65 protein-coding genes and 1 pseudogene are annotated in these 55,762 nt (G+C 72.2%); 49 read left to right on the top strand and 17 right to left on the bottom strand.

Going from position 1 to position 55,762, the window contains the following annotated elements; genetic code table 11:
- Nucleotides 1-105: 105 nt before the first annotated feature.
- The 29 genes and pseudogenes from ACIBM5_RS41125 to ACIBM5_RS40985 all read left to right on the top strand — a co-directional run bounded on the left by ACIBM5_RS41125 (nt 106) and on the right by ACIBM5_RS40985 (nt 21,244).
- Nucleotides 106-411: a hypothetical protein gene (locus ACIBM5_RS41125; protein ID WP_396011812.1), complete on the top strand. Its 306-nt coding sequence runs from the start codon at nt 106-108 to the stop codon at nt 409-411.
- Between the two features lie 302 nt (nt 412-713).
- Complete coding sequence (locus ACIBM5_RS41120) at nt 714-1,160, top strand: NUDIX domain-containing protein (protein WP_396011811.1); 447 nt, start codon at nt 714-716, stop codon at nt 1,158-1,160.
- 95 nt (nt 1,161-1,255) lie between these two features.
- On the top strand, nt 1,256-1,441 hold the full coding sequence (locus ACIBM5_RS41115; protein ID WP_396011810.1) for a hypothetical protein: 186 nt from the start codon (nt 1,256-1,258) through the stop codon (nt 1,439-1,441).
- A 234-nt stretch (nt 1,442-1,675) separates the two neighbouring features.
- Nucleotides 1,676-3,880, top strand: a complete 2,205-nt coding sequence (locus ACIBM5_RS41110) for a DUF2637 domain-containing protein (RefSeq protein ID WP_396011809.1) — start codon at nt 1,676-1,678, stop codon at nt 3,878-3,880.
- Nucleotides 3,880-4,284, top strand: coding sequence for an RRQRL motif-containing zinc-binding protein (locus ACIBM5_RS41105; protein WP_396011827.1), 405 nt, complete (start codon nt 3,880-3,882; stop codon nt 4,282-4,284). Before ACIBM5_RS41110 ends, ACIBM5_RS41105 begins: the two co-directional genes overlap by 1 nt.
- A gap of 459 nt (nt 4,285-4,743) precedes the next feature.
- On the top strand, nt 4,744-6,480 hold the full coding sequence (locus ACIBM5_RS41100) for a hypothetical protein (RefSeq protein WP_396011808.1): 1,737 nt from the start codon (nt 4,744-4,746) through the stop codon (nt 6,478-6,480).
- Nucleotides 6,481-6,571: 91 nt separating this feature from the next.
- Nucleotides 6,572-9,055, top strand: coding sequence for a DNA translocase FtsK (locus ACIBM5_RS41095; protein WP_396011807.1), 2,484 nt, complete (start codon nt 6,572-6,574; stop codon nt 9,053-9,055).
- 119 nt (nt 9,056-9,174) lie between these two features.
- On the top strand, nt 9,175-9,519 hold the full coding sequence (locus ACIBM5_RS41090) for a hypothetical protein (RefSeq protein ID WP_396011806.1): 345 nt from the start codon (nt 9,175-9,177) through the stop codon (nt 9,517-9,519).
- Nucleotides 9,520-9,614: 95 nt separating this feature from the next.
- Nucleotides 9,615-9,815: a hypothetical protein gene (locus ACIBM5_RS41085; RefSeq protein WP_396011805.1), complete on the top strand. Its 201-nt coding sequence runs from the start codon at nt 9,615-9,617 to the stop codon at nt 9,813-9,815.
- 187 nt (nt 9,816-10,002) lie between these two features.
- Complete coding sequence (locus ACIBM5_RS41080; RefSeq protein ID WP_396011804.1) at nt 10,003-10,692, top strand: GGDEF domain-containing protein; 690 nt, start codon at nt 10,003-10,005, stop codon at nt 10,690-10,692.
- 29 nt (nt 10,693-10,721) lie between these two features.
- Complete coding sequence (locus tag ACIBM5_RS41075; RefSeq protein WP_396011803.1) at nt 10,722-10,973, top strand: hypothetical protein; 252 nt, start codon at nt 10,722-10,724, stop codon at nt 10,971-10,973.
- Between the two features lie 147 nt (nt 10,974-11,120).
- On the top strand, nt 11,121-12,017 hold the full coding sequence (locus ACIBM5_RS41070) for a hypothetical protein (RefSeq protein WP_396011802.1): 897 nt from the start codon (nt 11,121-11,123) through the stop codon (nt 12,015-12,017).
- Nucleotides 12,018-12,108: 91 nt separating this feature from the next.
- A complete protein-coding gene (locus ACIBM5_RS41065; RefSeq protein WP_396011801.1) occupies nt 12,109-12,366 on the top strand; it encodes a hypothetical protein in 258 nt (85 codons plus the stop codon).
- Between the two features lie 73 nt (nt 12,367-12,439).
- Nucleotides 12,440-12,616, top strand: a complete 177-nt coding sequence (locus ACIBM5_RS41060; RefSeq protein ID WP_396011800.1) for a hypothetical protein — start codon at nt 12,440-12,442, stop codon at nt 12,614-12,616.
- Between the two features lie 192 nt (nt 12,617-12,808).
- A complete protein-coding gene (locus tag ACIBM5_RS41055) occupies nt 12,809-13,111 on the top strand; it encodes a hypothetical protein (RefSeq protein WP_396011799.1) in 303 nt (100 codons plus the stop codon).
- Nucleotides 13,112-13,329: 218 nt separating this feature from the next.
- The gene (locus tag ACIBM5_RS41050) at nt 13,330-13,533 is read left to right on the top strand and encodes a hypothetical protein (RefSeq protein WP_396011798.1); all 204 of its coding nucleotides are present in this window, start codon (nt 13,330-13,332) and stop codon (nt 13,531-13,533) included.
- Nucleotides 13,530-14,030: a hypothetical protein gene (locus ACIBM5_RS41045; protein ID WP_396011797.1), complete on the top strand. Its 501-nt coding sequence runs from the start codon at nt 13,530-13,532 to the stop codon at nt 14,028-14,030. The genes ACIBM5_RS41050 and ACIBM5_RS41045 overlap by 4 nt, the downstream gene beginning before the upstream one ends.
- Before the next feature lie 64 nt (nt 14,031-14,094).
- Entirely contained in the window at nt 14,095-14,247 is a 153-nt protein-coding gene (locus ACIBM5_RS41040; RefSeq protein ID WP_396011796.1) for a hypothetical protein, read from the top strand.
- Nucleotides 14,248-14,387: 140 nt separating this feature from the next.
- Nucleotides 14,388-14,591: a hypothetical protein gene (locus tag ACIBM5_RS41035; RefSeq protein WP_396011795.1), complete on the top strand. Its 204-nt coding sequence runs from the start codon at nt 14,388-14,390 to the stop codon at nt 14,589-14,591.
- Nucleotides 14,592-14,751: 160 nt separating this feature from the next.
- On the top strand, nt 14,752-15,240 hold the full coding sequence (locus tag ACIBM5_RS41030) for a hypothetical protein (RefSeq protein WP_396011794.1): 489 nt from the start codon (nt 14,752-14,754) through the stop codon (nt 15,238-15,240).
- Nucleotides 15,241-15,341: 101 nt separating this feature from the next.
- Nucleotides 15,342-15,569: a hypothetical protein gene (locus ACIBM5_RS41025; protein WP_396011793.1), complete on the top strand. Its 228-nt coding sequence runs from the start codon at nt 15,342-15,344 to the stop codon at nt 15,567-15,569.
- Between the two features lie 152 nt (nt 15,570-15,721).
- Nucleotides 15,722-16,081, top strand: coding sequence for a hypothetical protein (locus ACIBM5_RS41020; RefSeq protein WP_396011792.1), 360 nt, complete (start codon nt 15,722-15,724; stop codon nt 16,079-16,081).
- 35 nt (nt 16,082-16,116) lie between these two features.
- Nucleotides 16,117-17,205 carry a hypothetical protein gene (locus ACIBM5_RS41015; protein ID WP_396011791.1) on the top strand — a complete coding sequence of 363 codons (1,089 nt, stop codon included), beginning with the start codon at nt 16,117-16,119 and terminating at the stop codon, nt 17,203-17,205.
- A 96-nt stretch (nt 17,206-17,301) separates the two neighbouring features.
- Complete coding sequence (locus ACIBM5_RS41010; RefSeq protein ID WP_396011790.1) at nt 17,302-18,339, top strand: hypothetical protein; 1,038 nt, start codon at nt 17,302-17,304, stop codon at nt 18,337-18,339.
- Nucleotides 18,336-18,617: a hypothetical protein gene (locus ACIBM5_RS41005; RefSeq protein ID WP_396011789.1), complete on the top strand. Its 282-nt coding sequence runs from the start codon at nt 18,336-18,338 to the stop codon at nt 18,615-18,617. The genes ACIBM5_RS41010 and ACIBM5_RS41005 overlap by 4 nt, the downstream gene beginning before the upstream one ends.
- Before the next feature lie 108 nt (nt 18,618-18,725).
- Entirely contained in the window at nt 18,726-19,256 is a 531-nt protein-coding gene (locus ACIBM5_RS41000) for a hypothetical protein (RefSeq protein ID WP_396011788.1), read from the top strand.
- Nucleotides 19,253-20,098: a hypothetical protein gene (locus ACIBM5_RS40995; protein WP_396011787.1), complete on the top strand. Its 846-nt coding sequence runs from the start codon at nt 19,253-19,255 to the stop codon at nt 20,096-20,098. The genes ACIBM5_RS41000 and ACIBM5_RS40995 overlap by 4 nt, the downstream gene beginning before the upstream one ends.
- A pseudogene (locus ACIBM5_RS40990) lies at nt 20,095-20,837 on the top strand (DUF5131 family protein). The gene ACIBM5_RS40995 and the pseudogene ACIBM5_RS40990 overlap by 4 nt, the downstream one beginning before the upstream one ends.
- Nucleotides 20,838-20,842: 5 nt before the next feature.
- Nucleotides 20,843-21,244, top strand: coding sequence for an RRQRL motif-containing zinc-binding protein (locus tag ACIBM5_RS40985; RefSeq protein WP_396011786.1), 402 nt, complete (start codon nt 20,843-20,845; stop codon nt 21,242-21,244).
- 1,114 nt (nt 21,245-22,358) lie between these two features.
- On the opposite strand, the gene ACIBM5_RS40980 is transcribed toward ACIBM5_RS40985, so the two are convergent.
- From ACIBM5_RS40980 to ACIBM5_RS40960, 5 genes are all read right to left on the bottom strand, one after another.
- On the bottom strand, nt 22,359-23,111 hold the full coding sequence (locus tag ACIBM5_RS40980; protein WP_396011785.1) for a hypothetical protein: 753 nt from the start codon (nt 23,109-23,111) through the stop codon (nt 22,359-22,361).
- Nucleotides 23,112-23,291: 180 nt separating this feature from the next.
- Entirely contained in the window at nt 23,292-24,368 is a 1,077-nt protein-coding gene (locus ACIBM5_RS40975; RefSeq protein ID WP_396011784.1) for a ParB/RepB/Spo0J family partition protein, read from the bottom strand.
- Entirely contained in the window at nt 24,368-25,087 is a 720-nt protein-coding gene (locus ACIBM5_RS40970) for a ParA family protein (RefSeq protein WP_396011783.1), read from the bottom strand. Before ACIBM5_RS40970 ends, ACIBM5_RS40975 begins: the two co-directional genes overlap by 1 nt.
- A gap of 286 nt (nt 25,088-25,373) precedes the next feature.
- A complete protein-coding gene (locus tag ACIBM5_RS40965) occupies nt 25,374-26,075 on the bottom strand; it encodes a hypothetical protein (protein WP_396011782.1) in 702 nt (233 codons plus the stop codon).
- 438 nt (nt 26,076-26,513) lie between these two features.
- Nucleotides 26,514-27,065, bottom strand: coding sequence for a DUF1772 domain-containing protein (locus ACIBM5_RS40960; protein WP_396011781.1), 552 nt, complete (start codon nt 27,063-27,065; stop codon nt 26,514-26,516).
- Nucleotides 27,066-27,312: 247 nt separating this feature from the next.
- Here ACIBM5_RS40960 and ACIBM5_RS40955 point away from each other — a divergent pair, with 247 nt between their 5' ends.
- Nucleotides 27,313-27,549, top strand: coding sequence for a hypothetical protein (locus ACIBM5_RS40955; protein ID WP_396011780.1), 237 nt, complete (start codon nt 27,313-27,315; stop codon nt 27,547-27,549).
- A gap of 843 nt (nt 27,550-28,392) precedes the next feature.
- Entirely contained in the window at nt 28,393-29,358 is a 966-nt protein-coding gene (gene ligD / locus ACIBM5_RS40950; protein ID WP_396011826.1) for a non-homologous end-joining DNA ligase, read from the top strand.
- Nucleotides 29,359-29,380: 22 nt separating this feature from the next.
- Here the strand turns inward: ligD and ACIBM5_RS40945 are convergent, their stop codons facing one another.
- Nucleotides 29,381-29,656 (bottom strand): DUF4873 domain-containing protein, encoded by a 276-nt coding sequence (locus ACIBM5_RS40945; RefSeq protein WP_396011779.1) that lies wholly within the window; start codon nt 29,654-29,656, stop codon nt 29,381-29,383.
- Nucleotides 29,653-29,916 carry a hypothetical protein gene (locus ACIBM5_RS40940; protein ID WP_396011778.1) on the bottom strand — a complete coding sequence of 88 codons (264 nt, stop codon included), beginning with the start codon at nt 29,914-29,916 and terminating at the stop codon, nt 29,653-29,655. Before ACIBM5_RS40940 ends, ACIBM5_RS40945 begins: the two co-directional genes overlap by 4 nt.
- Between ACIBM5_RS40940 and ACIBM5_RS40935 the strand changes: the two genes are divergently transcribed.
- From ACIBM5_RS40935 to ACIBM5_RS40915, 5 genes are all read left to right on the top strand, one after another.
- On the top strand, nt 29,915-30,271 hold the full coding sequence (locus ACIBM5_RS40935) for a hypothetical protein (protein WP_396011777.1): 357 nt from the start codon (nt 29,915-29,917) through the stop codon (nt 30,269-30,271). The two genes, ACIBM5_RS40940 and ACIBM5_RS40935, sit on opposite strands and share 2 nt — an antisense overlap.
- Before the next feature lie 339 nt (nt 30,272-30,610).
- Nucleotides 30,611-30,814: a hypothetical protein gene (locus tag ACIBM5_RS40930; protein WP_396011776.1), complete on the top strand. Its 204-nt coding sequence runs from the start codon at nt 30,611-30,613 to the stop codon at nt 30,812-30,814.
- The gene (locus ACIBM5_RS40925; RefSeq protein ID WP_396011775.1) at nt 30,811-31,377 is read left to right on the top strand and encodes an RNA polymerase sigma factor; all 567 of its coding nucleotides are present in this window, start codon (nt 30,811-30,813) and stop codon (nt 31,375-31,377) included. Before ACIBM5_RS40930 ends, ACIBM5_RS40925 begins: the two co-directional genes overlap by 4 nt.
- A complete protein-coding gene (locus ACIBM5_RS40920; RefSeq protein WP_396011774.1) occupies nt 31,374-32,096 on the top strand; it encodes a hypothetical protein in 723 nt (240 codons plus the stop codon). The genes ACIBM5_RS40925 and ACIBM5_RS40920 overlap by 4 nt, the downstream gene beginning before the upstream one ends.
- Nucleotides 32,097-32,565: 469 nt before the next feature.
- On the top strand, nt 32,566-32,925 hold the full coding sequence (locus ACIBM5_RS40915) for a DUF4145 domain-containing protein (RefSeq protein WP_396011773.1): 360 nt from the start codon (nt 32,566-32,568) through the stop codon (nt 32,923-32,925).
- Nucleotides 32,926-33,139: 214 nt separating this feature from the next.
- Here the strand turns inward: ACIBM5_RS40915 and ACIBM5_RS40910 are convergent, their stop codons facing one another.
- Nucleotides 33,140-33,538 (bottom strand): hypothetical protein, encoded by a 399-nt coding sequence (locus tag ACIBM5_RS40910; protein ID WP_396011772.1) that lies wholly within the window; start codon nt 33,536-33,538, stop codon nt 33,140-33,142.
- 545 nt (nt 33,539-34,083) lie between these two features.
- On the opposite strand from ACIBM5_RS40910, the gene ACIBM5_RS40905 reads away from it, so the two are divergent.
- From ACIBM5_RS40905 to ACIBM5_RS40885, 5 genes are all read left to right on the top strand, one after another.
- Nucleotides 34,084-34,293, top strand: a complete 210-nt coding sequence (locus ACIBM5_RS40905; protein ID WP_396011771.1) for a hypothetical protein — start codon at nt 34,084-34,086, stop codon at nt 34,291-34,293.
- Entirely contained in the window at nt 34,290-34,541 is a 252-nt protein-coding gene (locus ACIBM5_RS40900) for a hypothetical protein (RefSeq protein ID WP_396011770.1), read from the top strand. The genes ACIBM5_RS40905 and ACIBM5_RS40900 overlap by 4 nt, the downstream gene beginning before the upstream one ends.
- 78 nt (nt 34,542-34,619) lie before the next feature.
- Nucleotides 34,620-35,513: a hypothetical protein gene (locus ACIBM5_RS40895; protein ID WP_396011769.1), complete on the top strand. Its 894-nt coding sequence runs from the start codon at nt 34,620-34,622 to the stop codon at nt 35,511-35,513.
- On the top strand, nt 35,510-36,472 hold the full coding sequence (locus tag ACIBM5_RS40890) for a hypothetical protein (RefSeq protein WP_396011768.1): 963 nt from the start codon (nt 35,510-35,512) through the stop codon (nt 36,470-36,472). The genes ACIBM5_RS40895 and ACIBM5_RS40890 overlap by 4 nt, the downstream gene beginning before the upstream one ends.
- A 40-nt stretch (nt 36,473-36,512) precedes the next feature.
- On the top strand, nt 36,513-36,806 hold the full coding sequence (locus tag ACIBM5_RS40885; protein WP_396011767.1) for a hypothetical protein: 294 nt from the start codon (nt 36,513-36,515) through the stop codon (nt 36,804-36,806).
- A 928-nt stretch (nt 36,807-37,734) separates the two neighbouring features.
- Here the strand turns inward: ACIBM5_RS40885 and ACIBM5_RS40880 are convergent.
- The 5 genes from ACIBM5_RS40880 to ACIBM5_RS40860 form a co-directional block, all read right to left on the bottom strand.
- Nucleotides 37,735-39,609, bottom strand: coding sequence for an ABC transporter ATP-binding protein (locus tag ACIBM5_RS40880; protein ID WP_396011766.1), 1,875 nt, complete (start codon nt 39,607-39,609; stop codon nt 37,735-37,737).
- Nucleotides 39,610-39,677: 68 nt separating this feature from the next.
- Nucleotides 39,678-40,115 (bottom strand): lasso peptide biosynthesis B2 protein, encoded by a 438-nt coding sequence (locus ACIBM5_RS40875; RefSeq protein ID WP_396011765.1) that lies wholly within the window; start codon nt 40,113-40,115, stop codon nt 39,678-39,680.
- Nucleotides 40,112-40,402: a PqqD family protein gene (locus ACIBM5_RS40870; RefSeq protein ID WP_396011764.1), complete on the bottom strand. Its 291-nt coding sequence runs from the start codon at nt 40,400-40,402 to the stop codon at nt 40,112-40,114. The genes ACIBM5_RS40875 and ACIBM5_RS40870 overlap by 4 nt, the downstream gene beginning before the upstream one ends.
- Nucleotides 40,399-42,189 (bottom strand): asparagine synthase-related protein, encoded by a 1,791-nt coding sequence (locus ACIBM5_RS40865; RefSeq protein ID WP_396011763.1) that lies wholly within the window; start codon nt 42,187-42,189, stop codon nt 40,399-40,401. The genes ACIBM5_RS40870 and ACIBM5_RS40865 overlap by 4 nt, the downstream gene beginning before the upstream one ends.
- 99 nt (nt 42,190-42,288) lie before the next feature.
- Nucleotides 42,289-42,414 carry a hypothetical protein gene (locus ACIBM5_RS40860; RefSeq protein ID WP_396011762.1) on the bottom strand — a complete coding sequence of 42 codons (126 nt, stop codon included), beginning with the start codon at nt 42,412-42,414 and terminating at the stop codon, nt 42,289-42,291.
- A gap of 230 nt (nt 42,415-42,644) precedes the next feature.
- On the opposite strand from ACIBM5_RS40860, the gene ACIBM5_RS40855 reads away from it, so the two are divergent.
- Nucleotides 42,645-44,048 (top strand): tetratricopeptide repeat protein, encoded by a 1,404-nt coding sequence (locus tag ACIBM5_RS40855; RefSeq protein WP_396011761.1) that lies wholly within the window; start codon nt 42,645-42,647, stop codon nt 44,046-44,048.
- 161 nt (nt 44,049-44,209) lie between these two features.
- On the opposite strand, the gene ACIBM5_RS40850 is transcribed toward ACIBM5_RS40855, so the two are convergent.
- Complete coding sequence (locus tag ACIBM5_RS40850) at nt 44,210-44,470, bottom strand: hypothetical protein (protein WP_396011760.1); 261 nt, start codon at nt 44,468-44,470, stop codon at nt 44,210-44,212.
- A gap of 1,052 nt (nt 44,471-45,522) precedes the next feature.
- Entirely contained in the window at nt 45,523-46,884 is a 1,362-nt protein-coding gene (locus ACIBM5_RS40845; RefSeq protein WP_396011759.1) for a hypothetical protein, read from the bottom strand.
- Nucleotides 46,885-47,081: 197 nt separating this feature from the next.
- Between ACIBM5_RS40845 and ACIBM5_RS40840 the strand changes: the two genes are divergently transcribed.
- Nucleotides 47,082-47,654, top strand: a complete 573-nt coding sequence (locus tag ACIBM5_RS40840; RefSeq protein ID WP_396011758.1) for a hypothetical protein — start codon at nt 47,082-47,084, stop codon at nt 47,652-47,654.
- An 85-nt stretch (nt 47,655-47,739) separates the two neighbouring features.
- Nucleotides 47,740-49,605 carry a zeta toxin family protein gene (locus tag ACIBM5_RS40835; protein ID WP_396011757.1) on the top strand — a complete coding sequence of 622 codons (1,866 nt, stop codon included), beginning with the start codon at nt 47,740-47,742 and terminating at the stop codon, nt 49,603-49,605.
- On the opposite strand, the gene ACIBM5_RS40830 is transcribed toward ACIBM5_RS40835, so the two are convergent.
- The gene (locus ACIBM5_RS40830; RefSeq protein ID WP_396011756.1) at nt 49,563-49,853 is read right to left on the bottom strand and encodes a hypothetical protein; all 291 of its coding nucleotides are present in this window, start codon (nt 49,851-49,853) and stop codon (nt 49,563-49,565) included. The genes ACIBM5_RS40835 and ACIBM5_RS40830 overlap by 43 nt on opposite strands.
- A gap of 222 nt (nt 49,854-50,075) precedes the next feature.
- Here ACIBM5_RS40830 and ACIBM5_RS40825 point away from each other — a divergent pair, with 222 nt between their 5' ends.
- The 5 genes from ACIBM5_RS40825 (at nt 50,076) to ACIBM5_RS40805 (ending at nt 55,145) form a co-directional block, all read left to right on the top strand.
- Nucleotides 50,076-52,730 (top strand): ATP/GTP-binding protein, encoded by a 2,655-nt coding sequence (locus ACIBM5_RS40825; RefSeq protein WP_396011755.1) that lies wholly within the window; start codon nt 50,076-50,078, stop codon nt 52,728-52,730.
- A 68-nt stretch (nt 52,731-52,798) separates the two neighbouring features.
- The gene (locus ACIBM5_RS40820; RefSeq protein ID WP_396011754.1) at nt 52,799-53,164 is read left to right on the top strand and encodes a type II toxin-antitoxin system RelE/ParE family toxin; all 366 of its coding nucleotides are present in this window, start codon (nt 52,799-52,801) and stop codon (nt 53,162-53,164) included.
- Entirely contained in the window at nt 53,164-53,676 is a 513-nt protein-coding gene (locus ACIBM5_RS40815) for a helix-turn-helix domain-containing protein (RefSeq protein WP_396011753.1), read from the top strand. Before ACIBM5_RS40820 ends, ACIBM5_RS40815 begins: the two co-directional genes overlap by 1 nt.
- Before the next feature lie 146 nt (nt 53,677-53,822).
- The gene (locus tag ACIBM5_RS40810) at nt 53,823-54,818 is read left to right on the top strand and encodes an ATP-dependent DNA ligase (RefSeq protein WP_396011752.1); all 996 of its coding nucleotides are present in this window, start codon (nt 53,823-53,825) and stop codon (nt 54,816-54,818) included.
- 57 nt (nt 54,819-54,875) lie between these two features.
- Nucleotides 54,876-55,145 (top strand): hypothetical protein, encoded by a 270-nt coding sequence (locus ACIBM5_RS40805; RefSeq protein WP_396011751.1) that lies wholly within the window; start codon nt 54,876-54,878, stop codon nt 55,143-55,145.
- Nucleotides 55,146-55,221: 76 nt separating this feature from the next.
- Here ACIBM5_RS40805 and ACIBM5_RS40800 read toward each other — a convergent pair.
- On the bottom strand, nt 55,222-55,762 hold a 541-nt coding region (locus tag ACIBM5_RS40800), incomplete at its 5' end, for a tetratricopeptide repeat protein (RefSeq protein ID WP_396011750.1).

Here is a 55,762-nt window from a genome sequence, read left to right as displayed (position 1 = left end):
GCGACACCCGCCCACCGACACCCGAACGAAGTAGGCCGTGGGCCGGTAACCCGATCACCGACCCACGGCTCGGCAACCCCACAGAACCGACCTGAGGAGACCACCGTGATCCCCAGCATGCCCGGGCCCGGCGCCCGACAGATCGACACCCCGCCCCCCGCCACCACCCGTGCCGCGATGGCCGCCCGCCTCGACGCGCTCCTGGGCATCCCGATCGAGTTGTTCGACGGCATGCCCGGCGCGGCCACCGGCCGGGCCCGCGACCTGCTCGACATCGACCCCTACATCGCCATCCGCGCCCGCGCCCTGATGAACACGGTCATGCACGGCCGCACCCCCACCTCGGACACGATCCTGCTCGTCGTCGCCTCCCCCGAACTGACGACCGATCACATGGACCGTGCCGCGTGAGCGCCGACGTCGTGTTCGCGATCGTCTGGTTCGTCATCGTCGCGTCCATGGTCGTGAGCATCCCCTTCATCCTCTACGCCCCCGTCGATCGCAACGACGAGGAGCAGGGCTGAACCCGAACACCGCGCATCGGCCCCTCGGCCGACGGCTGCCCACACCGCTGCGCCCCGTTCCGGCGGGGCGCAGCGGTGTGGAGAACCGGAGCGCACAACCCGTGGGGCGGTCGTCCGGTGGAACGTCCGGCCGTCCCCGAACCGATCCCGAGACCGCGATCACGCAGTCCCGACCAGGGAGGAAACGCGATGACCGACGAGACCACCGAACGCGTCACGTACACCGCCGACGTGGTGTGCATCCGTGAGGGCGAGGTCCTGCTGATCACGCGGGGTTGGCCGCCCCACGAGGGGATGCTCGCTTTGCCGGGTGGGTGGGTGGATCCCGGCGAGACGAGCCTGGCTGCGGCTGTGCGGGAGTTGCTCGAGGAGACCGGCGTCCGCGTCGACGCGGAGGACCTGGTCCTCGTCGGCGTCTACGACGACCCGGACCGGGACCCGCGCGGCCGGTATGTCTCGGCGGCGTACGGGGTCACCGTTCCCGCCGATACCACCGCCCGGGCCGGTGACGATGCGGCCGCCGTCAGGTGGGTCCCGATCGATCGCTTGCCTCGGGGGTTGGCGTTCGACCACCGCCGGATCCTGGGCGACGCCCTGAGCGGGCAGCGCGCGGCGGCCTACGTCCGTCGGGGCTGACCGCCGCTCGACCCGCCGCGACCGCGCTTCGGGCACTTCGCTCGTCCGCGCCCCGACCTTCGCCCGATCCCGTCGATATCGAGGAGAGACCGTCCATGGCGCAGGAGCTCACCATTCGCCGCATCACCATCGTCCACCCCGACGGCCGCAAGGAGTTCGAGACCTATGCCGACGGCACGCGCGAGCAGAACTCGGCGCTGGGTCTGTTGACGAGGATCCGCGACGGCGCGCTTGCCGTGCGCACGTTCGAGTGCCTGATGTCCGACGGCACCACCCGCTAGACGCGCGCATCGCGCCCGGCTCCTCGTGGGGCCGGGCGGTTGCCCGATGCGCCGCGCCCACTCGGCGCGGCGCGTCGGGGAGCCGGCTCGTCGTCTCGACGAGACGCCCTCGGCGGCCCGGCCGCCGGCCAGGACACCAGGAGAGCGGCCACCCCCTCGGGGTGGCCGCTCTCCCCTATTACAGGGAGGACGGCGCACGTGGTTGCCCGTCGCGACACGAAGAAATCTGCCGCCGTGCCTCGTTCACGGGCGCGCCCGGTGGATACCCGGCCGCCGGATCGACCCGCTCCGGCGGCCCCGACGAACGGCCGACCGGCCGAGGCGGCCGGCCCGGATCCGCTCGTCCCGGGGGCGGACGCCCGAGACCGCGCCGATCGGCTGCTCGCCGAGGCCGAACGCGAAGCCGAGGCGATCCTGGCCCGGGCCCGCGGCCTGGCCGACGCGGCCTTGGCGGACGCGGACCGGATCACGCGTGAGGCATCGGCCGAGGTCGGCGCAGCGCAGGCCGAGGCCGACCGGATTGCCGTCGACGCGCGCGAGCGGGCGGCCGAGACCGTGGCCGGCGCGGACGCCGAGGCCGAGCGGGTGCGGGAGGCGGCCGGTGCCGAGCAGCGGCGGATGGTCACGGCCGCGACGGTCGAGGCCGAGCGCCTGGTGGCCGACGCGCGTGAGCGGGCGGCCGAGGCCGAGGCACGGTGCGAGAGCGCACGGCGCACGGCCGCGCGGATCACGACGGAGGCCGAGGAGGAGGCGCAGACGATCCGGGAGTCGGCCCGGCAGCGGATCGCGGACGCCCGCATGGTCGCGGAGCGCACGCTCGCCGACGCGGCCGCCGGCGCGGAGCAGCTGCGCGCGGCCGCCGCCGAGTACGCCGAGGAACTGCGCGGCCGGGCCGAGCAGATCCACGAGCGGGCGCGCGAAGCGACGGAGGCGGCCGGGGCCGACGCCGCGCGGGTGCTGGCCGAAGCGGAGACCCGGGCAGCCGAGACGAGTGCGCAGGCGGAACGGGAGCGGCGGGCGGCGGCGGCCGAGCGGGCCGACGTCGAGCGGGCGCGCGAGACGGCGCAGCGGCTGATGGCGGATGCGACGTCGCGGGCCGCGCGGCGTGCGAAGCGGCGGGAGATCGCCGCCGAGTCGCGGCGCAGGATTCGGGAGGCGGACACGGCGGCGGGGAAGGTGCCGCCGCTGTCGTTCGGCGAGCGGATCCTGCTCGTCGTCGGTGTCCTGGCCGCCACCGTCGTCTCCACGCTGGGCCTGCTCTCCTCCTACACCGCGCTGGAGGTTGCGGCGCGGGAGTGGGGCTGGTCCTGGCCCTGGTTGCTGCCGGTCGGTATCGACGTGGCCATCCCCGCGTTCACGATCATCCGCCTGCTCCTGATCCGCGCGGACATGGAACTGCGGTGGGTGGTCTGGGTCCCCCGGGCGCTCACCGCCGCGACCATCTATCTGAACTGGCAGGCCGCACACACACTCGCCGGCCAGATCGGGCACGGCGCGCTGGTTCTGTTGTGGGTGATCTTCTCCGAGGTGGCCGCGCACGTGTACGCGTCGAGGATCGGCGCGATCACCGGGAAGCGGATGGAGACCATCCGCCGGTCCCGGTGGCTGCTCGCGCCGATCTCCACCGCGGTGATCCGCCGCCGGATGATCCTGTGGGAGATCACCTCCTACACCGAGGCCCTGGACCGCCAACGCGCCCACGTCCTGGCCCGCGCCGACATGCGCGCGAACCACGGCCCCTTCTGGAGGCTCAAGGCGCCGCTGCGCGAACGCGTCGAACTCCGGCTCGGTGAACGCGAACCCGCGACGGACGCGAACCACGAACCCGATCGGTTCGCGAACCCGGACGGTTCGCGAACCGACGAGCCGGTTCGCGTGGACCTGGTTCGCGTCGAGCCCGGTTCGCGAACCGACGTGGTTCGCGAACCCGACGCGGCAGTCGCGAGTCCTCGTGGTTCGCGAACGGGACAGGTTCGCGAACTGGAGCCCGGGGGTTCGCGAACCACCGGGCCGGTTCGCGAACCGCGAACCGCGAACCCGGCCGGTTCGCGAACGGATGAACCGGCGTCGGCGGCGGGGGCGCGCTCCTCGGACGGCGAACCGCGAGCCGCGCACTCCACGGGTTCGCGAACCGCAGCGGCGCATCGCGAATCGCGAACCGGCGCTGCCGAGCCCGCTGCTCGGCAGGCGGCCGGTTCGCGAACCGACGATCCGGGGTCGACGGCGAGCACACGCTCCGCGAACCGCGAACCGCGAACCTCCGACTCCGGAGGGCGCGCGGCGAACCGGCGATCCCAGATCGACGCGGTGCTGGACCTGATGCGCGAACTCGGCGCGGAGGCGGTCACGCTCTCGGTGGTCCAGCAGCGGACCGGGATGGGCAAGACCACCGCGCACCTGCGTCTGAAGGCCGCCCGCCAGGAATGGGGCGGTGCGTGATGACGCGGGTGCGGGCGCGGTACCAGGATCCCGAGGGTCGTCGGCACGGCGGTATGCCCACCTACGCGTGGCGCATGGCGCCCGAGGGCCTGGCCACCCGCCGCCAATTGCGGGCGCGGGGGCTGCGCCCGGCCGGTCAACAGCCGGTCGGGCAGGTGATGTGGGGCAGTCGGCGCCGTGGCAGGCCGCCTCGTGTCGCGTATCTGTACCGGGTCGACCTGGCCCGGCGGGTCCGCCCGATGACTGCTGGTCGGTGGCGATCGGTGGCCGCCGCGATGCGGGCCCGGCGGACCTGCCCGACGTGCCGGATCGACGCCGGATACGTGATCCCCACCAGCCTCGGGGCGTGCGTGCCGTGCGCGACCGGGCCCGACACACACCCGCCCGATGACTACACACAGTGAAGACTGGGCGTGGGGGGGGGGCCCCGGGGGGGGGGGGGCCCCCCCCCCCACCCCCCCCCCCCCCCCCCCCCCCCCCGCGCCGCCCCGCCGGGGGGGGGGGGGGCGCGGGCGCCCCGCGGCCCCCAACCCCCCCCCAATATAACACACATTTTTCTCGTGGGGGGGGGGGTTCACCCCCTGCGCGGGGGTCCCCCCCCCACTCTGCCCCTCCCCCCTCCCTCGGCCCCCGAGGACACGAAAGAGGGGGGAGGGGGACCGGGGCCCCCACCAGGTGACACGGGCAGTGTCACCGGGGTTGACCAGGTGCTTCTTCGTGTCACCGGTGACGTCACCCGGTGACGGCCCAGCCGGGGGGTGACACCCGGATCCCGTCACCGGTGACGTCACCGGGTGACGGTAACCGACAGTGATTTCGCGGAGGTTGGTCCTGCGCGGATGAAGGCCGAGGAGCCGATCATCGTGATCAAGACAGATCCGGTCCTGGAACCGGAGATCGATGCGGACGACGAGACGACCGACACGCCGCCCGCCTCCGCCCCGGCTCTCCCGCCGTCGTCGGGACCGGGGGCGTCGGAGCCGGGTGAGCCGGCCCCGGCCCGGAAGGGGAAGGCGGATGCCGACCCGGCGGCCCCGTTGCCGGGAGTGCCGCTCACCCTCGCGGCCGCCAACGGCGCGACCGCGCTCACGATGGCGACGTCGCCGCTGATCGCGGTCGCGGTCGCCGGGGGCGGCCTGGCCGTGACCGCGACCGCGAGGGCCCTCGGCCGGGGCGCCTCGAAGCGGGCCGGCCGCCGGTCGAGGAAACAGGGCGGTCTCGGGCTTAGGTTCGGGGGCGAGCGCGTTCCGCGCGGCCCTCGCGCCGGGGCCGGTACCGGCGGTGGCGGCGCGAACGGCGGCCGCGGCCCCGGACCTGGAGGCCGGGGCGGCAGGGCGCCGGCCGCGTTCGGCTCGGTCGGCCTGGCCCCGCCCCGCGGCGGCGCTCCCCGGTCCGGGACGCACGGCAAGTCCCCCGGATCCGGGGGCGGATCGGGACACGCCGGCGGTGGGGGGCGCGGGCGCGCCCCGGGCGCGCGGATGGGACCCGGCGCGGCCCGCCTGATCCAAAGCCGCAACGGGTCGAACGGCGGCGCCAAGCCGCACGGCGCCGCGCCGACCGGCGGCACCGGCCGACGCGGCGGCGCGAAGGGACCCCGCTTCTCGGGCGGGGCGGGACCGGGTTCGGCGGCGCGCAGGCTGCGCCAGGCCCTGGCCCGCCGGGCCGGCGGCACGAACGGCGCCCGGCCCGACGGACATTCGAGGGATGGGGCGAAGGACACGAAGGTCCCCAAGACGCCCGGCGGCCGCAAGAACCAGGGAGTGGGCAAAACCGCGCCGGCCTCGCGGGCATCCCGCGCGGCGCAGGCCGCCCGCCGCGCCTGGCGCAGCAGCGCCGGAGCCCGCCGCGGGCTCCGCGCGGCCAGCCAGGTCGCGGCCGCGGGCCTGGCCGCCGGTGCCGCCGGGGCCTGGCAACTGACCAGCCCGGGACCGGACCGGATGCGCCGGGCCCGGGAGTCCTCCACCCGGGTGTGGCGCCGGATGCGCGAGCGCCAGGCCGCCGCCGCACGACGCCGCGCCGAACGCGACGACGCCAAGGCGCAGAAGGAGGCGACCAGGAAGTCGATCGAGGACAAGAAGAACGCGATCAGGCAGAAGGAGGCCGCCAAGGAAACCGCCCCCGACACCGGCGAGGCCGGCGCGCCGAGCGTGCCGGAGCAGCCGAAGCACACCCTGCCGGGCGATGCCCCGGCATCCGCCACACCGACCGTGCCCACCGAGGGCACGGCGGGCACGAGAGGACACGCCATGTCCACGTTCACCCTGCTGGACGCCTCCGCGGAGTACATCCAGGCGGGTGGCCGCTACGCGGTCGACCCGCAGGAGGCCGGCGCGATGATGCAGGTCAAGTCCCACCTCGAGCAGCTGGAGCAGGTGCACGCAAACCTCGCCCAAGGCTTCCGGCTGTGGGTGCAGGCCCTGACCCAGGGCTACGCGATCCACCCGTCGGTACTCGCCGCCCTGCACGAGGTCTACACCGCGCAACTCGCGGTGGCCTCGGCCGCGGCGCAGGTCGCGCCGATGTTCCGGGCCGCGCACGCGGACGACCTCAAGCGGCACGAACTGCCGCGCACCGGCGAGCGCGGCTGGAACGTCGCCTGACCGAACCACCACCACTGTTCACCGGCCGGGCCCGAGCTGCATCGGGCCCGGCCCTTCCCTTCCCCCAGCCCTCCACGAAGAGGTGTACGTCGTGAGCAAGAAGACCAAGACGGCGGTGGATTGGTCCGGCCGGCACACCCCGGTGTGGACCGCGATCAGCGCCGCCGGAACGACCCTGTCCGCTGCGGCCTGCGCGAACGCGAGCGCCGCCGCCCCCGGCTGGGGCCTGGCCGTCGGCGCGGCCGGAGCACTGGCCGGCCCCGCCCTGTCCCACGTCAGACACAGGATCACCCGCGCGACCGCCCTCGCCCACGGCGCCCTGTGGACCGGATACGGCGCCTGGGCCACCCACGCGATCGACGCCTCCCCCTGGACCTCGGGCAGCCTGGCCACCCTCGCGATCGGCGGCGTCACCACCTACGGCATCACCCGCGCCACCGGCCGCCACGAGACCACCGCCGAGGCGCTCCGCGTCGAGGAGGCGATCGTCACCGCGCGCCTGGAACTCGAAGACGAATGGGTCGCCCGCCTGGACCGCGTCTGCCGGATCAAGGACGCCTCGATCCTGGACATCACGCCCTGGCCCACCGGCCAGTGGGAGGTGTCCCCCGGCTACTCGGTCGAGATCCAACTCCCCTACGGCGGCACCGGCGTGGACGACGTCGCCCGCTGCTGCGCGGCCCTGGCCGCCGACCTGCGCCTGCCCGACGGATGCGGCGTCGAGGCCCACCCCGGCGCGAACCGCAGCGTCGTGAGGCTGGACGTCTGCACGGTCGACGCGTTCGCGAACGTCGTGCCCTACCCCGTCGACACCCTGACCCCGCTGACGATCAACGAACCCTTCACGGTCGGGGTGTACCGCAACACCCGCCCCGCCACCCTGCACAAGCGCCAGTCCTCGACGCTGCTCATCGGGCAGAAACGCAGCGGCAAGACCAACGAACTCAACGTCATGCTCGCCGAGTTCGCGCGCATGGTCGACTGCCTGGTGTGGGTGATCGACTTCAACGCCGGAAACCTCGCCCTGCCGTGGATCGCCCCGTGGAAGCAGGCCCACGACGAGGGACGAGGCCTCGACGTGCCCAACCCCGGCGTGGACTGGGTCGCACCCACCCCCGACGAGGCCCTGCGGATGACCGCCGCCGCGCTGCGGATCGCCAAGACCCGCAAGACCGCCTACCAACAGCGCAAACTCGACCACGACACCGACCTGCTGCCGATCGCCGCCGACGTCCCCGAAATCGTCATCGTCGTCGACGAATGCGCCGAACTCCTCGGCGACCACACCCTGACCAAGTACCCCGCGAAACACCCGCTGCGCAAAGCCGGAGACAACCTCGGCGAGATCATCCGCATCGCGGGCGACTCCGGCGTCAACGTCGTCATCTGCGGCCTGCGCGGCACGACGAGCGCCATCCACGACACGAACATCAAGGCACAGTGCAACAACAAGATCGGCATGCACACCCCCGACGCGGCGGAGTACGCGTACATCTTCGACGGCGACTACAAAGTCGATCCCCGGGACGCGCCGGGCCAAGGCTACGGATTCGTCAAGGTCGGCTCCGGTAAACCCCGCCCCTTCAAGGGACACCGGCTCAGCCCCCGCACGATCGGCCGCATCGCCACCGTCACCGCCCCGTGGCAACCCGCACTCGACCCCGTCAGCATCGAGGTCGCCGGACCCGACTACACCGACCGGTGGACCAACGACCGCTGCGCCCACCTCTTCACCACCCACCCCAACGGGCAAACCCCCACATCCGACACGTCCGATGCGGCCCGGTCCGCACCGGCAACCACCGGCCACGACGTCGACCACGACGACACCGAAAGGCCCCGCGGCGGAGTGGACCTGGCCGTCTGGACCCCGGACGGCAGCACCGAGAGCGACGACGCCGGCGACTGGCGCGACCTGGCCGAGCACCGCGACCGCCGCCACGCCGACCGCCTGCGCGAACTCGGCGTCGGCACCGACCCGGACACCGAGGCCGAGGCATTCCCCCACACCGGCACCGCGGACGACCCCACCGACCCGGCCACCTGGACCGCCCCCGCCGACGACACCGCGCCGACCAAGCCCGACCCGACCGACGCACCCGCCCGCGAACGCCTCCTCGAGGTGCTGCGCGACGCGGGCCCGGACGGAACCGCCGTCGGGGAACTCGCCCGCACCCTGGGCGTCTCCCGCAAGACCACCTACCAACACCTCGGACACCACCAGGAGCAGGGCACCGTGATCAAGATCGGGGACGGCCCCCGCGTGCGGTACGCCCTCGCACCCACCCCCGCACCCGCCACCCCGACGACCCCGCCGGACACCGACGCCACCGAACACGACGCCACGGAGGATTTGTTGGCGTTGGCCACCGAGCTGATCGTCGCCACGCAGTTCGGCTCGACATCCATGCTCATGCGCAAACTCCGCGTCACCTACAACCAGGCCGGACGCCTCATGGACGAACTCGAACGCCGCGGCGTCGTCGGCCCGGCCGCCGAAGGCCGCAACCGGGACGTCCTCATGCCCGCAGGCTCGACACCCCACGCCGGCACCCGACGGCCCGCCCACCACTGATCCTGCCCCCACGATCCCGGCCACCCCGCCCCACCCCGGAGGGGGTGGCCGGCTTCGCGGGCGCACGACCACGCACCCGAACACCCATCCACCCACCCTCGCCAGGAGGCGACATCGCCATGCCCACCCACACCCGCACCCGACGCCTGCGCCGGGCCGCCGCCACCCTCGGCGCCGCCCTGGTCCTGGTCCTCGGCACCCCCACCGTCGCACTGGCCGCCGAACCCGCCACGGCCCCGGCCGTGTCCGGCACCGGCGGCACCGCGATCAGCGTCGGCAGCGGCATCGTCGTCCTGGTCGTCGTCTTCCTCTGGGCCCGCACCCGAGGCGCGATCCTCATCGCGACCACCGCGTTCGCGGGCGGCGCGATGCTCTCCGGCTCACAGATCGCCGACTCGCTCGCGGGCCTGGCCGACCAGCTCGTACACGGCCTCATCAACGGCATCACCGGCATGGTCGGCTGACCGGCCGCCCGTCGTGGCCCCGAACCTCGCCGTTCGGGACCGCGACGGCCGGCCGGCACCCCACCGGCGCCCCACCGAACCGAACCGGAGACGACATGTACGCGACACCCACGACCAGCTACGGCTTCGAACTCACCATCGGCGACGAGTTCGACCCGGCCGACGTCCCCCTCTGCTGCGACCAGGACATGCCCGCCGTCGACGACGACCGCACCTACCTCACCCGCAGGTGCGGCATCTGCGAGACCACCCTCATGGTGACCCGCAGCGACGAGTTGATCTTCGACATCAGGTGACCCGCCCGGGCCGCGTGTCGACCGACCCGGAACCTGCCCCGGGCCGGAGCGGCGACCGGCGCCGCAGGCCCGGGACGGCGAGCACACGAACGACCCGAACCCCCACGACGAGGAGGCGCACCCCACGCCTGGACAGCCGGGTGCGCCTCCGTGACCCGCCCCACCACGAGACGGGATCGCCACCATCATGCCCATCCACACCCCGCAACGGCAGCGCTCACGCGCCCTGTTGCTCACCACCGCCGCCGCGGTACCGTTCGCGCTGGCGGTCGCCGACGACGTCCGCGTGCGCCGCCGCCTCGAGGCCGCCGGCCGTGACGAACTCACCGGCATCCCGCGCCGCCGAGCCCTCGTCGACCACGGCAGTCGACTCCTCGCCACCGGCCGCCGCGCCGACGACGTCCTGGTCCTGCTCGTGGACTGCGACCGGTTCAAGCAGATCAACGACCGCCACGGACACGACGCCGGGGACCGGGTCCTGGTCGCACTCGCGGGGCGCCTGCACCGCTGGTGCGCCGTCCGCCGCGGCCTGGCCGCCCGCCTGGGCGGCGACGAATTCGGCGCGATCGTCCGCCTACCGCGCACCGACACCGACCGCGAACTCCTCGCCCTGCGCACCCGGTTGAACAAGCCCGTCCCGCACGCCGACACGCTCCTGGAGGTCTCCTCCTCCGTCGGCGCCGCCCACGCCGCCGACCTGCCCGGCAGTCCGTGGACCACGCTGCTGCGCGCCGCCGACGTCGCGATGTACCGGATCAAGTCCGGCGAGACGGAGTTCCCGTACCTCGGCACGCAGGCCGACGCGGCGACGCCCACCGTCAACGGCCGCCGCCCCGGCCGACCGGGCACGCACCTGGCCGCCGCACAACCCGCGTGATCCCCGACGCCCACAGGAGACGACCTTCCATGCCCGACATCACCTGGACCCCCGCACAGCGGGCCGCCGAGATCGCCATCCTGCGCGTCGAGGCCGAACGCTGCGACACCGCCCGCGACGACGCCCGCACCACCGCCGACGACCCGAGCGCGCGGCCCGCCGACCGGGACTTCTCCCGCCGCGCGATCACCGCCCACCAGGACAACGCCCACCACTACCGCACCACGGCAGAAGCGCTCGAAAGCGGAGCCGACCCGGTCGAACTCGGCTACACGTCCTGACCTCACGCAAGCATCGCCCATCCACAACCACTCACGGCACGCGAGCCCACCACCGCGACCGACCCCGACGGGGTCCGGTCCGGGCGGCGGGCACACGAGCACCCGACCCCCGCCACCATCCGATCCCCGTCACGGGAGTGATCTCGCATGCCCGAACCCACCCACCACCACCCGGCACACGCCTCCGACGACACCGCGGCCGACATCACCGCCGACCACGACGACCTCACCCGCTCCCCCGAGTGGATGCCCGGCGAACGCGAGGCCACCGAGCAGATCGCCCGCGGCGAGGGCACGTTCTTCGAGGACCTGGACGCGATGTTCGCCCACCTCGAAGGCGAACCCGCGCCGAACCCGGGCATCCGGGTCGTGTCGTTCGGCTACGGCCACCCCGCGCCGCCGCCCGCAGCCGAGATCGTCTGCGACCTCCGCCGGGCGTTCCGCAACCCCCACCACGACCCCGCGATGCGCGACCGCACCGGCCTGGACGACGACGTCCACCGGCACGTCCTGGCCACCCCCGGCGTCGAGGAACTCACCGCCGCCGTCGCCACCGCAGCCCTGAACCTGCACGCCGCGATCGGCCCGATCACCGTCGCCACCGGATGCATCGGCGGCAGGCATCGCGCGGTCGGCGCGGCCCGCAGGATCGCGGAACACATCACCGCAGCCGGAGTCGCGGTCGACCTGGTCCACCGCGACGTACACCGCGAGGTCCTGCCCACCAGCCATCACCACAACGACCCGTCCGACCCCCTGCCCGAGCCGCGGGCCGCCGTCGATCCGGTCGCGGATACCGAAACCTTCGACGTGCGCGCGCTGTTCGGCGTCGACGTCGAACCGATCCCCGTCGAGGACCTGAGCCCGCACCAGTTGCGCCGGGCACTGACGCTCGCCCGCAAGGAGATCACCGCCCACATCACCAAGTGGGGCGAGGTCGAGGACACGTTCGGCGACGAGATCGCCTGCACGCCCGGCTGCCACGGCTCACGCCTGATCCCGCCGTGCGACGAGGAGCACGAGGAGGACGAGGACTTCGAGTAGTCCGTGCGATCGCGATCCCGACCGGCTCAGCCGCCGGTCGGGGTCGCGGGGCGCACGAGCGACCCGAACCCGACCATCCACGGAGCACACGATGTCGTCGATCCTCACCGCACGGACCGCCGTCCCCACCGCCGGCGACTGCAGCGTCAACCTCGCCCCCAGCAGCGATTTCGGCTGGCTCGTCATCACCGCCTGCTGCACCGGCTGCCCCGCCGGCGAAACCTGGGACACCCAGGGCCGCGACACCCGGGACGCGCGCGTACGCATCTCCGACGCCGCCCGCACCTGGGCCGCGGGCCACGCGCGCACCTGCCGCGTCCCCCGCCCCAACACCACCCTCGGCCGATAACCCCGATCGCGGCCCCGGCCCGGCCGGGGCCGTGGTCGCACGAGCGACCCCACCCACGACGAGGAGAACCCACTTGGCCACCACCGACCCCTGGGCCGACGACTACCTCCCGCCCGCCGGGACCATCCCGCCACCGCCCACCGCGCCCCCGGACGACCCCGACGACCAGGAGGAGGTCCGCATCACCCTCTGCCGCTGCTACGGCGAGGGCTGCGACCGCTGCGCCAACACCGGCGTGATCTACCCCTGAAGGAGCCGCCGATGGTCCACCCGCCCACCCTGACTGCTCGCCGACAACGTCGTCGTCCGTCGCGACCACGGCCTGCTCTGCCCGTCCTTGCGTAGTCGTGTGACCGCTGTCCCGGCCGGGCTCCGACGGACCCGGCCGCGACGGCGGGCGCACGAGCGACCCGATCCACACCTCCTCATGGAAGGACATATCGTGACCAATTCCCAGCGCGCCCGGTGGCCCGAGGGTGTCCTCGCCCGCTACCTCACCGTCGGCGGCGCCACCGTCGACCTGACCACCGACGACTCCGGCCGGACCACGGCCGCGAGCTGCACCGGGTGCCTCCGGCGGGAGAACGTGCGGTGGCGCGACGGCCGCTACGACTACTCCGACCGATGGGTCGAGGCGGAACCGGGCGAGGCCGAGGAACGCGCTGAGAAAGGCGCCCGCGCATGGGCGCAGACGCATGCCGAGAGCTGCCGGTCGATGCCCAAGCCCGCAGGCGACCCGCGATGATCCGGCACATCGAGGCCGCCTTCGGCGACGAGGCGCAGTGCACGCCCGGCTGCCACGGCTCGTGCCCGATCGACCCCTACGAGGAATGCGCGGCAGAGATCGACCGCCAGGCGTAGCGACATCCCCGGTCTCCGGGGCGACCACCGACCGTCACGGACGCGGCCGCCCCGAAGACCCACCCACATCCGATCCGTCGACCGAGAAAGGGCCACATCATCGTGAGCGCCATCGCCCCCGCACGTCCGGACCCCACCACCGCCACCACCCGCGCCGACATCGCACGCCGCCTCCAACTCGCCACCGCACGCGGCGACATCGACGAGCACACCCGAATCCTGGCCGGGCTGCGCACCGCAGGCCTGGGCGCGCTCGCGGCCGAACTCGCCTCCGACGTCCCGGCCGGCAAGGGGGCCGGCCGATGACCGCGCCCCGCGATGCCGACAAGCGCGACCACGTCCTGGGCGCGCACGGCGCGGCCGAGCTCGTCAACGCCTGGATCGACGCCCTGATGCTCGACGACCACCTGCCGCGCCCGGTCGCCACCCGCATCGCGTGCGAACGCGTCGCCGACTGCTCCCCCTGGTGGATCGCCGCCCCCGGGCAGACCTGGCGCCTGCGTGAGGAGTTCGAGCCCACCTGCGACTTCACCCCGGAGCTGGTCCGGATCGTCGCCGCCCGTCGCCCGCACGGCCTCGACGCACGCGCCGGCCAGGCCGCCGTCTTGATGGCCGACGCCGAACACGACCCCCACGGCACCGTCGGCGGCTGGCTCGACATGGACGACTTCGCGATCCTCTACGCCCTCGAGGACTGGCCCCACCCACGCGTACGCCGCGTCCGCGACGACGGAATCGTCATCGCCGTCTCCCAACGATGCCCCACGACGGACACGGACACGGACGGGGACGGGGACGGCTGACGAGTTCAGGGCCGACCTGTACATCACCGACACCACCACCGGCCGGGAACGCCTCGTCGATCGCGTGTACTTCGAGGGCCGGGACTGGGACGACGCCTGGGACCGCACCGAGAAGCACCTCGAGAAGCTGCGCCTCGCCGACGGCGAGGCATGCCACGGCGACTTCTACCGCGACAACGCCGGCCTCGAGGAATACGGCGACACCGTCTCCCTGTGACGCGCCCCCGCACTCACGCGGCGATCGACCGCGCCCGCCTGCCCCTGCCCGCACGGTCCCGACCGCGCCCCCACCGCCCTCGTGCGCGGCGGCGCGGTCCGGGCCGTGGGCGCACGAGCCCACCCGAAAGAGAGCCCACCGTGGCGAACAAGCCCAGGCAGCCGACTGCGCGACCGAGCACATTGCGGTGCGGGTTCTGCGACACCACCGAGGAGGTGACCCTCCAGGCCGACCCCTACTCCGCCGAAATCGACGGCAACTACCGCGCCGTCGAAGCGGACGGCGACCACACCGAGATCCCGCTCTGCGGGCCGTGCGCGATCACACGGGCGGAGGAGGTGTAACGCCCCCCGCACCGCCCGCGTGACGGTAGGCCCCCGCCCGCCGGCCCCTGCCCGCACGGTCCCGACCGCACCCCTCACCGCACCGCGGTGCCGGCGGCGCGGCCGGGGCCGTGGGCGCACGAGCCCACCCCCGACATCACCCGGACGAGACGAGGACCTCGTGACCGAGACCCTGCCCGAACCCACCACCGACAGCATCGACACCTCCGACCCCGCCGGCGCCGGTCCGGCTCCCGAGGACGCCGCGCTCGTCGCCGCGTTGCACCGCAGGATCGACGACCGCATCGCCGGTCACCGCGCCGCCGACCAGAAGGCCGGCCTGCTGCTCGCGGTGATCGGCTTCACCACACCGGTGTTGTCGACGCTGCCGACCACCACCGTCGCCCGGGCCGCCGGGGCCGGCCTGGTCCCGGCCGTCGTGCTCCTGGTCGCCGTCCTGCTGCCCCGCACCCACGGATGGCTGCGCCCGGCCCGTGACCCCGATGCCGCGTTGCGGCTGCTCGCCGAGCGGGAGACGCCGCGCGAGCTCGCCGCCGAGTACGAACGCCTCGGGCGGATCACCGCCGGCAAGTACGCGCTGATCAGGCTCGCTTTGATCGTGCTCGCGCTCACCGCGTCGATCACCGCGATCGCCGCGTCGACCGTGTAACCGGCCCCGCCCGTTGCCCCCGGAACCGCCCTGCGGCGCCGGGGGTTTCGGGCGCGGCCGAACCCGGCCGGGCATCCCCTCGCAGACGGGACCCCACCGACGTGAGCAGCTACCGCCTCGACTACATCGCGGCCGACACCGCCGCCGGTGTCGAACTCGTCGCCGACAGCACAGAGTTCGACTCCACCGACGACTCGACGGCCATGCGCGAAGCGACGCGCCTGGTCAAGGCCTGGGGCAAGCCGCGCACCGCCACCGAACGCCGGACCGGCCGCCTGTGGGCGCTGCACCGCGGCAACAAGACGCTCGTCGGGAACGTCTGGCAGTAACCCGCACCCGGCAGACCCGCCTCGCCCGGCGGCGCGCCCAGAACCCCCCGACCACGACATCCGGCCCGCACACATCCACCCGACCCCGGACCGACACCGGCCGGCTTCGGAGGCGGGCGGAACTCACGCTTCCTCAACCACAAGGACACATCATGCAGATCGTCACCGTCGGCGGCCGCCGCTGGATCACCGTGCGCGAACTCGAGCGCCTGACCGCCGCGGCCGTCGACGTCGCCGCCCACACCCCGGGATGCGCGATCCTGCACTCCCTGCCCGGCCGCGGCCGGCTCACCGACGCCGCGAGCACCGAGGTCATCACCACCCTGGTCGCCGTCCAGGCCCACCCGGCCGTCCGGTCCGGGGTGACCGACATCGCTCACGCGGCCGCCGCCCGCCTGGCCGCGATCCAGCGGTCCGGCGAGTGGGTGCCGGCCCACGGCATCGGCACCGGACCCCAGACCCGCATGCCCCGCACCCGCTCTGCCTCGCACGAACCCGTCCTCGCCGGTTGATCCGGCCACCCGACGCCCACGAAAGCGGAATTCCCATGACGAAAGCGCGAATGCGCACCCAGGAACCCACCTGGAGCGTGGCCGGCCCCCACGGTCTCGAGCCCGGGACCCACCCCACCTTGTACGCGGCGTACCGGGCCGCCGTCGGAGACGATCCCCGACGTCCCGGCATGCTCCTGGACCCCGCGCGCGGCGTCTACGTCCTCCGCACACGGGACCGCACCGGCGGCGGGTACACCCCCACCGGACACGGCGTCATGTTGTCCGTCGACACGGTGAACGGCCGCGCGACCCGCGACGGGAGGACGCCACCGATGCCCGTGTCCGCGATGACCGCGCACGAACTGCGCCTGGCCGTGGGATGGCTTCGCGAGGAGCACACGCTCTGGTTCAACCGCATCCGTGACCTCCTCGGCGGCACCAGCTTTGATCCGGAACTCGGCTGCAGCCCCACGTGCGACGGGGCCCGCACCGCGTGGATCTGCGTCCGCGGCTGCACCGGCCGCTGGGATCCGCGCATCCGGGCCCACCTCGACCCCGTCGAGATCTCCGACCTGTATCCGACGCCGACCCCCACCTGGGTCCTTCGTTCCCCCCGGACGGCACCGACCCGGCCCGAACCCTTCACGACCGACTGGACCTCGGAGCCGGACCCGGACACCTGGACGGGCTGCGAACCCGTCACCCACCGCACGCCCGACGCCGCGCTGGCCGCGTTCCGCGGCGGCGTCCCCGACGGCGCCGGTACCCGAGCCCGCCTCGACCATGACCGCGGCGCGTACGTCCTGGAGACCTCGAACCGCGCCACGGGCCACCACGACGACACCGGCCACGAGATCACCCTGTCCGTGAACACCGTCTGGGGAGATTGGCAGGAATACGGGGCGAGCCTGCCCACCCCGGTCGACGCGATGACGACACCGCAACTCCGGCTGGCCGTGACGCAGTTGCGCCACGAGAACACCCGATACGTCACCTGGGCCCGGGACATGCGCAGCCGCTCCTGCGGCCCCGCCTGCACCCCCGGGTGCTACGGCGCCCGCACCGACGACCCGTGCGCCGACCACGCCGACAACCCCGACCCGACACTCGACCCCACCCCGGCCCACACCGTCACCTGCTGACCCGACCGCACCCGTTGCCCCCGGACCGGCCACCCGTTCCGGGGGTTTCGAGCGCGGCCGAACCCGGCACCGCGCCTCGTCGACTCGGGAGACACGTTGACCATCACCCTCGAACGAACCGTCCCGGCCCGCCCGGCCGAACCGGCGTCCGCGCGGCCGCGGATCGTGTGCCTGTGCGGCTCCACCCGTTTCATGGCTGAGATCGCGAAGGAGAACGAGCGGCTGACCCTGGCCGGCGCTGTCGTCCTGGCGCCGTCCGTGGACATGAAGACCCCGTCCCCGCTGTGGGCGGACCCGGCCCGGGCCGCCGACATCAAGACCGGCCTCGACCACTTGCACCGCGCCAAGATCGCCATGGCCGACGAGATCGTCGTGGTCTGCCCCGGCGGCTACTACGGCGACTCCACCCGCATCGAGATCGGCTACGCCCGCACCCTGGGCAAGCCCGTCACCTTCCGCCGCGAGGGCCGGACGGCCACCGGCCCGGGCCGATCGGCACCGGTGTTCGTCGAAGACTTCACCGCGATGTTGAGCGACGTGCGGCCGCACTGCGGCGACGACCCCATGCTGCCCCTCACCCACGGGGTGCGCCTGGAGGCGACCGGGGACCGGCTGTACGCGGTCGCGTCCGGCCGGTACACCCTGGCCGCCACCGTGCGCGCCACGCCCGGCATCGGGACCTGGGACCTGCACCTGACCCGCGCCGTCGTACACACGCTGACCACGCTCGCCCACTCGACCGGCAGCCCCGACGCCCGCCTGGAGGTCGGGCCGAGCGGCCTGGGCGTCACCGTCCACATCGGCCCGCACCGGTACGTGATCGACCGGCACTACGCCGGCGACTACCCGAACTGGCGGCCCCTGGTGGCCGAGGCACTCGCCGCCGGACCCGCCCTGGACGGCGAGATCGTGCTCTACGCCGAGGAGTTGGCCCGGTTCAGCCGAGGCCCCGAGTTCACCGGCTACACCCCGCTGACGGTGTGGGGCCGCGACCCGCGCAAACCCCTCGCGATCACCCGAGGCCCGGACCACGTCGGCCTGATCACCACCACCCGCCGCGAATACGGCGCCGCACTCGACGAGATCCGCGACACCTGGCAGCACACCCTCACCGACACCCGAACCCGCCGATGATCCGCGCCGGCGACACCGACCTCGGCGACCACACCAGCCTGAAACTCCTCGCGGGCGAAGCCGCGATGCACTCACGCGGACCCGGCGTCACCGTCCTGTACAGCCTCGCCTCCGGGCGCGGCCGACTCACCGCCGACGACGTTGACCAAGCAGTCGCCGCGCTCGAGGAACTCGCCGCGAACACCGCAGCCCGTGACGGCGTCCGTGGCCACGCCCGCGCCTTGCGTACCCGCCTCGCCGACGTGCGCGGCGCGACACCGATCGACCTGACCACCTGACTTCGCCCCGGGACGGTCGCCCCCGAGCCGCGACCAAGCATGCAAAGGAAGCGGCCGTCCCGGGCCCACCCACCGCGCCCAGGAGGGCGCAGAGGAGGAACCGACATCGTGACCCTCACCGACCTTCACCGTCCACCCACCCCGCCGAACACCACGGACCCGACCGCCGACCCGGCCGGCCCCGTCTACCGCGAGCGGGCACACCTGGTGGCCGAACTCGCCGCACGGTGGCGCTCCGTTCGCGTCGACCGGGCCCCGGATCTCCCCGAGTTCGCGCTCGTCCAGGCCCACACCCCGGCCGGCTCGATGAGCTGGCACATCAACCGCGAACGCGACGAAGACCTCCTCGCCGGCATCCCGACCGTCGACCCCGACCACCCGTCGATCGAGTTCGACGGACACACCACCGCAGCCAAGTACGCCAGGCTGCGGTCGCTGCACCACCGCCTGCCCGGCGCCCCGCCCGTGGTCGTCGGCGAGCGCGTCGTCTACCGCGACGGACGCGGACATCTGTGGATCACCACCACCCCCGGCCGGCTGCGGTCCCTCACCCCCGACCACGCCCCCGCCCGCCACGACACCCCCACCGCGGTTCTGGCCGCCACCGGCTCGCTGATCGCGCTGGGCAACGCCCGATGACGACGTCGACCACCAGGACCACGGCGAAGGCGCCGCCGCGACGCACCTACACGCGCGGCCGCAGGCACGGCACCGTCTCCTGCGCCTCCACCGGATGCCGCGACCCGCGATGCCGCACGACCATCAACCGCTACGACAAGGAACGCCGCGTCCGCAGCGAACAAGGCACCTGGCAGCCCTTCGCCGACGCGGGCCCCGTCCGCGCCCACATCAACACCCTCCTCGACACCGGCACCAGCCTCCGTGCGATCGCCGACCTCGCCGGCGTCCAACGCGAAACCCTGCGGCGCGTCCTGCGCCCCGACACCGCACGCCTGTACCGGGTCACGGCCGAGCGCCTGCTCGCGGTCACCGCCCCCACCGACCCCCTCACCGCGGCCCGCGCCGAGACCGACGTCGACGCCACCGGCACCCGCCGCCGCATCCAGGCCCTGATCGCCCTGGGCTGGACCCGGCGAGCCCTCGCCGAACACCTGGGCCGTACACCGGCCCAGGTCGGCATCCTCACCCGCGCACGCCTGGTCCACGCCCGCACCGCCACCGACGTCCGCACCCTCTACGACCGCCTGTCGATGACATCCGGCCCCCACGACCAGGCCCGCGCCGAAGCCGCCGCACGCGGCTGGACGCCACCCCTGGCCTGGGACGAGGGCACCCTCGACGACCCCACCGCCGAACCGGACCCCGGAGCGACGCCCACCCCCGCGAAACGCGCCGCACACACCGCCCACGAGGCCCGCCACCTCCTGGCCGCCGGCACCTCCCGCCACGAGACCGCCGAACGCCTCGGCATCGGCCTCGCCCACCTGCGCAAACTCGTCCCCACCTCGGAGACACCATGACGACCATCGAATGGACCGACGTCGTGTGGAACCCCACCACCGGCTGCGACCGCATCTCGACCGGCTGCGACGGATGTTATGCACTCGCCATGGCCCGCCGCCTCAAGGCCATGGGCGCGGCCAAGTACCAGACCGACGGCGACCCGCGCACCTCCGGCCCCGGGTTCGGCGTCGCCACCCACCCCGACACCCTCACCACACCCCACCGCTGGAAGTCCCCGCGCCGCGTGTTCGTCAACTCCATGTCCGACCTGTTCCACGCCAAGGTTGCCGCCCCGTTCATCCGGGACGTGTTCGCGACGATGGCGGCCACCCCGCGCCACACCTACCAGGTCCTCACCAAGCGGCCCCGGCGCGCCCGGCTGCTCGCGGCGAGCTGCCGTGGCCGAGCAACGTGTGGCTGGGGACCAGCGTGGAGGACGCCGACGTGCTCCACCGCGTCGACGACCTGCGCGCCATCCCCGCCGCCGTGCGGTTCCTGTCCTGCGAACCGCTCCTGGGCCCCCTCGACGGCCTCGACCTCGCCGACGTCGACTGGGTGATCGTCGGCGGCGAATCCGGACCCCGGCACCGGCCGATGAACCCCGACTGGGCACGCGGTGTCCGCGACCACTGCCTCGCCCACACGGTGCCGTTCTTCTTCAAGCAGTGGGGCGGCCGCGTCCCCAAGGCCGGCGGCCGTGACCTCGACGGACGGACCTGGGACCAGTACCCCCGCGTCCGCGAGGCCCAGCCGTGACAACCGTGACCGAGCCCACGAACACGAACTCGGACTCGGTCTATCCGATCTACGCCTACCACCACGCGCCACCACACCTGAAGACCCGGCGACAACTCCGCAAGCGCGGACTACGACCCGGTGGGCAGGAGCCCGTCGCCGAACTGCGCTGGTACGGAGGGCTGAGGGTCGCCTACCTGTACGACGTCCACCTCGCCCTCCCGGTCCGGCCCATGACACCGCGACGCGAACGCGCCCTCGCCGAGGCGATGCGCGCCCGCCGCACCTGCCGCGCCTGCGCCCAGGACACCGGGAAGTGCATCCCCCGCCGATACGGGATCTGCTGGTCCTGCGTCGAAGCCGACAAAGCCCGCGAGGACTGGGAATTCGAGCAACAACAGGCACCCGAATCGGAGTGTGCCCGGTGACGACGAGCCCGCCCACCGCATGGGAACGCGGGTCGATGCGGATCGTCCCGCCCCGGGACCGACTCGCCCTGGGAACGGTGACCTGGTTCTGCAACGACTGCGGCGAGAACGCCTCCATCAGCACCCGCAGCCCGGTCGAGGCCGCCTCCCTCGCCGCCGAATGGCACGCACACACCTGCGCGCCCCTGCCCGAACACTGGAGGACGGCACCGGTGGAGATGCCCTGCGACCTGTGCAAGGCCCACACCCGGGCACGGTCTCCATGCGGACGACCGTGCCACCCCGTCTGCGCCGAACGCCGAACGGGCCGACGCACGACCACGACTGCCGAGCCCGCGCACGGCAGTTCGCGAGCCGGAACGCACACCGCCCTCCGTCCCTCCGCACGCGGTGATCCCCGATTCGGAATCCCGCGATAGCCCCGATAGATAACCCCACTCCAAAGGGCCCTCGCATGTGCACCTCGCATGCGAGGGCCCTCTTCTGTTTTGCGGCACCTCGACATGCCCGCCCGCGCCGACGAGACAAGTCGCGGGCGGGCCATGCGAGAGGTGACGTATGCCGAACGTCCGGATCGCCATCCCTCACATCACACAAGCGCGCCGGAGTACTACGTGGCCGAGACCGTCGGTGTGGTCTCCGTGGTACGGGGCCAGAGCCCGCCCTGACCCGACTTGCTTCCCCGCCGCCGCGAACCCGGCTGATGTGGCGCCCCAAAGACTGCAGCCAGGTCCGCGGGTGCCGAAGTCCGGCTCGAAAAGATCGTCCGCTTCCTGGGGAGGTTGCCAATCGACCGGACCACTCGTCTTTACCCGGTAAAGATCCGCCGGCAGCAAACGAGGCATTTCCGGAGGAAGAAGGCAGATCGGCCTTCGGCCTTCAAAGTGGTCCTGCCGATCGGCTCGCGACCGTGCCGGTTGCCCATGGCTCACGCTTCAGCACCCAAAGCAGTTGCCGGACCGTCCCGGCCGGTCCGCGGACGACGACGTGCTCGACTGTGCGCCGTCGACGGCATCAGACGCCTTGGGGGCCGGGTCGAAGGGAGTGTGGTCCACTCGGCGTCTCGCATCTTTACCGGGTAAAGGTCGAGGCGCCCGTCGATCCCGCTCCTTGATCAACTCGTCTCCGACAGGCCGGCCGTGTCGGCGATCCGGGTGAGTTCCGCCTTCCATGGGGAGCCGGTCATGATCCTGTCGAACGCTTCCATGGCGAGGAACACGAGATTGAATGCCTGGAAGGGAAGGAACCTCGCGATGTCGAGTTCCTCCTCGTAGTGCGGGGCGTCGTACAGGCGCGTAGGTTCCCCCGGCCCGTCGGTGAAGAAGCATCGGGCCAGGGTGATCGTGGGATGCGCGAGCTGCGTGGTGGCCAGCCAGATCGCTTTCCACCTGCCCGCCGGGTCCATGCGATCGAGAAGGGGCGCGACGTTGGTGTAGACGTCCCCCGCCTGCGGCGGAACGATTGCCGACGCGACCTCAGTCCGGGCCGCATCCATGACGGCAACGGTCTCGGCTGTGAGACCGAAGGCCGAAGGATCGATCGCGGCTCCCAGCTTCCCGTGCTTGAGTTGAAACGCTCGATTCAGGGAATCGACTGCGGCGTCTCCGTCCTCGGCCAGGCGCCACAGCTGCGCCACCGTTTCGATCAACAACCGTACGTTCGGGGAGGTGTGGTGCCCGAGTTTCCGGTTGTGCAGGACCACGACGACGGTCGCCTGCCGGTACGACTCGGCCAGAAATCCCCAACCGACGAGGAAGGTCCGCAGCCCGTCGTCGGGAATGTGGCTCGTGACGTCCTGAGCCAGGAGGATTCCCAGGGACTCCAGGCCGGCGATGGCCCTTTCGTTCATCTCGTGCGCATGCGCCATGCTCCGGCACGGTAGACCGCGCCGCCCCCACCCGCCGGCGGATTTCGTCGGCAGGGCGAGCACCACCGGCACCGTGGCCTGGGGTAAATGGCGCGTACGCGACGACGGCCCGCCTCCGACTGGAGACGGGCCGTTATGCGACGTGTGATCTTTACCGGGTAAAGATCGTCGAGTGAGCGGTCAGCTCGTGAGCGAGTCCAGGAGCAGCGAGGCCAGTTCCTCTATGGCCTCACGCTCCAGCACCTTGTGGAGCTGCTTGGCCATCTCGGCCGGGCTGGATACCCGGATCACCGCAGCGGCGGGAACGGCATCCGCCTGTGTTCCCGTGGAGGCCCCCGCTGAGGCCGCCTTTACTGGGTAAAGATCCGCAACTTCTCTCTGCTGCGGCCGCTGGGCGGGCGCTTTCGGTGCCGGTGTGGTTGCCACGGGTGGCGCCACAGGCGGGGGAGAGGGAACGACCTGGCCGGCTTGCGTCTTTACCCGGTAAAGATCCTCCAGGGCGGCGACCTGTTCGTTCGGGGGGAGGTTGCCGATCGACCGGGCCTGCTTCACGCCGAACACGCCATCGTTCGCGGCGAGCCGCTCCTGGAGCTCGGGCACCAGCTTGAGTAGGGCCCGACGCTGCGAGACCCAACCCTCGGACCGGCCCAAGACCTTCGCCACCGCCGATGCCGTGCCCAGCGTGGCCAACAGATCCTCAAGCGCCCGGGCCTGCTCCAACGGCGCGAAATCTTTGTGCTGCACGCTCGTGACGAGGACGCTCACCCGCGCGGTGACGTCGTCGCGGACGCGCTCGTCGTCGACCACGCACGCCAGTTGCGATCCGCCGGACAACTCGACGGCCCGCCTGCGCCGGTTGCCGTCAATGACGACGTACTTGATCGCGGCTGCCTCTTGGGGAGTCGCAGCTCGATCCGGATGGATGGTCAGGTCGGCAGCCCGGTTCGGATAGACCTCGAGGAACGCATCCTTCGTGACGAGCGTGGCGACCGTGGCCTGGCCGATCTGCTCCAGGGAATCCCTCAGCTCGGAGACGTCGCCGAGTTCCTCGCGCGGGTTGAACGGGTTGTACGCGATCTCGCGCAGCGAGACCTTCAGACTCGCCCCGACGGGAGCACCCACCGTCTCGTCGGCCGGCGCCGCCGGGACGAGGGGAGCGGGCACGCTCGGCAGGGTGGCCAGCACGCGGGAACGCGCGGCGTCGTCACGGGCGGTCTGTGCGAGACCGCCCAGCTGCACACGCTTCGAACTGCCCATCAGGCCACCTTCGCCTTCTTGCGCGAGGCCTTGGGCTTGGCCCCGAGCCCTAGTTCCATGCCCAGCCGGAAGAAGTCCTGTGCGGCCTCCAGGGAGACGCGGTTCTTCGGGTACTGGGTGACGACCAGGCCGTCGGCCGCTGCGCGGGCGTGGACCTTGTAGTGGCGTACGACGGTCTCGGCCCTGTTCCAGCCGTGCGCGTCGATGAAGTCGATCGTGCCGTCACGATCCGTTTCGCCGTCGCGTGGATCCCAGTTGTTGACGACGACGGTGTACGGGAGCTCGCGGGGCTTGATCGCGAACTCGACCGTGTTCGTCGTCGGGATGTAGCACAGCGGTTCGCACTCCATGGGCACTATCACCTGGTCCGCGACCTCGAAGACCGCCTCCAGGATGTCGGCCGTCTCCGAGATGCCCCAGGGGCGTTCGGGGTGCTGTGGGTTCGCCGGGGGAAACCATCCCGGCGTGTCGATGAAGATGTCGTCGTAGTCGGTGTTGTGTCGCAGGCCCAGGATGACGTCGGCGTCGAACACCTCGGTGAAGTGGAACGGGAGCTCCTCGCCCACCCGATCCGCCCACCAGGGGGCCGAGCCCTGCGGGTCGCAGCTGACGACGAGTACGGAGCAACTCCCGTCCTTGCGCGGTTTGCGCACGTCGGCGGTGACCGCCGCGAGGTTGACGGCGAGCGTCGACTTGCCGACGCCGCCTTTCTGGCTCACGACAACATGAGTTTTTGGCACGGGTACTTCCCAACGGTTGGTGTAATTCCCCGGTGCATCCGCAGAGCGGAGCGGCATGAACTATGCCATCCCCGCATGCGCTTGACGGATCATCCACGCCCATCCGTGCGCAGATCGGGCGTACATCACATGAACGACGGCGGATCTTTACCCGGTAAAGATCCGCTCGCGCCGTCCGGAGGCCCGGGTCAAGCCTGCGTGTTCGACGTCTCGAATGCGATTGCGTTGAGTTGGGCTCGGGTCTCGATGATGCGAGGGGTCATGGTCAGACGCCCCCACCGCAGGTTGCTGTAGTAGACGACTTGGGTGGGGTCATCGGTAAGCAACCTTGTCCAACAGCTCTCTTCCCGATCGACGTCCGCGCAACGGCAGTGATGGGCGCCGATGCGCATCCGAGCCCGGTGGGGGCCTGCGTGAACAACCGCAGGAGATTCGTACACGGCGGTCCGTCGGTGGTCTCCAAAGACCAGCCGGCCCGGTCCCCAACCACGGTGACCCACACATCGGTCCCGTTGGCGGTGCCCAGGCCGGTGGTAGCGCGGATGCGACGCAGGATCGCGGAGCCGATCCGTGGATCCTGCTCCCGGGTGATCGGGCGCCAGAGCTTGGCCGCGGCGCGTTCGGCGCGGCTCCAGTCCGGGCGCTCGAACAGTGGCTCGTAGGGTTCGCCGGGACGGCCGGCGGCGGCCGCGCGGATCCACCAGCGGGGATTGAAGCCGGTGAGACGCACCGACGCCGTGGTGCCGGGGCGGGTGAGACGGACGTGGTTGCCGTCGATACGGGAGCGGAGACCGAGCACGCCGCCGACCGCGTCGGCCGGACTGTCGTCCTTCGGGTCGAAATAGGGCAGGAGACGCGTGGCCCAATGGGCGATCACGAAAGGCTCGTTCATCAGGCGCACCGTGAGACGGTCCCGCTCGGGACGTACGCCGACGATGCCGAGGGGATGCGGGGTCAGCCCGCCCAAGCCCTTGCACCTCAGCAGGACGTCGCTCTCCAAGGCGGCCTGGTGGAGGCATTCGGCGGCGGGAATCGCGCGCTCGCCACCGCCGGGGCCCGTGATGGCCCGGTGGCTCTCGCCGGTACAGAGACGCCGGGCATGGATGGGGCGATCGCCGGGAGTGTTCACCGCGTCTCTTCCGCACCTGGACGGCCCCCTCGTCCGTGGCGCTTGGCGTCGACGACGAACACGGAATACGCACACGCCGGAAGCGGCGTGGGAAGGTCAGGGCCGATACTCGGCGACCAGGAGGGGGGCTGTCGATCGCGCGGCCGGGTCCTTCGAACCCGACCCCATCACAGCGTCCTCATGACCATCGGGTCAACACGCCACGCTGCATCCACGTCCGATGCACGCGTCCGCGCCGCGCGGCCGTCCACGCAACACCTGTGCGCTGCCCACCGCTCAGGCACGGTTGCGGCGGTGCAGGCGTACAGCCTTGACCATGGCGACTGCGGCGGCGGTGGAGAGTGCGGCGCGGATTCCGTTCCAGATGTTCCAGGTGGTCTCGAAGTCGGTGCGGGTCTTGCCCGGGTCGGTGCTGCCGGCGGCGGCGAGCATCTCGTTGAGGGGGACGTTGATGCCGGAGGTGGTCAGGACGGTGGTGGTGTAGAGCGCGAGGGCGGCGCCCGCCCAGCGCATCGCCGCGCCGCCGCCGCGCTTGCGGAGCTTCCAGGCGGCGACGGCGGGCGCGGCGAGTGCGGCGGTGAAGACCGCGAAGAACAGCGGGTTCTCGATGTTGGTGTTGATCTGCTGCATCGAGTGCACGAAGTCGGCGTCGTCCTTGGTGCCCAGCAGCGGCATGACGACGGCGGAGAAGGCGACGTACGTGCCGGCCATCAGAGTGTTCGCGACGGCCCCGGCGGTGAGCCAGCGGCCGACGGTGTCGCGGGTGGCGGCGATCGAGCGGGCGGGGGCGGTGGCGGTGGTGGCGAGGGTGTGGTCGACGGCGGCCATGGTGAACTCCCGGGGAAATGAAGGCTGGTGAGGGGCGGGGGCGGCCTGCGGTTTCCGCGTTCCGCCGCCCCGTTCTTCGACACCTCAAGACTGTCGTTCGCACCCACCTTGAACAACGACCGTCCCAGCAACCACGGTTAACCCCGGGGTTACCGATGCAACCGAGGACATGCCCGGACGACCACCCCATCCGAGACATTCGCCCGGAACACCGAGCGGACCGGCGCTCGGCTGCGACCATGGTCCGATGACCGAGACCACCGCGGCCGCGCCGTGTCTGCTGTGCCGGGAACCGTCCGTCGAGGCGATCCCGACGGCCCGCCCCACCACCGAGGACCAGCCACGCCCCGAGGTGCCGCTGTGTGTACCGTGCCGGCGCCAAGTCGTGGCCGGCGCGATCGTCCTGGGCTGGTGCCCCACCGGACGGCACCACGGCCTGCGCTTCACCCGCTGCGCCGAGCACCGGGCGTCGTTCGGCGAGTAGCACCGGGTTGGCTGCGCTCGTGATCTCGGAAAGCCGCAACTCGTCAGGTCGCGGCGAGGCTTGCCTGCCGAGGCCATACGGCTTAAGCCGCACGTCGGCGGCCGGGCGGATGTCGCTACGAGGCATACGGTCCGTAGATGGGCTGGCTCACTCTGATCTTTGCCGTTGCCGCAACGGTCGCCTCCGTTGTTGCGGCCAACTGGGGGTGGATCGACCGCCCGCAGTGCGGATGGAACATCCATAGGGAGACCGACCACTCCGAAGGAGAGCGACCCGCCGGGCACAAGCAACGCGCGACGTTCACTGTGCGACAGGTGGGCACGGCCACCGTGCACAACGTGGAGGTCAGGGTCTCAGGAGGCCTCGGGATCGCCCCGCCCCGGGGAATCGAGGCGACCAGTTTGTATCAGGCGACGATGAGCGCCAGTTCGGAGCCCATTGCCTTCGATGTCCTTTTCCCGGATAGACCGGACGCGAAGGTCTACATCGAGATTCTCTGGAACGAGCTGCGTCCGTACCGATTGCACGGCCAGCGCTGCGAAGCCCGGGGCCTGACATGGGAACGGTGGCGGTGGCAGTGGCGGAGCCTTCGCCCGCGCACCAGACCCGGAGACAAGTGGTGGACAGCCAGACTGGTACGGACATCCGGCGTCTGGGAGCCGCGGAACAGGCCGGCACGCGTTCGGATCCCGTGATGAGCGCGGATACCGAAGACCTGGGCGACGCCCCGCTACCCATCGCCCAAGCATCGGCGGTGCGCCGCGCGGTGCGAGTGCCGCCGTTCGGGCGACACGGGCCCGGTGCGGGGTATGCGGGGGTGTGGGGGTGACGACGTTCCCAGGCATGGTCACGTTGCCCCGTTTCGCTCCGATGCTCGCCATGCCCGGCACGCTCCCGCCCGTGGGGGAGGACGATCGTTGGGCGTACGAGACGAAGCTGGACGGTCAGCGGGCCGTCGTCTACCTCCTCGGTGACGGGACGGTCCGTCTGTTGTCGCGTTCCGGCGCGGACATCACGCCCGTCTACCCCGAACTGCGGGTCCTGGGCGAGGCCTTGGGCGGGGTGGACGCGGTGTTGGACGGGGAGGTCGTGGCGTTGGACGAGCGCGGGCACAGTGATTTCGAGCGCTTGCAGTCGCGGATGGGCCTGGCGGGTTCGCCTGCCCGCGCGGTGCGCCTGGCGGGCGAGGTGCCGGCCCATCTGATGCTGTTCGACGCGCTGTTCCTGGGTGGTCGGGATCTGACCGGGAGGCCGTGGACGGAACGTCGCCGCGTGTTGGAGTCGCTGGGTCTGGCGGGCCCGGCTTGGTCGACGCCGGCCGCGTTGGTGGGGCACGGGGAGGCGGCGTTGGAGGCGACGCGTGCGGAGGGCCTGGAGGGCCTGGTCTGCAAGCGTCTGGCCTCGGTGTACCGCCCGGGCACCCGCTCGCCGGACTGGATCAAGATTCGGAACTGGCGCACGGTCGACGCGGTCGTCGGGGGGTGGGTGCCCGGCCGCGGCCGGTTGTCCGGGTTGCCGGGGGCGTTGCTGGTGGGGGAGTTCCACGCCGGCGCGCTGCGGTATCTGGGGAGTGTGGGCACGGGCTGGAGCGATCGTGAGCGCGCGACGCTCGCCGAGCTGCTGCGGGTCGCCGCCGTGCGGGAATGCCCCTTCGAGCGGGACCCGCGGGTGGTGGGAGCGCGGTGGGTCCTGCCGCGTCTGGTCGGCGAGGTCGCGTACGCGACGCGCACCCGCGCCGGCCTGCTGCGCCACCCCTCGTGGCATCGGCTGCGGCCGGATCTGGTTCCGGAGGATGTGACGTCGGAGTAGGCCCGGTGGGCCCGGGGGCGGGTCAGAAAGGTGCGATGCCGATTCCGGTGATGTGGGCGTGTTGGTCCAGGACGCGGTCGACGGTGAAGGACGCGGCGCGTTGGTCGACGCGCAGGAGGAGGGTCGTGGCCGCGGCGACGTGGTTCATGTCGACGGCGGGGTCGTCGGTCCACACACGTCCGCCCCAGGTGCCGCCGGTCTCCCGGCGCAGGTGGGCCTCGACCGGGACGCTGGTGCCATCGACGGCGACGATCGCGGGTCCGTCGTAGCGGTGTCGGGCGCGGGAGGCTCCGGTCATGGCGTCCCGTGTCCGCTGATCTGCGAGACGTGGTCTCCGCTCGCGACGACGACGAACGGGTGGCCGATCCCGGCGGGCTCGGTGTCCAGGCGCAGGAAGCCTTCGGTGCCGACGTCCAGGACGGGGCCGTCGTCGATGACCGCGCTCCAGACGCGGGGGAGGACCTCGCCGGGGACCGGCCAGTCGAACAGGTCGAACGTCACCTCCACGTCCCCGAGGCCGGGGAGCGTGACGTAGCCGTACGCCGCGTGGATCTCCATGATTCGAGTGTGCGTCGACCGTCCTGGTCCTGCCGGCGTCGGATCGGGCTACGCGGGCGGCTGGGCCGCCCTCGCCGGCGAGGACGGCGAGGGCGGCCTTCTTGAGAGTGTCGCGGTCGTCGGCGCCGGCGGCACCTGCTGCCTCGCGGGCGGTGATCAGGACCCGCATGGCGGTCATCCTCGCGGCCCGTGCCCGCTCCAGGGCCCCGATGTCGTCTGTCTCCGCGACGCGCAGGCAATACAGGTGGGCGCGCTCGAACGCGAGCTGGTGATCGAGCAGCGGCTGGAGGTGGTCGGGCAACGGCGACGATTATTCGGGCATGTGTTCGACCCTAGGGGATGTTCATCGGCGTGATGCCGAGACGCTTCCGAGGGCGGCGCGGGGGCGGATGGGCCTCGGTGTCGCCGGTGGGCGGTCGCGGATCCTTGGCCGGTGTGGATGTGTTCGGGCGCCGGGCCGGGATCGCCTTCTATACGCCTCTGCGGGGATCGATGGGGAAAGTGATCGCAATTGGGGGTGAACTGTCCGCTTCCTTTTAAACGCAGTGCGATTAAGTAAATACACAAAGTTATGGCGTGCCTGCACAAACGGGGGCTCGAACCGATTGCATGTGCTGCGGGGAGCGAGCCGTTCCCGACCCCGCGCGGGCGCCTGCACAAGGCCTCCGCGCGGTGAGTTGCAGAGGAGAGATCAGTGCCAGGTACGGAGACCATCGTCCTGTGGTTGCTCGTCGTGCGCGTGCTGCTGTGGGACGCGGCGGTGTTGCTGCCGCGCGTGTTGGGGGCGGGGGTGCGGATCGGCGTCGCCCACCTCCGACGCCTCCCGGCCCCGGAGGCGCCCCACCCGGCGACCGGGGGAACGGACCCGGACGGGCGGGCGGGAGGGATCGGGCCGTGACCGAGACGGGGGGCACGACCGGCGGCAGACCACTGACCCGCCTCGCCTTGACGTTCGAGGTGTTCCACGAGAGCCACGCACGCGCCTGGTACAAGTTCGCGCACCTGCAACTGGGTTCGAAGACCGCCGCGCTGCGCGCCGTGGAGGCCGCGTTCCGCGAACTCCACCGGGCCTGGCCGCACGCGCTGCGCCAGGACCGGGTCGAGGCGTACGCGTGGGCGGTGCTCAAGGACCACGTCGAGCGGCGCACCTCGCGCGGGGGGTCCGCGTTCGTGGAGACCGCGACGTTCGCCGAACTCGATCCGTATCGGGCCCTGTTGCGCGAGTCGCAGGAGTTGTTCGGGGAGATGGAGAGCAGGATCGGGTTGTTCGCGGCGATCGCCAGGCTGCCCGAGAAGCAGCACGACGTGATCGTTCTGCGGTATGTCCTGGGGTATTCCGATGCCCGCACGGGACACATTCTGGGAGTTGCAGAAACCACCGTCCGGTCGCACGTACGGTGGGCAAAACGGACCCTGGCCCGAGAACTGAGGCTGGAGGATCCGGAGATCGAGGGAGAGTGAGCGTGCGCGGGAAGGGCGTGGAACGCACGATCGAGGACGTCCTGGCGACGGCCCGTGTCCTGGTCGGCGAGTACGAGGACCTCGACCTGGCCGCGGCGCGGGAGGCACTCGCGCGCGACCTGGACGACGACCCTCCCCACCCGGCGGACCCGCCCTCCCGCGCGGCAGGGGCCCTGCCCCGGCACGAGCGCGCCGCCCGGCAACTCGCGGTCACCGACGTCCTGGTGCTGACCTCGCCGAAGGCCGCGGCCCGGCTGGGCCGGTTGGTCAACGACCACCGGGTGATCGACCCGCGCGGCGCGCTCGTGTTCGCGTGCCTGCTGCACGTGTCCGGCCGGGACGAGGGGGCGATGTTCTGGTGGCGGTTCGCCGCCGGCGGCGGCAGCCACCACGCGGCGTGGTGCCTGTACCTGGAACACCGCAGCCGCGGCGAGACCCGCGACGCGGACTACTGGCTGGAGCAGGCCCGGGTGCTGTCCGCCCTCACCCGGGCCACGCCGCCGCCGGCGTTCACCCCCGCCGAGGTCGACCGCCCGCTGCTGCCGGCCGACGCGCGCGAGGCGATCCGCGCCCAGTGCGATCGCGGCGACCGGCCCCGGCTGCCGCGGCGCCTGGAGGCGGTGATGCGCCGGCTGCGCGTCGAGGGCGACGACGACTACCCGGGCGTTCCCCAACCCTGCGGCGACCTGCCCGACGCGCTCACCGCCGCGTCCCGCTGACCGCCGCGTCGACGCCTCGCCCGAGTGCGGCGGAGGGACGGAGTTCCGAACTTGGGCCCGTTCGGACGTGCCCCAATAGTGGTTGTCCGGCCTCCGACCTCGGATATCCGGAGTGTTATCCGAGGTGGTTAACGCGAAGCGGAAGCCGCGCCGCCGAAATCCCCTCCGGACGCGACGAGATCGCGGGTAGCGCCCCGGGGCATGGTGAGAAGCTTTCCCTAGACCCACGACTCTGTCCGGCCGGCGACGCGATGTGTGCCCGCACGCCGAGTGCGCGGTGGCCGTCTCGATGCTGAATCGCGGCAGGGCCCGTGTCAGTCCGGAGTTCAACCGGGAAGGCGGGTCCATTCCTCCCGGCGCGGTCGACCTCGACTACTGGACGTGCGGAGCACTGCGAGCGTGGCATCGTCGAGCTGGTCACCTACGAGAGCGAACCCGCGCCGGACTCCGGCGACCCGAAGATTGCCGAGTGGCGCCTGGTCTGGCCCGCGAAGAGTCCCGTGAACTCTCCACCGACGTCCCCGAGAAGATCCGTGACTTGTTCACCGAGGCGTCCCGAGCCGAGGACGTCGGCGCCTATCGACTGGCCGGCGCGGGCTACCGGGCGACCGTTGAGGAGATCTGCAAGGACCGGGGCGCGCAGGGCAACAACCTGTTCGCCAAGATCAAGGACCTCGGCACGCGCGGCGTGATCGCCCAAGACCTGGTCGACGCCTTCGACGAGGCCCTGTACCTGGGCAACGACAGCCTGCACGACGGCCTCGCCTACGCCCCGGACGGGGCCGCGGACGTCGCCGAACTCATCAAGGAGGCGACGGAGTTGCTGTAGGTGCAGCCGGCGGACCGAGCGCGGATGCGGCAGGCCCGGGGCGCCCGCCGCGCGGCGCACAAGGCCGCACAACAAGGCCCTTGACCAACCCGCCGCGCCAGGCGCCTACTGCGTGGTTCAGGGATCGTGTCGGCCCGTCCCGCGACAGGCTTGGGCCATGTCGCCCGCAAGGTCGCCAGTTCCCTTCCAGGTCACATCCCAGTTCCCTTCCAGGTCACTTCAGAGCAGGGGGATCAGAAATGATCTTGTTGGCTTCGTCGGTGAACACCCCCAGCACGGCCGTGACATTTTCAGTCCACTTGATCCAGTTGCTCGCCGCCTGCGGCGAGTTGCTCGGGAACCGGTAGGAGACCTTGACGATGTCTTCAGCCACCTGCTCCATGGATTGGGGGCCCACCATGCCAACCGTCGATCCAGCTCTGACAAGTTGGTAGAGACTTTCGTCCAGTGCGGCCCTCAGAGTGGGACCGCTGGCGAGAACCCTCAGAGTGGTACCGCTGCCGGCGACAGCATGTCCCAGCCTTAGCGTCTCCATTGCGGCGGTATGCATCTCCGCATACGCGGCGCGCTGTTGATCCCGTAGCCACTCATGGAAGTTGACCTGACCTTGCACGCGCGCTCCTGTGCGTGCTGCCTTCCCGCCTGTGATCGCACCCCCAACTGTGCCGACGAGAGCGCCGCAGACGCCGATTAGGGCGCCCCAAACCACCGCAAGGCCTTGATCCATGTCCACATGCTGACTTCCTAGACCGAGGAGGCTGCGGAATTTCCCAGGGTGTCGACGTACTCCCGCGACAACTCACCCAGATGCCACTGCATGGACCGTGGATCGATCCAACGCGTCGTGTCAGTCATCGGGGTCGGCGGACATGGATTCAATCCAGACATGCTGGACCCTGTAGCTCTGCCTGGACCGGGTTGGGCTCCGCTAACGCTGCACGTTGGGCGGCGCGCACACCGGCCGCCGCCTCGGCCGTACGAGGGCCGGCCTTGATCGCGGCGTTCCGCAGAAGCGGAAGCGCGTGCCCCCGGAACTCGTCGAAAGTTCTCCGCGCGAGGGTGTCCCAAACCGCGTCCCCATTGCCCACTGATGGGGTGAGGAGGCGCGTACCGGGACGGTCCCGGATCCCGCGATCGCCTCGGGGAAGGCACCACCCAGTGGAACCCGTCACCGCGACCCTCGCCGTTCTGGGCGCCGTGGTCCCCCTCGCCGACCGGGCCCTGCGCGGCCGGCTGGTCCTGCGCCGGGAACGACAGCGCGAGTTGTGCCGGCAGGCGCACACGCTGGCCGACGGCAGCAGGCTCGTCGACCTGGACACCGGCCTGCTGATCGAGGTCGGCGCGCCGCACCCCCGGGGCCGTCGATGAGCGGCCCCGACGCGTCCCGACGTCGGTTACCGTCCCCTTCCGATCCCGCGGGCGAGTACCGGCGGTCCGACCATCGGGAGGAGTATCTGGACTTCCTGGACGCGGAACAGCCGCACGTGGTGGCGTTCCTGCTGCGTCTGGGCGTTTCGTTGGCGGACGCCCAGGACGCCACCCAGGAGGCGTTCATCAACGGATGGAGCCTCGCCATGTCCTCCGGGTGGTCCGGGGTGCGCGACCCCAGGGGGTGAATCCGCCGGGTCGCGCTGCGGTCCCTGGGGCGTCCCAACGGTCGTCGTCGCCACGGCCGTGAGGTCCTGACACCGGACGTGCCCGAGGCCGGGGGCCGCGACGACCGACAGGAACTGACCGTCGCCACCCTGGCCACCCGATCGATTCTGCAGGCTCTGCCCCGGGACGAGGGGATCGCGCTGGCCCTGAAGATGGACGGCTTCACCGCGCAGGAAACGGGAGAGGTCCTGGACGTCACGCCCGAGCAGGCCCGGTACCTGTTGAAGAAGGCGCCGCCGCCTGCAGCGCGACCTCGCCACCGAGACCACCCCGGAGGTGGGGACACCATGACCTCGATCCGCCGCCCGCTCGACGACGATGCCCTCGACGCCCTGTTGAACGCGCGCGAGGCGCTGCTGACACTGTCGGAGCGGCATCTGTGGGCCACGACCTGGGCACTGGCGTGGGCGGTCCAGCGCGCTCTCGACGCGGCCGGGGGGCTGCGGCGGGTGCTCGCCGTGCTCGCGTTGCATCTCGTCGCGGTGCACGGCGAGACCGACGGGGACGTCCACGCCGCGGCGGAGCGCGCCGCGCTGGTGGTCGCGACGGCGACCCCGGGGCGCGAGGCGTCGACCCGGGCCCGGTTGGACGCGATCGCGGCCACGCCTCACGGCCCGGACCGGGCGGTCGCGATCTGGGCCGAGGTGGCCGCACACGTGGGAGTGCCCGCGCCGATCGTCGTCCTGGACGCGGACGGCATCCCCGAGGGCGTGACCACAGCGACGGCTCCCGAGGACCTGAAGGCGTTCGCGGCGGCCGCCGCAGCGGTCCTCGAGGACGACCCCGACCGATTGCGCGCGGGTGTGGAGCGGGTGTGTGCCCTGCCGCCGGAGCGGCTCGCGGCGCTGCTGGGCACGATCGCCCTGATGATCGGGCTGCGGGTACCGGACGAGGCCCGGGCGCGCGCCGCGCTGGACCGGATGACGCGGTGAACGACGACTCGAACACGGGATGGCGCATCCGCACCAGCCGCATCGTCCACGACGACGCCGGCCGCCTCGCCGTCGAAATCTGCCACCGCACCCCGGCCAGCCACACGTTCCGCCTCGCCTCCGACCTTCCCGACGGCGCCGTCGAACACGAGGTATGCTGCCCGGTCTGCTACGCCGACCGCGGCCACATCCTGACCGGCACCTGGGGTCACGACGCGACGCTCACCTGCACCGCCGGCCACGCCTGGACACCGCACCCGCCCGACCTGGTCCCCGCCGACCTGCTCCGCGAGATCGTCCGCCAGGCCCTCGGCCCCGGTCGCCTGACCCATGCCGAGGCCCGCACCGACCCGGACACCACACCGGCCACCCCCTACCGGGACGGCGTCGCACAACCGCTGGACGACGCCGCCCGCGAACTGAACCACCGCACCTGGATGTTCACCGCCCCCGAGATCCACATCGCCGCCGACCTGCTGCGCCGCACGGACCGATGGCCGCAGGCGATCACCGGCCCCGAGCAGGTCACCGAGGCCGCCCGCCTGGACCGGCTGCACCATGGGCTCGCCGCGCTGGGCGAGTACACGCGCCTGACCGGCGGCCGGCTGGGTCGCCTGCTCGCCGCGTGTGATGCCGTCCTGGCCCCGGCCGCCGCACTGCGCCCGGACGACCTCGAACCGGGCCCGCACCCCGGGAACCCGCCAGCGCTCGCCGATCCCGAGCAGGCGATGGTGCAGTTGCGCGTCGTGCTGCGCGCGCGGGTGCCACCGGCGAGGTCGATTACTGACCCGGGTCCCCGCTCGCCGCGCGGACGGCGCGGGCGAGTTCGTCCGGGTCGGCCGGGCGGGGCAGGCCCTCGTCGTCAAAGTCGAGGCCCGGGATCCATCGGCCGTCGGCGACCTCGGCGGCGACGCGTTCGGCGGCCCGGGCCACCCTCGCGTCGGCTGCGGGTTCCGTGAATTCGCCGCTCGGTCGGATGGGTTCGGGCAGTCTGGAGTGATGACCGAGAACCCGTACGAGGGTGCGCCGCCGATCGGTGAGGCCCTCGCCGCCCTGCAACACGCCACCGGTCGCGATCTCGCGCTGTTGACGGCCGCGGTGCTGGACCGGATCGCGCTCGCGGAGAGCACGAGTGCGGACGACCTCCCGATCGTGGCGGACGCCGCCGCCCACGCCGCCGGGGGCCTGGCCGCCCGGGACGGTCGCCCCGGTGTCGATCATCCCCTTCAACACCTTCGAGCCGCGTACCGTGACCGCGAGGCTGGCGAGGCCGGTTCCGAACCGCCCCGCTGACCCGCCCGGCCCCGGACCCGGCCGCGTTGCGCCGGTTGGAGTCGGCTGCGGTGGAAACCGTACGTCGACCGCGAGGTGCTCGCGATCACCCTCGCCGCGCACATCGTCAACGAGCACTGTGGGGGGCGGTCCGGGCCGACCGTCGACTGATCGGCGTCTGCGGCCGGGGCGGTCGGCGCCGGCGTCGTGCCGGCCGGCGCCGCCCGTTCCCGTTCCCGGCGGCCTCGGGGGATGGGCCGTCGGGTGTGGTGTGGGCCGGCGACGGGGGGACGCCGGATCTCCACGGTCGGCACAACGAGCGACCCGGCGCCGGGTGACGCGCACGCGCCGTCGACCCGACGGGCGCGGCATTGAGTCGCCCTTCCCCCAGGACCCGGTGCCGCCCATTGGGTTCCCGCCCGCGTCCCGACCCTGTGTGTATTGCCGTGGGCCACGTGTCGGGGTGGGCGGGTAGTGTCCGCGGCCACGGACGGCCTCTCCTCCCCGAGAGGTGTCCGGTGGTTGCGGTCGGCCCGCCTCCCACACACGCCACCCCCCTTCGGGACGGCGGCGGCCACACGCGAGGACAACCGGCGGTACATCGGCGGCGTGTTCGGGGTCACCCGACGCTGACGGCCGGCCGCCGCCGCGATCGCCCACACGGCCCGAGGCGGGCGTAGCGATCCGGACCGCGTGGAGGGGCGGACGTGTGGGTTCCACGCCCCGGTGCGCACCGTGCCTGCTGAAACGCAGGATTCCGCGCTCGGTGCGCAGTCTCTCCGCCCGCCAGAGACGTGCAATCGGCCGTGCCGGGGCGGGCCTGTCCTCTGCGAAGGCGCAGGTCATGCCGTCTTGTGCGCACAGAACCGCAGAATTGCGCATCCGTTGCGCATCTCACGTGCCCATTGCGCATCGAGATGCGGAACCTGGAGGACGAGTCGGTGGTAAGTCAGCCCTGTTGGAGTTTGTAGAGCTCGCCGAAGAGGCCGCCGGCGTCGACGAGTTCGTCGAAGGTGCCGGTTTCGACGATGCGTCCGGTGTCCATGACGATGATGCGGTCGGCGGTGCGGACGTTGGCGAGGCGGTGGGTGACGAAGACGGTGGTGCGGCCGGCGGCGAGGGTGCGCAGGCGGGTGAAGACGTGGTGTTCGGCGCGGGCGTCGAGGGCGGCGGTGGGTTCGTCGAGGATGAGGAACGGCGCGTCGCGGTGGAAGGCGCGTGCGATCGCGATGCGTTGCCATTGGCCGCCGGAGAGGTCGTGACCGCCCCACCAGGAGCGGGCGAGGCTGGTGTCCAGACCGTCGGGCAGGGCCGCGAGTGCGGCGTCCGCTCCGGCGGCTTCGGCGGCGGCGTGCACGGCGTGGTCGCCGGTGGGGGCGGGTTGTCCGAGGTCGATGTTGTTGCGGGCGTTCATCGGCCAGCGGGTGTAGTCCTGCGGGACGCAGGCCACGCGCGCCCACAGGAGTTCGGGGTCGGTGTCCGCGGTGGTGATGCCGTCCCAGGTGACGGTGCCGGTGTCGGGGAGGTAGAGACCGGCGAGGAGTTTCGCGAGGGTGGTCTTGCCGCTGCCGTTTTCGCCGACCAGCGCGACGACTTCGCCGTGACGCAGGTCCAGGGATACGTTGTCGAGGACGGGGGTGTCGCGGCCGGGGTAGGTGAAGGAGACCTGCTCGGCCCGCACCGATGCGGGTCCGGTGGTGGGGAGCGGGACGGTGCCGCGGGCGGTGCGCAACCGTTCGGCGTCGTCGAGGAACGCCCGCCAGTCGTCGACGTACAGCCCGGTGTGGAAGACCTTCGCCGCGGCGCGGACCATGGCGTCGACGGCCGCCGACGCGGCGCGAATGCCGACGACGGCCGCGCCGGCGGCGGCGAGGGGGACACGTCCCGATGCGGCGAGCCACACCAGTGCCGCCCAAGTGGCCCCCGTCAGGAGCCCGGCGAGCGCGTCGCCGGTCATCCGTACCCGCAGGGACGCCACGGCCAGGCGTACGGCCTGGTGTTCGAGGCGTTCGGCGACCTGTTCGTACTGGCCGATCAGGAACGGGCGCATCGTGGCGGTGCGGACTTCGGGGGCGGTGGTGCGGGCGGTGATGTAGGAGCGGAGGGTGTTGCGGAGTCGGGTGTCGGAGCGGGTGGCGTGCGCGGTGGTGTGGGTGATTCGGGCGGTGCGTATCGCCGCCCACCCGCGCGGCGCGGCAGCCGTCAACAGCAGGGGCACCAGCACCGGGTGCAGGAGGCCCAGGACGCCGGCGGTCGCGGCCAGGGTCAGTGCCGCGGCGGTCAGGTCGACGATGTCCGCCAGCAGGTTGCGCACGTTCTCGGCGCCGGTGTCGGCGGCGTCCAACGCGTCCTCGAACCCCGGACTTTCGTACGCGATGGCCTCCACGGTGGTGGCCGCACCGATGACGCGGACTTCGGCGAGCCGGCCAAGGCGGGGTGCGAGCCGGGCCTGCACCGCGACCACCCCGCAGACGAGGAGGGACCGCACGGTCAGCGCGGCGACCAGGGCGACCAGGCCGGGCGCGGCATCGCGCAGGCGGTCGGCGGTCGGGGTGGTGGCCAGGAGCCCGGTCAGGGCACTGGTGGTGGCCGCGAGCCCGAAGGCCGCACACACGGCGGCGCCGAGTTGGCACAGCAGGAGGGCGACGAGGGCGCGGGGGTCCGCCGTCCAGGCGAGGCGGAACGTGGTGGCGACCAGGCGCGGGAGGCGGGCGGCGAGTTGTCCGCTGGTGAGGTCGGCCACGGCCTGGTCGTGGCGGCCGGCGACGAGTTGCATGCGTGGGGGAGCGGCGGACGGGCGCGCGTGGGTGCTGGGAGCGGTCACCCGTTCATGGCAGCGGCCCGCCGGGGCGGGCCGCCATCGATTAACTCGAACGAGTGAAGACAAGTCTCCTAGTTCGATGCTTTTCGAGTCGGGGCGAACAGGATGGGCAGCCACGGGCGTTCGGCGTCCTCGACCGTGATGCCCAGTTCGCCCTCGGGCGTGCGGATCCACGCGTGTGCCGCCCACGGCAGGGGACGCGCGCCCAAGACCAGGGTGGTGCTGCCTCCGGTGAGCGCGCACGCGAACACCGTGCCCAGCGCGGTCTCCCAGCACGCGGTGCGCCGGTCGCACCGTGTGCCCGCAGCGGTGACCGCCGCGTACAGGGCGCTGGTTCGTGCGTGCGAGGCCTGCGGCAGGTGTCCGCACGCCGACGCCAGGCGCAGGCGTGTGCGCAGCGGCAGCCGCTGCGCGGCCAACGCCAGGCGCAACCCGATCCGGCCCGCGACGCAGCAACCGAGCGGGGGCGCGTGCTCGGGTTCGGGGGGAGCCACCATCGGGATGCTCATCGGGGGTTGTTCCTTCCGGTGGTCGCGGTGGTGGTGTCCTCGAGGAGCCCGCGTCGGGTGAGGGCGTCGACCAGGACGCGCACGTCGCGGTCGACGGCGGGCTGGGACGCGCCGGTGGCCTGGGCGATGCGGGTGGCGATGGTGGTGGTGTCGGCGCCGGTCGCGAGGTCGGCGAGGATGCGTCCGGCGGTGGGGTTGAGGAACACCAGGTCGCCGGCCCTCAGGTCGACGAGGGCGGCGCCGTGTTCACACACCACGTGTGCGGCGGTGACGCGATGGGTGCTCACGCCGGCACCGCCCACCACGCGGACGCGGTGGTGTCGAGGCCGGCGGCCCACACCTCGATCGCGATCGCCTGGTTCAACGCCGCCAGCGGGGCTCGGGCGTTCCCGTCCCCGGCGCTGTCCAACGCCGTGATCACCGCGCGGGTGTCGAACAGACCCGACCGGGCCAACGCGCCGTCGAACAGGAGGGCGCGCAGGGTCGACAGGTTGCGGCGGATCCCCAAAAGCATGGTCGGGGTGAACGTGCCCTTGCTGCGGCGGTTCAGGACCAGGTCGGGGACCAGGCCGCGCATGGCCGCACCGAGGACGGGCTTGAACACGTGCGGGTCGCGGTGCACCCAGCCCGGCGCGGACAGGGCTGCGGTCACGACCTGGTTGTCGAGGAACGGGGCGTGCACCCGCAGGCCGAACTCACTGTGCAGATCACCCAATGCCGCCACCGCACGGCCCCCGGAGCGGATGACGACGTCCTGTGCGCCCGCGCCCGGTGACCCGTCCTCGTCGACGCGGGCCTCGGAGCGCAGCAGGTCGGCGACCGCGGCTCGCCCGTCCGGGCTCAGCCAGGGCGCGGCCGAGGTTTGCCAGGCCCAGGCCAGTCCCGCCGGCGCCGCGCCGGCGATGCCGCGTTCGAGGTCGTTCGCCGCGTCGAGCAGCCCCCGCTCCCGCTTGGTCGCGGCGAGTTCGGCGACGGCGGCGATGATCGGCCCAGGCGCGGTCTTGGCCAGGCGGGCGCGTGCGCGGATGTGTTGTCGCGCGGATCGGGATCCGTGGGTGCGGAGGTAGTCGGCCCACCAGGCGGAGGGGGCGTCCAGGACCTCGTCGCCGCCGACCCCGACGAGGTGGTCCGTGCGGTGCGCGTCGGCGGCGGGGGCGAGGTAGGCCCGGTCCATGGCGCGCATGGAGATCGAGGACGCCGGCCGGTCCGTCCTCGGTATCGGCAAGGAGCCGTCCAGACCGGTGTAGTGGGCCGTGCCGGCGTCACCGACGGTGATCCGCAGATCCAGGCGCGGGAACAGGTCCGCGATCCCGCGCGCGCCGTCGAGATCGGCGACGGAGGTGTGGGCGTCGTGGTAGACGCACCCGAGGACGTCCGTCCCGTGGTCCTTGTCGGCGGCGAGTGCGCCGAGCGTTCCCGAGTCCAGACCCCCGGACACGTCGGCGCTCCACGCCGCCGGGCTTGCGTCGTCGCCCACACGCCGACGCACGGCCCCGGTCAGGGCCGGGCGCAGCAACGCCGCCGTCTCGGCGAGTGGAAGGTTCGCGCGGGGGGCGCGAACGTCGTGCTCTGTCCACGAACCGTCGTCGTCCACGACCAGCGCCCGTCCCGGCCGGACCTGACGGACTCCCACGAAACCCGGCCGATCGGTGCTGTCCACGCCGCCGACCGCGATCTCCGCGGCCAGCGCGGCCCAGTCCACCGCCGCTCCGACCAGGGCCGCCAGCGGCGTCATGCGCGAGGCCCACACCACCCCGCGAGGGGTCTCGGCGACGTACAGGGGCCGGACACCGGCCAGATCCCCGTACACCCACGTCTCGCGTCCGTGACGCGCCAGCACCCACATCGATCCCGACAGGCACATCGGCGCCCGCACGTCCCCGCGGGCGAACATCACTGCGGCGCGGGCGAGTTCGTACTCGTCGGCGGTGCATTCACCCACGGCGACCAGGCGCGCCCCGTCGGCCTCAACCGATCGCCATCGCGTCCCGATCGCCCACGCGTCCCAGCCCGGCCCGACCCGCGCGCCGTCGACCGGCGCTCGTGCGCCGCGTCCACCCGTGATCCACTCCACTGTGTTCCTCCCCTGTTCCGTCGTGTCGTTGTCGACGACGCAGGGCCCGCATCGCGGTCGATGCGGGCCCTGCGGTGTTGCCTGACCGGCCGTGGAGGGTCAGATGGTCTTGGTGCCCTCGAAGTACTTCGACTTGTCGGCGTCGTTCTCGTTCTTGCTGCCCAGGACGACCGTGTCGGCCGACTCGGTCCAGAAGACCGGCGTCTGGTAGGTGTCGTCGATCATGGCGATTCCCCTTTGCTGGGACGCTTCCCGCGACCTTCCTGCGGGTCCGGCGGTTGCCGGTGACACCAGTGCACCGTCCGGACCCGCATCGGGTGGAGGTCAAACCACCGGACACCCCGCGGACAAAGCGCGGACATTCCAGGGCCGGGGCGCGCGAGCGGTGCCGCGACGTCGGTGCCGCGTTCTACGGTGGGGACTCGGGTCACCACAGTTGTTCCCGGGGGGACCGGATGGGCAGCGCCACCATCGACCGCACACCCAACACCCGCTTGCGCGAGCGGGCCCGGGCACGCGGGTGGTCGTCCGCCAGAGACCTCGCCGAGCACCTGGACCACCAGGCCCGACGCCTGGGCATGAACGTCATCTTCGACGAACGCACCGTGCGACGCTGGCTGTCGGGACACAGCCGCTGGCCCCAGCGCGTCCACCGCGACGCGCTCGAGAGGATCTTCGGACTCGCCACCGAGGAACTGGGCTTCGTCGCCCCCACCGTGCCCACCGGTGTGGCGATCGCAGGTACACCGAGCGGGGCAAGGATCCCCGCGGCACCGGAAGACGCGGATATCGTGGCCGCATTGGCGGCCTTGGGAGGCGCGGACGTGGAACGCCGGGAATTCCTCACCGCGACTGGCACGGTCCTGGGCCTGCTCTCCCTACCGGGCACCCCCGCGCACGCCGCGCCCGCGACGCTTGCCCACACCGGCACCGTCCGCGTCGGCGCCACCGAAGTGAACGCGGTCCGCACCATGACGACCGCCTTCGGCGACGCCGCCGCGGAATTCGGCGGCGGCCACGCCCGCACCCTCGCCGTGCGCTACCTCACCGACACCGCAGCCCCCTGGCTCGCTGGCACCTACACCGACACCACCGGCCGCGACCTCCACACCGCCATCGGCGAACTCGCCCACCTGATCGCGTGGATGGCCCAGGACGAAGGCCGCACCGGAGCCGCCCAGCGCTACTACGCCCACGCGTTCCGTCTCGCCGAACTCGGCCACGACCGCGAACTCGCCGCCACCGCCCTGCGCGGCATGGCCGTCCAGGCCATCGATGCCGGCCACCGCGCCACCGCCGTACGCCTTGCCGAGGAATGCGTCCATCACGCCAAAGATCTCGCCGACCCCCGCGCGCAGGCCTACTACCGGGCCACCCTCGCCCAAGCCGCAGCCCTGGACCAGGACCGCACCACCGCGACCCGCATGCTCGCGTCCTCCCAGACGCAGATCGAACGCGCCCCCGCCGCAACGTCGGGCACCTCGTGGGCGAGCCACTACAGCATCGGCCGGTGGGCCCACGAGACCGGCATGATCCTTGCCCGCCTGGGCGAACTCGACGAAGCCCGAACCCACCTGCGCCACGCCCTCGACATCCACGGCCTCGACCGCAAACGCACCCGCGCCATCGTCCTGGCCGACCTCGGCGAGGTACACCTGCGCGGCGCCGACACCGAGACGGCCATCGCGACCTGGAACGACTTCGTCACCTGCGCCGACGGCATCCGATCCCTCAAGGTCGACACCGCCGCCCAGGACATGCGCGCCCGCCTGCACCGCCTGCGCCGTGACGGCGTCCCCGGCGCCGACGAACTCGAACACCGCGCCCGCACCACATGGACACCGGCCCGGCCGCGATAGGTCCAATCGGCTCCACGTTGGGGCCGCTCGCCGCCGGCGCGGTCTTCGGATCGCCCGGGCCTCGGTGGGTCGGGGCCGCTGAGACCGGGCTACTACGGGCAGCCGCTCGGCAGCCTCGGGCCACGGGCGTTACGCACGGTCGTTCTCGTCAATCCAGGCAACTACGTGTCGAGGGCGTTGCCGAGTGCGGTCAGCAGCCCGCGCTCGTACGCTCCCGGCCCATCGATCAGGTCGACGAATTCGCTGATCAGCGCAAGCGCGCACGTCATCGTCCGCCGTTCGCTGTCGGGTACCGGACCGGCGTGGTCCCGCCAGGCGACCGGGTCGTCCCCCTCGAAGCTGACGGACACGACCTGCTGCACCATCGGCAGATCGGCCACGTTCACGAACTCGGAGAGATCGGATCGGCTGAGCTTGGTCATGGAGTTGGTCCGCGACGTCGGCGTGCGACATCGTTTGCGGGGCGATCCGGGCGCAGCCGGTCACGGTGACGACGGCGACGGTTTCGGCGGCCGTCAGCGGCACGGTGCCGACGACGGCGCCGGCCGGGCTCGCGTACGGGTCCAGGTACGGGAGCAGATCGGCATCGCTCTCGGGCCACGTGTTCATGGACGGGCACCCGGGGTCGACCTCGGCCGTGTTGTGCGGGTGAAGGCCGCCCAGGGTGTGTTCGATCGCGCCGGCGAGTGCCCATTCGGGGCCGCCAGGTCGGCCGAGGCCGCACAGCCAGGCGCCGGCCCTGCGTCCTGCTGCGGCGACCCGTTCCAGGGCCGCGCGCTGCGCGGACGAGAGCGTGCGGGCGTCGATGGTCGTGTCGGAACCGCCGGGCGGCGGGGCGTGGTTGTTCATGTCCGATGAACGAGCAAGCGCCCGAACAGGACGCGGGAGGCCGCCGCCGCACCGGGAGGCCGCCGTCGCACGGACACCCCTCCTCGAATACGCCCCCACCTCCGAACGCGCCACCGTCATGCGGGAACTCGCCGCGTGAACGCCGCCCGCAAGAAGGACGTCTCCGCCGGCTTCAGTGCCGACGACGAGCCCATCCTCACCCGCGCCGAACTCCGCGAACGCAAGCTCGAGCGCATCCGCGCCAGCCAGGCCTCCGAGGACACCAGCCACGACGAAACCCCGGCCGTCCCCGCGCCCACCATGGTGGTCACCGAGCCGAGCGCGGTCATCAGGCGAGAGGAACGCCTGGAGTTCCGCGTTGCCGATACCGATGCACCACGGATGGACCAGCGGGGGGGGGGGGGGGGGGGGGGGGGGGGGGGGGGGGGGGGGCGGGGGGCGCGGGCGGGGGGGGGGGGGGGCGCCCCGCCCCCCCCCCCGCCCCCCCCCCCCCCCCCCCCCCCCCCCCCCCCGCTTCCGTTCACGCGCCTCTGCCACTGCGACGACGGCCCAAAGCTCGTTCGATCCGATCCCACCTCTGTTCCGTGGTGTCCCGGCCGAAGCGCCGTGGCGTTCTTCAGGAGAGTCAGCTGTGGGAGCGGGGCAGGACGCGGTCGAGGAAGTCGTTGCGAGCGTCGGTGTCGAGCTCGCCGTCCAGGGCCAGGGCGGTGCGCAGTGTGTGTGCGGTGACGGCGCGCGGGATGTGCAGGCGCCGTTCGGCTTCGCCGACGATCTCGGCGATGACGGGTTGGGCGTAGCCGGGATCGTGGCGGATCAACCAGTCCAACATCCTGCCGACGTCGGGTGCGATGCCGTAGAGGTGGTCGTCCTCGTCGTCTGCCAGGTCCTTCCCGGTGGCGAGTTCGTCGAGGAAGGCGTGCCTGATGGTGGCTGCCAGGGCTTCGAGCGGGACGATCGCCTCGAGGTTGGTGGCCACGGTCCAGCCGAGTTCGTCGGCGACCTCCCCCACCGCAGTGTCCGTTCGGTGGCGCAGGGCCCAGCGCTTGCGTCGCTCGGGGCGTTCCCACAGGTGGGTCAGGAACATGCGGGCGAGGCGGCGTTGGAGGTCGGCGGTGCCGACGGCGAGGGTGGAGTCGGTGGTGTCGGCGACGGCCGCGGCGACGCTGTCGGGGGAGCGGCGGCGTTGCTCTGCCCATTCCTTGGCGACCGGGCGTGACCATGCGCTGCGGCCGTTGACGACGGCTTGGGGCAGGGGCACGTCCTGTTCGTTGCGGGAGATGTAGGCGCGCAGGGTGGAGGCGGCGATGCCCGCGATGTCGGCGAGGTCGGCGGCGCCGACGAGTTGGTCGCCGGCGAGTTCCGGTGCGGAGACACGGACTACGCAGCGTGCGAGCGGGCGGTGGTCGGGTTGCCGGGTGTGCTTGCGGGCCCACAAGGCCAGGTCGTGACGTTCGCGTGTGGGGTGGGCGTCGCTGTCGGGGTCAAGGTTGGCGACCTTGAGGACGCGGCCCTGGTCGGGGTCGCTGTCGTCGTCGAGGAGATCGGCGGCGGTGACGGTAATTGCGGACGGCACGGGACGACGTTCGTAGGCCTCGCCGGCCGCGTCCCAGATCTGCCGGGGGCGGTACCAGGTGGTGCCGTCCCACCAGTAGCCGCCGGAACGCGTGAGCAGAGCCTTGTCGCTCCACCAGTCCATGTGGGCGCGTGCCGCGTCCTTGTCCCGGTAGATCAGGACGCTGCGGCCGTGGTCGGGGTGGTGGCGCACGTACCAGGCGAGGTCGTGACGGATGGGGTCGGTCGTGAAGGCGACCCATTCGCCGTCGAGCTTTCCGTCCCAGCGTCCCCACATGCCGTCGCCGGCGCCACGCCCGATCTTTTCGATCCCGCGCGGGTCGTCCAGGGGAAGGTGGGTGTCGTCCACGTAGGGCAGTCCGGGGGCGGGGTGGTCCGTGCTGATCCCGTTCGCGACGGGGAGAGGAGTGCGCATCGAGTCGTTGTGTCCTTCCACAACTAGGCGCTGTAGATGCCTACAGCATAGATGCGTTTCCTTCTACAGCGCTTGGGAAACCAGGAGATCTCGTCCTGATCGATCCGACGGTATTCATGTCTTGCATACCACTTGACGATTCTTGATCCGACCCCCAATATGGAATGCGTCAAACGCATACCATTAGAGGGGATTGTATGACCCGACTCGACGAACTCCGCGAGCGACTCCACGCGCTGGACGCCCGCGAGGAGGACGTCCACCAGGAACGTGCCCGTGTGCTGCGGGAGTACGTCCGCGAGGCCGGCGGCCTCACCGACGCTGCCGCCCTCTTGGAGATGGACCCGCGCACGCTCGTGCAGTTGCAACGCCTCGGAGACCTGGCCATGGTCGTCTACCGAGGGCCCGGCGCCGGCGGAACCGACGACGACGGCCGCGCCTACGGCGAGACCGGCACCGGTGACGCGAGCCCCACCCAACAGGAAGCGGACGGTGCCTGGTGGCGCGTGGCCAAGGCCAGCAGGCCCAAGATCCGCGCGCTCGTCGTCGTAGACCGGGGCGTCGTCGTCCGGGTCTGGCCGGTCGACCCGACCCGGGCCTGGCTCGAGCGCGACGGCAGGGTCGCCCTGCCCTTGGGTGATCGCCCGCTCACCGCCGACGAGATCGCCACTCGCTACCCGAGCCTGGGCATTGCCCTCGGCGACGAACGCCCCATGCGGCGCGGCCTCCTCCGCGAGTACGTGGCGCTCGACGGCCCCGAACCCATCTGACGGCCTCGTTCGTCGGGCGGGCCCACCGCGAACACACGCGGTGGGCCCGCCCCTTGTACTGCCGGCCGCACCGTGAGGAGCATCCGTGGAGGAGACAGACTCTGTGCCACCCGACGACGATCAGCACCATGACGTGCTGCTGCACCGGATTGTGCCGACCTGGACGGCCGACGCGGTCGTCCAGGAGCGTCCGGTGGTGGTGTTCGTGGCGGGTCAGCCCGGCGCGGGGAAGACCGTGATTGCGGATCTGGTCCAGGCGGTGCTCGATCGTCGTGGTGGCGCGGTCCGTGTCGGCGCGGATTTCTACAAAGTCCTCCACCACTCCTATGCCGAGGCGTTGGCGCGCGACGTGCGTACCGGCGGTGTCGCGGTGCGCGCGGACACCCGTCGTTGGCAGGCGGGCCTCGAGGCGCACGTCCGCGCCCGCGGGTTGGACGCGGTGGTGGAGACGTCCCTGGCCGACGTGGACGCGTTCCGCGCGGACGCGGCGGCGTACAGATGGGCGGGGTACCGCGTCGAGGTCCTTGCGTTGGCGACCCCCGAGGCCCTGAGTCAGCTGGGGATCCTGGACCGGTACGTGACCGGGGCGGTCGACGGCGCGGGTCGGTTCGTGTCCTGGGCCAACCACGATGCCTGCGCGCGGGCGTTACCGGAGTCCTTGGCGGCGATCGAGGCCGAGTGCCTGGCGGATCGGGTCACCGTGGTGCGCCGGGACGCGAGTGTGGTGTACGCCAACGAGGCGGGCCCCGACGGCGAGTGGGTCCACCCGACGGGAGCCGGCGCGGCCGTGATCGCGGAGCGGGCCAGGCCGTGGACCGCTCCGGAAACGATGCGCTTCCGGGAGGACCTGGCCGGCACCGACCGGCGCCTGCACCGTGAGCCGTTGGACGAGGATCACCGCCTGGCCGTCCAACGCGACACGGACCGGGCCGCAGCCCTGGCCGAGCCGGTACGCCGGATCGCCCAGGCGATCGCCCGGGCGCCCGGCGTCGATTACCACCGCCTGTCCGCCAGGGAACACAGGTGGATCTTCGACGAGTTGCTCGTCGAGGACCTGGGGGTGATCACCCCGCACCGGCGGCCGGTCGTGGTGTACGTCATGGGACAGCCCGGCGCGGGGAAGACCCGCGCGTCGCACCTGGTCCACCGCGCCATGCGCCACCGCCGCCCCACCGGGATCTCCGGCGAGGATTTCAAGGGCGCCCATCCCGACTACCTGCAACTGCTCCAAGAACATCCCCGCACTGCCGGCGAACGCGTTCGCGCCGACTATCGGGCCTGGCGCGACCAGGCCATGGCCCACGTCCGCGCCCACCGCGGGGACATGATCGTCGAGACCGCCCCGGGCAGTGCGGACGCGTTCCTGGCCGACGTCGCCGCGGACCGCCGCGCCGGCTATCGGGTCGAGTTGGTCGTGATCGCGGCCCGGGCCGCCGACAGCCGCCAGGGCACCGCCGCCCGTTACGCCCGGTTGAGCAGGTCCGGGCCGGCCCGGTTCACCACGGTCGCTGGGCACGACCGGTGCCTGCGCGCAGTCCTCGAATCCGTCCATGCCGCCGAGGTGGGGCAGGGCTCGCCGGTGGACTCGGTGACGGTCATGCGTCGGGATCACACGGCGGTCTATCGCAACGAGCGCGGCCCGGACGGTCGGTGGGCCCGTGCGGCGGGCGCGGCGTGGGCGTTGCTGGGCGAGCAGCGGCGGCCCTACACCCCGGGCGAGGCAGCCCGGTTCCTCGCGATGCACCGCTGGTTGTCGGCGGTGTTGCCGCAGCACCGGTCCGAACTGGTGGACATCGCTCGTCTCGCCGAGCCTTTGATGCCCGCTGCGACGCGACCTCGGCCGCTGGTCACGCCCACGTCCTCGGCCGAGTTGCCCGTCCCGGTGGGGCGGCTGGTGCGGGGGTTCGGTCACGGCTCCTGGCGGGTGAGTTCCTTCCAGCGGGCCTCGTAGGCGGCCGCGATCGTCGCGACCTGCTCCGGGTCGGCCCTCTCCAGCACTCTTCGGTCGGCCGCGCACGCCCGTCGTTCGGTCGTCAGTCGTGCCAGAAGGCGGGTGTCCGGTTCGGCCGCCCTGGTCTCCTCAAGGATCCGCTTTTGATACCAGCCGATCACCCTGGTCACCGCCTCGAAGGCGTCCTCGTAGTCGGGGGCGTCCGCCGGCTCGGGAGAGGTGCCTGGCGGGTCGACGGGAACGGGCACGAAGGACCACCTCGGATCTGGCCGGCGGCACCGTACGGGCGGCCGGGTCGGTCTGCGGAAACACCCGACTGTTTCACGCGACGCCCGACAAGTCGCCACACCCCGCGCCCGATCGAGCCGGACCGGTCTCAGGGGGGCGGGGTGCCGGCGCCCGCCGGGCGCTACGTTGGCCCTCGGCGAGCACCTCGGGGGGCGATGATGGCGGGTCGGGATCTACGGGCGTTGTTCGGCACGAACGACGAACGACTGTCCACCGACGAGGCGTTCGTGAACCGGCAGGCGCAGTGGCTGCTGTTCGCCGACGCGCTCGCCGGGCATCTGCGGCACGTCACCGATCCCGGGTTCGACGTCGAGGACCTCGAGGCGCCCCGGGACAACGTGCTGGTGTTCCACGGCATCGGCGGGATCGGGAAATCGACGCTGTCGCGGAAGCTGGAGGCGGCACTCGCCGGGGCCGAGCATCGCCCCGCGCAGTGGGGCGAACCCGCCTGGGAGGCGGAGAGGATCCTGCCCGTGCGGGTCGACCTCGCCCGCTCGGGCGGCGCGGACTTCGAGGGCGTCGTGCTGTCGATCCGCCTCGCTTTGGCCGAGGCGGTCGGCCGCCCGCTGCCCGCGTTCGACATCGCGCTGCGCCGCTATTGGGAGCACAACCACCCCGGCGAGCCGCTGGAGGAGTACGTACGGCGGCGCGGCCTGGCGGGCAGGATCGGCCAGGCGCTGCCCCAACAGACGCAAGCCGCGATGTCGGAGGTGGCCCAGGCGCTGCTGCTGCCCGGCGCGGTCGGGGCGGTGATCGGGCAAGTGAGCGGCGCCCTGGTCGGGGCGTTGCGCGAACGCCGGCAGACGGTGCGCGCCCTGGCGGGGTGTCGGCGGCTGGCCGATCTCCTGGAGGCCGAGCCCGACCTGGACGCGCTCTCCTTCTATCCGCACCTTCTCGCGTGGGAGATCTCCCGCCTCCCGGCCTCCAAGAGAGTGGTGCCGGTGATCCTGTTGGACACCTTCGAGGACGTCGGCGACCGTACCCACCGCGACCTGGAACGGCTTCTGCAGCGCGTGGTGTGGCTCATGCCCAACGCGTTCTTCGTGATCAGCGGCCGCAACCGCCTGCAATGGGCGGACGGGGCACTCCAAGGCCAACTCGACTACACCGGCCCCCGATCCTGGCCGGGCCTGGACGCCCGGGACACCGCGATCCCGCCCGCCCGCTCCGCCTCCCCGACCGCTGCCCGGGGGCGGCAGGTCCTGATCGGGGACCTCTCGCCCCAGGACTGCGACGACCACCTCACCCGCCGCCTCTCCCGCGACGGCACCCCGCTCATCGACCCCGCCCTGCGCGCGATCATCACCGCCCGCTCCCACGGCCTGCCCCTGTACCTCGACCTGTCCGTGATGCGGTTCCTGGAGATCAGGCGCGGCGGCCGCACACCGACACCGGCCGACTTCGACCACGACTTCCCCGCGCTGATCGCCCACACCCTCGACGACCTCACCCCCGACGAACGCCACGTCCTACGCGCGGTCACCCTCCTGGACGCCTGGGACCCCCACCTGGCGACCGCCGCGGCGGGCATGACCCACCAGGCACCCGCGCGCCGACTCGTGGAGCGCCCGTTCGTCGGCGAGGACCCCTTCGCCCTGTGGCCCTTCCACCTGCACGCCCTGATCCGCTCCACCGTCCGCGGCGCCGACGACCACACCGACGACCACTGGTCACCCCACGACTGGCACACCGCCGCCGAACGCGCCCACCAAGCACTCGGCGAGCAATGGGCGGCCGACTCGACACACGACCGCCTGCTGCTCATCGGATGCCTGCGCCAAGGCCTGCGCCTGGCGCGCGACTTCGACCTGGATGTCGGCTGGCTCGCGGACGCCGCGTGGCGCTACGTCGGCGACTCGGTCTGGGAACCGCTCGCCCCACCCGCCCCCGCCGGCGCGGCCGCGAGCTCACCTCGAACGGCGGCGGAAGCGCTGGTCGAGCTGTTGAGCGCGCTCGCCCGGCGCCAGCACGAACACCGCGAGCGCACCACCGACCGGCTCGCCGCCGTCGCCGCCGGCGGCCTGCTCCCCACGGAACTGCACGAGATGGCCGTCTACTACCTGGCCAAGGCCCAACGTGACCTCGGCCGCTCCGAGCCGTCGCGCCAAGGCATGGAGTTCGTCGCCGCGGGCGGCGGCAGGCTCGCCCCCGCGGCCCGGCGGGGCCTGGCCCATCTCGCCCGTCTCGCCGGTGACTTCCCCGCAGCCTTGGCCGCAGCCGGTGCGCTCGGCTGGGAGGGGCGCCACCGCCGTGTCGAGGGCGACGTCCGCTGGGTTCAGGGCGACATGGCCGGCGCAGCGGCCGCGTACGGGGCGGCCCGGGCCGAGGCCGAGCAGCACGGCATCGCGGGGGAACGGGCCACCGCCCAGGCCCAGCGGGCCTTCGTCCTCGCGTTCGCCGATCCCCTGATCGCCGACGACGAACTCGATCTCGCCCGGCAACTCCTGATCGGCCTCGACCTGCGGGCCACGACCCTGACCACCCGCATCGCCGAACTCGTCCGCGACGCCGGGGCCGCCTCCGACGTCGAGGACCGGGCGCTCGGGCTGCGCACGGAGATCGGCGTCGCCGGCCTGGTCTCGGCGCGGACCACCCTCGAGCTGGCGGTCAGTTTCCACCACGCCGTCCGCGAGGACCACCCCGCCGTGGCGGCGTCGATCGACCGGCTGCGTGACCTCACGCGCGGCGGCGACTACGCCTACTACGTGGACATCGCCCACTTCATGGCCGGCTTCCCCCTCACCACCCCGTCGCCGGCGCGATGGCTGGACGGCGACGCGACCACGCGCGACCGATGGCGGGCGCTGGTCACGGCACGGCGCCACCTCGCGCCCTGAGCAGGAAGGACGGACGGTTCGCGTGCGCATTCCAGGGGCAGGACAAAATTGTCCGGTAGGGTCGGTGTGTGCTGGAGATCGAGATGGAGCCGGAGGTCCGCGAGTGGCTAGACACCCTCACGGATCCCGAGCTCACCCGAGTCGCGACCATCGTCGAGCGCCTGCACAACGAGGGCGTGATGCTCGGGATGCCCCGTGCGAAGCCCCTCGGTGACGGCCTGCGGGAGCTCAGATTCGATCTGGGAAACAAGGCCGTCCGGATCACCTACTGGATCCGCGACGACACCGCGGTACTGCTGACGGTCTTCCGCAAGACCCGCGACAACGAACACCGACAGGTCGAACGCGCCAGACAGGCGATGAAGGTCTGCGACGCCCAATGCGAGGGCGACCCCGAACACACCTACACACGACGACCCCTGGAGGAGGACTGATGGACGCACGCACAGCCACGCGCCGACACACCAAGTGGAAGCTCACACCCCCCGAGGACATGACCGCGGAACAACGCCGCGTCCGCGCCGAGACCAAGGTCGCCGACGCCCTCGCCCAGATCGTCTACGACCGCCGCACCGAACTGGGCTGGACCAAGGCCGAACTCGCCAGACGCGCCGACATGGACGTACGCATGATCACCCGCATCGAGGACGGCGCACGACCCCCGACCACACCGACACTGCTCCGCGTGGCCGAGGCTCTCGGGGGGCGCATCACCGTCGACCATGACGGCGATCAGTCGACGGTGACCTTCCACGCGCACGAGTCGACGAACGAGCGGCCAACGCCTGCACACGGCGACTTCGTGCTGGTGTTCCCCAAGAGGGGCATCAAGTGGCACACGGCCAAGGGGACCAAGCCAGATCTCCTGGTGTTCGACGTCAAGAAGTCGCTCACGCGCGGGCACGGCCGTACGAGCGCTCCTGCCCGCAAGTCCACGGACGCCTGACCCGACTCGTCTTGTCCGTCGAGGTAACACCCGGATCCTGCGGTGACCTGCGCAGGCAACGAACCCCCTACTGGGGACGCGCCCCAAGTAGCGGATTCGTTTCCCGCGCGGCGTGACGGTCGCGACCGCGTGGTATCGGCACGCCTATGACGTTCACGGTCCCGTCCGAGCCGATACTGGCGGCCCCGGTCGAAGCGCTTCCCCGCGCGGGGGTATTCGAGCCGAAGTGGGATGGGTTCCGTTCCTGGGTGGCCCACCCGGCGGGCGGCCCGGCGCGGGTCGTGTCCCGCAGGGGGACTGACCTGTCGGACGCGTTCGCGGATATTGCCCGGGCGGCCGAGCGGAATCTGCCCGATGTGGATGTTCTCCTGGACGGCGAGCTCGTGGTCTGGCACGACGGAAAGCTCGCCTTCGACCTCCTCCAGCGCCGGATGAACCGCACCCGCGCCGCCGCGCTGCGGGTCGCACGTGAGCATCCGGCGAACTACGTGGCGTTCGACCTACTGAGGCTGGGGGACCGGGATTTGACCCCTCTGCCGTACACCGACCGCCGCGCCGCGTTGGAGGACCTGTTCGCCGAACATGCCCTGGGCCCGCCGTGGGCCCTGTGCCCCTCCACCACCGACCGCGCCCTGGCGCAGCGGTGGATGCGGGACTGGGCGCCGGCGGGCATCGAAGGCCTGATGATCAAAAATCCCGGGCTGCGATATTTGCCGGGGGAGCGCCGATGGGCCAAGTACCGGACGCGAGACACGACAGAAGTAGTGGTCGGCGCGATCGCCGGGAGCCTGGCGAATCCGACCACGGTCCTGTTCGGCCGGTTCGACGCCACCGGAGCGTTGCGGTTCGTGGGTCGCAGCACGGTCCTGGACCGCCGTGTTCACGCCGCGCTGGTGGAGCGCCTGACGCCGGCCACTCCCGACCACCCGTGGCATGGCCGCTCGTTCTCACCCTCCTGGGGTTCGCGCGAGAAGCACCCGATGATCCCGGTCGCTCCCGACCTCGTGGCGGAGGTCGCGGTGGACTCCGCGTTCGAGGGCGGCCAGTGGCGCCATCCGATTCGCCTGCTGCGCCTGCGGGAGGATGTGGATCCGGTGGATGTGCCGCTGTTCGGTGAGGGCGCGCGGCCGGCCGCCGGTTGACGACGCGCCGCGTCCGCGTTGGCGCGTGGTGATGCACCCGGTCGGGCGGGAGCCGCGTTGTTCGCCGAGGTCGTCCGGGCGGTCGACGCGCTGGTCGAGGCCCGACGCGACCTTGATCCGGACGCCGCGGTGGCAGCCGCGCGCCGGACCCTGCGCGCTGCGGTCCGGCAGGCGTGGGCGGGCGGCATCCCGCACCACCGGGTCCTAGGCCTGCTCCACCAGGCGGGGCTGGGTGCCGACGACCCGGCCGCCGCCGGCTACGACCCCGGCCTGCTTCGGGCGTTGGACCGTGCCGCCGGTTTCGGACGCCTGCGCCCGTCCACCTGACGCGGACGGCCTGCGGCGGTCGGACCGTTCCGTCGCGGCGACCGGACGCGGACGTGGTGAGGCGTAGGCGGCATGGCTACTTCCAGCGGGTCGTCCGTCCGCAGTAAAACTCATATTTGCCCGTCATCCGGGCCATCAAGCTGCTCTGTTCTGCGTGTCGGTCGCCCATTTCGCGGAAGGCGGTGGCGGCGGTGGTGTGGGCGTCGATCGCGTCCTGGAACCGCCGCACCTGCCGCAGGGCGAGCCCGAGGTTGCTCCACGCCATGCCCTCGCCGTGCCGGTCACCCAGCTCCTGGCAGATCCGGAGGTCTTGACGATGGGCGTCGATCGCGTCCTGGAACCGCCGCACCTGCCGCAGGGCGAGCCCGAGGTTGTTCCACGCCATGCCCTCGCCGTGCCGATCACCCAGTTCTTGGTGGATGGTGGCGGCGGTGGTGTGGGCGTCGATCGCGTCCCGGAACCGCCGCACCTCCTGCAGGGCGAGCCCGAGGTTGTTCCACGCCGTGCCCTCTGCGTGTCGGTCACCCAGTTCTTGGTGGATGGTGGCGGCGGTGGTGTGGGCGTCGATCGCGTCCCGGAACCGCCGCACCTCCTGCAGGGCGAGCCCGAGGTTGTTC

This window comes from Embleya sp. NPDC050493 (assembly GCF_044458105.1).
GTDB lineage: Bacteria > Actinomycetota > Actinomycetes > Streptomycetales > Streptomycetaceae > Embleya.
Note: the sequence above shows the minus strand (reverse complement) of the source record. Positions and strands in the feature narration are given on the sequence as shown.

Coding starts and splice junctions, on each gene's coding strand:
- ACIBM5_RS41120 (WP_396011811.1), top strand. CDS start 714: ATGACCGACGAGACCACCGAACGCGTCACGTACACCGCCGACGTGGTG.
- ACIBM5_RS41115 (WP_396011810.1), top strand. CDS start 1,256: ATGGCGCAGGAGCTCACCATTCGCCGCATCACCATCGTCCACCCCGAC.
- ACIBM5_RS41105 (WP_396011827.1), top strand. CDS start 3,880: ATGACGCGGGTGCGGGCGCGGTACCAGGATCCCGAGGGTCGTCGGCAC.
- ACIBM5_RS41090 (WP_396011806.1), top strand. CDS start 9,175: ATGCCCACCCACACCCGCACCCGACGCCTGCGCCGGGCCGCCGCCACC.
- ACIBM5_RS41085 (WP_396011805.1), top strand. CDS start 9,615: ATGTACGCGACACCCACGACCAGCTACGGCTTCGAACTCACCATCGGC.
- ACIBM5_RS41080 (WP_396011804.1), top strand. CDS start 10,003: ATGCCCATCCACACCCCGCAACGGCAGCGCTCACGCGCCCTGTTGCTC.
- ACIBM5_RS41075 (WP_396011803.1), top strand. CDS start 10,722: ATGCCCGACATCACCTGGACCCCCGCACAGCGGGCCGCCGAGATCGCC.
- ACIBM5_RS41070 (WP_396011802.1), top strand. CDS start 11,121: ATGCCCGAACCCACCCACCACCACCCGGCACACGCCTCCGACGACACC.
- ACIBM5_RS41065 (WP_396011801.1), top strand. CDS start 12,109: ATGTCGTCGATCCTCACCGCACGGACCGCCGTCCCCACCGCCGGCGAC.
- ACIBM5_RS41045 (WP_396011797.1), top strand. CDS start 13,530: ATGACCGCGCCCCGCGATGCCGACAAGCGCGACCACGTCCTGGGCGCG.
- ACIBM5_RS41020 (WP_396011792.1), top strand. CDS start 15,722: ATGCAGATCGTCACCGTCGGCGGCCGCCGCTGGATCACCGTGCGCGAA.
- ACIBM5_RS41015 (WP_396011791.1), top strand. CDS start 16,117: ATGACGAAAGCGCGAATGCGCACCCAGGAACCCACCTGGAGCGTGGCC.
- ACIBM5_RS41005 (WP_396011789.1), top strand. CDS start 18,336: ATGATCCGCGCCGGCGACACCGACCTCGGCGACCACACCAGCCTGAAA.
- ACIBM5_RS40995 (WP_396011787.1), top strand. CDS start 19,253: ATGACGACGTCGACCACCAGGACCACGGCGAAGGCGCCGCCGCGACGC.
- ACIBM5_RS40980 (WP_396011785.1), bottom strand. CDS start 23,111: ATGGCGCATGCGCACGAGATGAACGAAAGGGCCATCGCCGGCCTGGAG.
- ACIBM5_RS40975 (WP_396011784.1), bottom strand. CDS start 24,368: ATGGGCAGTTCGAAGCGTGTGCAGCTGGGCGGTCTCGCACAGACCGCC.
- ACIBM5_RS40960 (WP_396011781.1), bottom strand. CDS start 27,065: ATGGCCGCCGTCGACCACACCCTCGCCACCACCGCCACCGCCCCCGCC.
- ACIBM5_RS40955 (WP_396011780.1), top strand. CDS start 27,313: ATGACCGAGACCACCGCGGCCGCGCCGTGTCTGCTGTGCCGGGAACCG.
- ligD (WP_396011826.1), top strand. CDS start 28,393: ATGGTCACGTTGCCCCGTTTCGCTCCGATGCTCGCCATGCCCGGCACG.
- ACIBM5_RS40945 (WP_396011779.1), bottom strand. CDS start 29,656: ATGACCGGAGCCTCCCGCGCCCGACACCGCTACGACGGACCCGCGATC.
- ACIBM5_RS40935 (WP_396011777.1), top strand. CDS start 29,915: ATGATTCGAGTGTGCGTCGACCGTCCTGGTCCTGCCGGCGTCGGATCG.
- ACIBM5_RS40940 (WP_396011778.1), bottom strand. CDS start 29,916: ATGGAGATCCACGCGGCGTACGGCTACGTCACGCTCCCCGGCCTCGGG.
- ACIBM5_RS40900 (WP_396011770.1), top strand. CDS start 34,290: ATGAGCGGCCCCGACGCGTCCCGACGTCGGTTACCGTCCCCTTCCGAT.
- ACIBM5_RS40885 (WP_396011767.1), top strand. CDS start 36,513: ATGACCGAGAACCCGTACGAGGGTGCGCCGCCGATCGGTGAGGCCCTC.
- ACIBM5_RS40875 (WP_396011765.1), bottom strand. CDS start 40,115: ATGAGCATCCCGATGGTGGCTCCCCCCGAACCCGAGCACGCGCCCCCG.
- ACIBM5_RS40860 (WP_396011762.1), bottom strand. CDS start 42,414: ATGATCGACGACACCTACCAGACGCCGGTCTTCTGGACCGAGTCGGCC.
- ACIBM5_RS40855 (WP_396011761.1), top strand. CDS start 42,645: ATGGGCAGCGCCACCATCGACCGCACACCCAACACCCGCTTGCGCGAG.
- ACIBM5_RS40850 (WP_396011760.1), bottom strand. CDS start 44,470: ATGACCAAGCTCAGCCGATCCGATCTCTCCGAGTTCGTGAACGTGGCC.
- ACIBM5_RS40845 (WP_396011759.1), bottom strand. CDS start 46,884: ATGCGCACTCCTCTCCCCGTCGCGAACGGGATCAGCACGGACCACCCC.
- ACIBM5_RS40840 (WP_396011758.1), top strand. CDS start 47,082: ATGACCCGACTCGACGAACTCCGCGAGCGACTCCACGCGCTGGACGCC.
- ACIBM5_RS40815 (WP_396011753.1), top strand. CDS start 53,164: ATGGACGCACGCACAGCCACGCGCCGACACACCAAGTGGAAGCTCACA.
- ACIBM5_RS40810 (WP_396011752.1), top strand. CDS start 53,823: ATGACGTTCACGGTCCCGTCCGAGCCGATACTGGCGGCCCCGGTCGAA.